This window comes from Pandoraea cepalis (assembly GCF_902459665.1).
In the GTDB taxonomy this organism is placed as follows: Bacteria; Pseudomonadota; Gammaproteobacteria; order Burkholderiales; family Burkholderiaceae; genus Pandoraea; species Pandoraea cepalis.
Genome location: NZ_CABPSL010000019.1, coordinates 1 through 57,534 on the forward strand (window position 1 = coordinate 1; position 57,534 = coordinate 57,534).

51 protein-coding genes, 1 tRNA gene and 3 pseudogenes are annotated in these 57,534 nt (G+C 62.2%); 40 read left to right on the plus strand and 15 right to left on the minus strand.

The features are described 5' to 3' along the window. The first annotated feature begins 343 nt into the window (after positions 1-343). From PCE31106_RS19545 to PCE31106_RS19645, 21 genes are all read left to right on the plus strand, one after another. Positions 344-1,669: a TolC family protein gene (locus PCE31106_RS19545; RefSeq protein WP_024537625.1), complete on the plus strand. Its 1,326-nt coding sequence runs from the start codon at positions 344-346 to the stop codon at positions 1,667-1,669. A 2-nt stretch (positions 1,670-1,671) separates the two neighbouring features. Further along, a complete protein-coding gene (locus PCE31106_RS19550; protein WP_024537624.1) occupies positions 1,672-3,264 on the plus strand; it encodes an efflux RND transporter periplasmic adaptor subunit in 1,593 nt (530 codons plus the stop codon). Between the two features lie 16 nt (positions 3,265-3,280). Further along, positions 3,281-6,469 (plus strand): CusA/CzcA family heavy metal efflux RND transporter, encoded by a 3,189-nt coding sequence (locus tag PCE31106_RS19555; protein WP_059401155.1) that lies wholly within the window; start codon positions 3,281-3,283, stop codon positions 6,467-6,469. A 69-nt stretch (positions 6,470-6,538) separates the two neighbouring features. Continuing rightward, positions 6,539-7,432, plus strand: coding sequence for a LysR family transcriptional regulator (locus PCE31106_RS19560; protein ID WP_009523286.1), 894 nt, complete (start codon positions 6,539-6,541; stop codon positions 7,430-7,432). A gap of 35 nt (positions 7,433-7,467) precedes the next feature. After that, positions 7,468-7,740 carry an EexN family lipoprotein gene (locus PCE31106_RS19565; RefSeq protein WP_009523287.1) on the plus strand — a complete coding sequence of 91 codons (273 nt, stop codon included), beginning with the start codon at positions 7,468-7,470 and terminating at the stop codon, positions 7,738-7,740. Positions 7,741-7,958: 218 nt separating this feature from the next. Continuing rightward, positions 7,959-9,956, plus strand: coding sequence for a conjugal transfer protein TraG (locus tag PCE31106_RS19570; protein WP_024537622.1), 1,998 nt, complete (start codon positions 7,959-7,961; stop codon positions 9,954-9,956). Further along, positions 9,953-10,399 carry a ribbon-helix-helix protein, CopG family gene (locus tag PCE31106_RS19575; RefSeq protein ID WP_009523289.1) on the plus strand — a complete coding sequence of 149 codons (447 nt, stop codon included), beginning with the start codon at positions 9,953-9,955 and terminating at the stop codon, positions 10,397-10,399. Before PCE31106_RS19570 ends, PCE31106_RS19575 begins: the two co-directional genes overlap by 4 nt. Beyond that, on the plus strand, positions 10,396-11,430 hold the full coding sequence (gene trbB, locus PCE31106_RS19580) for a P-type conjugative transfer ATPase TrbB (protein ID WP_024537621.1): 1,035 nt from the start codon (positions 10,396-10,398) through the stop codon (positions 11,428-11,430). The genes PCE31106_RS19575 and trbB overlap by 4 nt, the downstream gene beginning before the upstream one ends. Next, a complete protein-coding gene (locus tag PCE31106_RS19585; protein ID WP_009523291.1) occupies positions 11,427-11,804 on the plus strand; it encodes a TrbC/VirB2 family type IV secretion system protein in 378 nt (125 codons plus the stop codon). The genes trbB and PCE31106_RS19585 overlap by 4 nt, the downstream gene beginning before the upstream one ends. Then, positions 11,801-12,073 carry a VirB3 family type IV secretion system protein gene (locus PCE31106_RS19590; protein ID WP_009523292.1) on the plus strand — a complete coding sequence of 91 codons (273 nt, stop codon included), beginning with the start codon at positions 11,801-11,803 and terminating at the stop codon, positions 12,071-12,073. Before PCE31106_RS19585 ends, PCE31106_RS19590 begins: the two co-directional genes overlap by 4 nt. A 10-nt stretch (positions 12,074-12,083) precedes the next feature. Then, the gene (trbE, locus tag PCE31106_RS19595) at positions 12,084-14,537 is read left to right on the plus strand and encodes a conjugal transfer protein TrbE (protein WP_108500079.1); all 2,454 of its coding nucleotides are present in this window, start codon (positions 12,084-12,086) and stop codon (positions 14,535-14,537) included. Further along, positions 14,534-15,259: a P-type conjugative transfer protein TrbJ gene (trbJ, locus tag PCE31106_RS19600; protein ID WP_009523294.1), complete on the plus strand. Its 726-nt coding sequence runs from the start codon at positions 14,534-14,536 to the stop codon at positions 15,257-15,259. Before trbE ends, trbJ begins: the two co-directional genes overlap by 4 nt. Before the next feature lie 11 nt (positions 15,260-15,270). Continuing rightward, a complete protein-coding gene (locus PCE31106_RS19605; RefSeq protein WP_009523295.1) occupies positions 15,271-15,594 on the plus strand; it encodes an EexN family lipoprotein in 324 nt (107 codons plus the stop codon). Further along, positions 15,591-16,955, plus strand: coding sequence for a P-type conjugative transfer protein TrbL (trbL, locus tag PCE31106_RS19610; protein ID WP_024537619.1), 1,365 nt, complete (start codon positions 15,591-15,593; stop codon positions 16,953-16,955). The genes PCE31106_RS19605 and trbL overlap by 4 nt, the downstream gene beginning before the upstream one ends. Positions 16,956-16,973: 18 nt before the next feature. After that, positions 16,974-17,678, plus strand: coding sequence for a conjugal transfer protein TrbF (gene trbF, locus PCE31106_RS19615; protein WP_024537618.1), 705 nt, complete (start codon positions 16,974-16,976; stop codon positions 17,676-17,678). Beyond that, complete coding sequence (trbG, locus tag PCE31106_RS19620) at positions 17,675-18,655, plus strand: P-type conjugative transfer protein TrbG (RefSeq protein ID WP_024537617.1); 981 nt, start codon at positions 17,675-17,677, stop codon at positions 18,653-18,655. The genes trbF and trbG overlap by 4 nt, the downstream gene beginning before the upstream one ends. 2 nt (positions 18,656-18,657) lie before the next feature. Then, on the plus strand, positions 18,658-19,926 hold the full coding sequence (locus PCE31106_RS19625; RefSeq protein WP_024537616.1) for a TraB/TrbI/VirB10 family type IV secretion system protein: 1,269 nt from the start codon (positions 18,658-18,660) through the stop codon (positions 19,924-19,926). Next, complete coding sequence (locus tag PCE31106_RS19630; protein ID WP_024537615.1) at positions 19,923-20,168, plus strand: DUF2274 domain-containing protein; 246 nt, start codon at positions 19,923-19,925, stop codon at positions 20,166-20,168. Before PCE31106_RS19625 ends, PCE31106_RS19630 begins: the two co-directional genes overlap by 4 nt. A 295-nt stretch (positions 20,169-20,463) precedes the next feature. Then, positions 20,464-20,892, plus strand: a complete 429-nt coding sequence (locus tag PCE31106_RS19635) for a DUF3293 domain-containing protein (RefSeq protein WP_150564437.1) — start codon at positions 20,464-20,466, stop codon at positions 20,890-20,892. A 119-nt stretch (positions 20,893-21,011) separates the two neighbouring features. Then, positions 21,012-22,160: a methionine adenosyltransferase gene (gene metK, locus PCE31106_RS19640; RefSeq protein WP_150564438.1), complete on the plus strand. Its 1,149-nt coding sequence runs from the start codon at positions 21,012-21,014 to the stop codon at positions 22,158-22,160. 25 nt (positions 22,161-22,185) lie between these two features. Further along, positions 22,186-23,388 carry an ADP-ribosylglycohydrolase family protein gene (locus PCE31106_RS19645; protein ID WP_254441201.1) on the plus strand — a complete coding sequence of 401 codons (1,203 nt, stop codon included), beginning with the start codon at positions 22,186-22,188 and terminating at the stop codon, positions 23,386-23,388. Positions 23,389-23,994: 606 nt separating this feature from the next. Here the strand turns inward: PCE31106_RS19645 and PCE31106_RS24580 are convergent. The 3 genes from PCE31106_RS24580 to PCE31106_RS24400 all read right to left on the minus strand — a co-directional run bounded on the left by PCE31106_RS24580 (position 23,995) and on the right by PCE31106_RS24400 (position 25,128). Continuing rightward, complete coding sequence (locus tag PCE31106_RS24580) at positions 23,995-24,354, minus strand: CBS domain-containing protein (protein WP_367649272.1); 360 nt, start codon at positions 24,352-24,354, stop codon at positions 23,995-23,997. A gap of 166 nt (positions 24,355-24,520) precedes the next feature. Beyond that, positions 24,521-24,784, minus strand: coding sequence for a hypothetical protein (locus tag PCE31106_RS19660; RefSeq protein WP_150564439.1), 264 nt, complete (start codon positions 24,782-24,784; stop codon positions 24,521-24,523). After that, positions 24,781-25,128, minus strand: a complete 348-nt coding sequence (locus tag PCE31106_RS24400; protein ID WP_254441202.1) for a hypothetical protein — start codon at positions 25,126-25,128, stop codon at positions 24,781-24,783. The genes PCE31106_RS19660 and PCE31106_RS24400 overlap by 4 nt, the downstream gene beginning before the upstream one ends. Position 25,129: 1 nt before the next feature. On the opposite strand from PCE31106_RS24400, the pseudogene PCE31106_RS19670 reads away from it, so the two are divergent. Both PCE31106_RS19670 and PCE31106_RS19675 read left to right on the plus strand, forming a co-directional pair. Continuing rightward, positions 25,130-25,787 (plus strand): annotated as a pseudogene (locus PCE31106_RS19670) (DNA-methyltransferase); the annotation flags it as partial. Between the two features lie 96 nt (positions 25,788-25,883). Next, a complete protein-coding gene (locus PCE31106_RS19675; protein ID WP_217425917.1) occupies positions 25,884-26,237 on the plus strand; it encodes a hypothetical protein in 354 nt (117 codons plus the stop codon). An 89-nt stretch (positions 26,238-26,326) separates the two neighbouring features. Here PCE31106_RS19675 and PCE31106_RS19680 read toward each other — a convergent pair whose 3' ends face one another. Then, positions 26,327-26,530, minus strand: a complete 204-nt coding sequence (locus PCE31106_RS19680; RefSeq protein ID WP_437343836.1) for a DUF3489 domain-containing protein — start codon at positions 26,528-26,530, stop codon at positions 26,327-26,329. 386 nt (positions 26,531-26,916) lie between these two features. On the opposite strand from PCE31106_RS19680, the gene PCE31106_RS19685 reads away from it, so the two are divergent. Further along, entirely contained in the window at positions 26,917-27,168 is a 252-nt protein-coding gene (locus tag PCE31106_RS19685) for a hypothetical protein (protein ID WP_150564441.1), read from the plus strand. A 531-nt stretch (positions 27,169-27,699) separates the two neighbouring features. Here the strand turns inward: PCE31106_RS19685 and PCE31106_RS19690 are convergent. Then, on the minus strand, positions 27,700-28,707 hold the full coding sequence (locus tag PCE31106_RS19690; protein WP_254441203.1) for a helix-turn-helix transcriptional regulator: 1,008 nt from the start codon (positions 28,705-28,707) through the stop codon (positions 27,700-27,702). Between the two features lie 223 nt (positions 28,708-28,930). On the opposite strand from PCE31106_RS19690, the gene PCE31106_RS19695 reads away from it, so the two are divergent. Further along, positions 28,931-29,902, plus strand: coding sequence for a diguanylate cyclase domain-containing protein (locus PCE31106_RS19695; RefSeq protein ID WP_150564443.1), 972 nt, complete (start codon positions 28,931-28,933; stop codon positions 29,900-29,902). On the opposite strand, the gene PCE31106_RS24645 is transcribed toward PCE31106_RS19695, so the two are convergent. Next, positions 29,899-30,171: an IS3 family transposase gene (locus tag PCE31106_RS24645; protein ID WP_437343833.1), complete on the minus strand. Its 273-nt coding sequence runs from the start codon at positions 30,169-30,171 to the stop codon at positions 29,899-29,901. The genes PCE31106_RS19695 and PCE31106_RS24645 overlap by 4 nt on opposite strands. Positions 30,172-30,412: 241 nt before the next feature. Here PCE31106_RS24645 and PCE31106_RS24055 point away from each other — a divergent pair, with 241 nt between their 5' ends. Then, entirely contained in the window at positions 30,413-30,577 is a 165-nt protein-coding gene (locus PCE31106_RS24055) for a hypothetical protein (RefSeq protein ID WP_174975314.1), read from the plus strand. A gap of 17 nt (positions 30,578-30,594) precedes the next feature. Here the strand turns inward: PCE31106_RS24055 and PCE31106_RS24405 are convergent. Continuing rightward, positions 30,595-30,759 (minus strand): annotated as a pseudogene (locus tag PCE31106_RS24405) (IS5/IS1182 family transposase); the annotation flags it as partial. A gap of 119 nt (positions 30,760-30,878) precedes the next feature. Here PCE31106_RS24405 and PCE31106_RS19705 point away from each other — a divergent pair. The 3 genes from PCE31106_RS19705 (at position 30,879) to PCE31106_RS19710 (ending at position 33,803) form a co-directional block, all read left to right on the plus strand. Next, positions 30,879-31,796: an ABC transporter substrate-binding protein gene (locus tag PCE31106_RS19705; RefSeq protein WP_150564444.1), complete on the plus strand. Its 918-nt coding sequence runs from the start codon at positions 30,879-30,881 to the stop codon at positions 31,794-31,796. Between the two features lie 153 nt (positions 31,797-31,949). Next, a complete protein-coding gene (locus PCE31106_RS24060) occupies positions 31,950-32,114 on the plus strand; it encodes a hypothetical protein (protein WP_174975317.1) in 165 nt (54 codons plus the stop codon). A 927-nt stretch (positions 32,115-33,041) separates the two neighbouring features. Next, positions 33,042-33,803 carry a hypothetical protein gene (locus tag PCE31106_RS19710; RefSeq protein ID WP_150564445.1) on the plus strand — a complete coding sequence of 254 codons (762 nt, stop codon included), beginning with the start codon at positions 33,042-33,044 and terminating at the stop codon, positions 33,801-33,803. A gap of 477 nt (positions 33,804-34,280) precedes the next feature. Here the strand turns inward: PCE31106_RS19710 and PCE31106_RS19715 are convergent, their stop codons facing one another. Both PCE31106_RS19715 and PCE31106_RS19720 read right to left on the minus strand, forming a co-directional pair. Beyond that, a complete protein-coding gene (locus PCE31106_RS19715; protein ID WP_150564446.1) occupies positions 34,281-34,961 on the minus strand; it encodes an alpha/beta hydrolase in 681 nt (226 codons plus the stop codon). Positions 34,962-35,031: 70 nt separating this feature from the next. Further along, positions 35,032-35,982: pseudogene (locus tag PCE31106_RS19720) on the minus strand (IS3 family transposase); the annotation flags it as partial. Positions 35,983-38,135: 2,153 nt separating this feature from the next. Between PCE31106_RS19720 and PCE31106_RS19725 the strand changes: the two are divergent. The 4 genes from PCE31106_RS19725 (at position 38,136) to PCE31106_RS19740 (ending at position 43,582) form a co-directional block, all read left to right on the plus strand. Continuing rightward, the gene (locus PCE31106_RS19725) at positions 38,136-39,146 is read left to right on the plus strand and encodes a ParM/StbA family protein (RefSeq protein ID WP_174975319.1); all 1,011 of its coding nucleotides are present in this window, start codon (positions 38,136-38,138) and stop codon (positions 39,144-39,146) included. A 1,008-nt stretch (positions 39,147-40,154) separates the two neighbouring features. Then, a complete protein-coding gene (locus PCE31106_RS19730) occupies positions 40,155-41,066 on the plus strand; it encodes a site-specific integrase (protein WP_150564448.1) in 912 nt (303 codons plus the stop codon). Between the two features lie 256 nt (positions 41,067-41,322). Further along, positions 41,323-41,955, plus strand: a complete 633-nt coding sequence (locus PCE31106_RS19735; RefSeq protein WP_150564449.1) for a hypothetical protein — start codon at positions 41,323-41,325, stop codon at positions 41,953-41,955. A 403-nt stretch (positions 41,956-42,358) separates the two neighbouring features. Continuing rightward, complete coding sequence (locus PCE31106_RS19740; RefSeq protein WP_150564450.1) at positions 42,359-43,582, plus strand: site-specific integrase; 1,224 nt, start codon at positions 42,359-42,361, stop codon at positions 43,580-43,582. Between the two features lie 47 nt (positions 43,583-43,629). Here the strand turns inward: PCE31106_RS19740 and PCE31106_RS19745 are convergent. Then, positions 43,630-43,716 (minus strand) — tRNA-Leu (locus PCE31106_RS19745). Positions 43,717-44,037: 321 nt separating this feature from the next. Here PCE31106_RS19745 and PCE31106_RS19750 point away from each other — a divergent pair. Next, positions 44,038-44,913, plus strand: coding sequence for a squalene/phytoene synthase family protein (locus PCE31106_RS19750; RefSeq protein ID WP_150564451.1), 876 nt, complete (start codon positions 44,038-44,040; stop codon positions 44,911-44,913). Between the two features lie 139 nt (positions 44,914-45,052). Here the strand turns inward: PCE31106_RS19750 and PCE31106_RS19755 are convergent, their stop codons facing one another. Together PCE31106_RS19755 and PCE31106_RS19760 are read right to left on the minus strand one after the other, a co-directional pair. Further along, complete coding sequence (locus PCE31106_RS19755) at positions 45,053-46,279, minus strand: DUF1501 domain-containing protein (protein ID WP_150564452.1); 1,227 nt, start codon at positions 46,277-46,279, stop codon at positions 45,053-45,055. A gap of 107 nt (positions 46,280-46,386) precedes the next feature. Next, a complete protein-coding gene (locus PCE31106_RS19760) occupies positions 46,387-48,042 on the minus strand; it encodes a DUF1800 domain-containing protein (RefSeq protein ID WP_254441204.1) in 1,656 nt (551 codons plus the stop codon). Here PCE31106_RS19760 and PCE31106_RS24065 point away from each other — a divergent pair. After that, on the plus strand, positions 48,032-48,214 hold the full coding sequence (locus tag PCE31106_RS24065) for a hypothetical protein (protein ID WP_174975321.1): 183 nt from the start codon (positions 48,032-48,034) through the stop codon (positions 48,212-48,214). The two genes, PCE31106_RS19760 and PCE31106_RS24065, sit on opposite strands and share 11 nt — an antisense overlap. A gap of 32 nt (positions 48,215-48,246) precedes the next feature. On the opposite strand, the gene PCE31106_RS19765 is transcribed toward PCE31106_RS24065, so the two are convergent. Beyond that, the gene (locus PCE31106_RS19765) at positions 48,247-48,576 is read right to left on the minus strand and encodes a hypothetical protein (protein WP_254441205.1); all 330 of its coding nucleotides are present in this window, start codon (positions 48,574-48,576) and stop codon (positions 48,247-48,249) included. A 169-nt stretch (positions 48,577-48,745) separates the two neighbouring features. Here PCE31106_RS19765 and ompR point away from each other — a divergent pair, with 169 nt between their 5' ends. From ompR to PCE31106_RS19785, 4 genes are all read left to right on the plus strand, one after another. After that, complete coding sequence (ompR, locus tag PCE31106_RS19770) at positions 48,746-49,471, plus strand: osmolarity response regulator transcription factor OmpR (protein WP_017234082.1); 726 nt, start codon at positions 48,746-48,748, stop codon at positions 49,469-49,471. A 180-nt stretch (positions 49,472-49,651) separates the two neighbouring features. Then, on the plus strand, positions 49,652-50,992 hold the full coding sequence (locus PCE31106_RS19775) for an ATP-binding protein (protein ID WP_150564454.1): 1,341 nt from the start codon (positions 49,652-49,654) through the stop codon (positions 50,990-50,992). Between the two features lie 230 nt (positions 50,993-51,222). Further along, complete coding sequence (locus tag PCE31106_RS19780; protein WP_017234080.1) at positions 51,223-51,771, plus strand: peroxiredoxin; 549 nt, start codon at positions 51,223-51,225, stop codon at positions 51,769-51,771. 61 nt (positions 51,772-51,832) lie between these two features. Next, positions 51,833-52,360, plus strand: a complete 528-nt coding sequence (locus PCE31106_RS19785) for a carboxymuconolactone decarboxylase family protein (protein WP_017234079.1) — start codon at positions 51,833-51,835, stop codon at positions 52,358-52,360. Between the two features lie 149 nt (positions 52,361-52,509). Here the strand turns inward: PCE31106_RS19785 and ispF are convergent, their stop codons facing one another. Both ispF and ispD read right to left on the minus strand, forming a co-directional pair. Beyond that, positions 52,510-52,995: a 2-C-methyl-D-erythritol 2,4-cyclodiphosphate synthase gene (gene ispF, locus PCE31106_RS19790; RefSeq protein WP_150564489.1), complete on the minus strand. Its 486-nt coding sequence runs from the start codon at positions 52,993-52,995 to the stop codon at positions 52,510-52,512. A 100-nt stretch (positions 52,996-53,095) separates the two neighbouring features. Further along, entirely contained in the window at positions 53,096-53,818 is a 723-nt protein-coding gene (ispD, locus tag PCE31106_RS19795) for a 2-C-methyl-D-erythritol 4-phosphate cytidylyltransferase (protein WP_150550100.1), read from the minus strand. 108 nt (positions 53,819-53,926) lie between these two features. On the opposite strand from ispD, the gene mfd reads away from it, so the two are divergent. Continuing rightward, positions 53,927-57,391 carry a transcription-repair coupling factor gene (gene mfd, locus PCE31106_RS19800; RefSeq protein ID WP_150564455.1) on the plus strand — a complete coding sequence of 1,155 codons (3,465 nt, stop codon included), beginning with the start codon at positions 53,927-53,929 and terminating at the stop codon, positions 57,389-57,391. Positions 57,392-57,534: the final 143 nt, after the last annotated feature.

Consider the following 57,534-nt stretch of genomic DNA (forward strand, 5'->3'; position numbering starts at 1 on the left):
AACGCTTCTTCGCACCCGTTTACAACCCCCATTCATAACCCATTGTGTGTAAACAATTTTTCGTGCGATTGCCCTGGCCGGTCAGCCCGTCCCTGGATACGGGGTATCCCCCGGAGCACCTTGCTGCGCCTCCACCTGAACGTTTAGAGCGCCCTCAGTGGCGTGTCCTCGCCTGATCGGCGGGGAGCGCGTTCCTTTCCCTTCGTCCTCACCCCTGCCGTCGCGCATGGCGCGCTACGGTATCCAGCCGGCTTCGCGCGGCTGATGTGATGACGTTGCTGGCGATCATCTGGATCGCCCCCCCGCCGATTCCCTTGTGTATTTCAAATCACTGGAGAATCGGATGCTGAAGGATATTCACAATTACAACGCGAGGGCGGTTGCGGCAGGCTTGCTCCTTGCGCTCATGACGGGGACGGCTTTCGCTCAGTTATTGCCGACGGCACCAGCTCTTGGGCAGAGCGCCAACGGCGTAGAGCAGATTGAAGCAGCAACGCCCCTGACTCTGCAAAAGGCCGTCGCGCTGGCTTTGGAGGCGAATCTTGACCTAACTGTCGCCCAACGGGAAATCGAGGCGGTGGAGGGCCAGGTAATTCAGGGACGAGTACGTCCTAATCCCGAGCTGGCGTACTCGCTCGAAGACCAACGCACGCCAACCCGCACGCAAAGCGTCCAGATCAATCTGCCCATCGAGCTGGGGGGCAAGCGCGCTGCCCGCATTGCCGCGGCAGAGCGAGGGCGTGACGTCGCAGTTGAAGAACTGAACACGCGGCGCGTTGAAATTCGCGCCGCTGTGGTTGCCGCCTTCTTTGAGGCGCTGGCCGCCCAGGATCGCACGGCCTTGGCCCAGGACAGCGTTGACCTGGCCAGGCAAGCGACGGATGCCGTTGCCAAGCGCGTGACGGCGGGCAAGGTGTCCCCGGTCGAAGAAACCAAGGCTCGGGTGGCCGAGGCCGGCGTGCGGGTTGAACTGGCACAGGCGCAGAGCGAACAACGCAGTGCCCGCGCGCGGCTGGCCAGTTTGCTCGGGGCCAACCCGCCGCGTTTCACCCAGGTAGCGGGCAGCGTGGACGATCTTCCCAACGTCCCTTCGCTGGATGACATCCAGCAGCGCTTGTCGGCCTCATCGGCATTGCGCCGGGCGCAGTTGGAGATCGAACGCCGTCGGTCGCTGGCCGACGTGGAGCGCAGCAAGCAGACGCCCGATGTCACGGTCAGCCTGGGCGTGAAGCGTCCGAACGAGTTAGCGCGCAATCAGTTAATGCTCGGCATTTCCGTGCCGCTGCCTTTGTTCGACCGCAATCAGGGCAATCTGTTGGAAGCGTTGAAGCGTGAAGACAAGGCGAGGGATGAACTCCAGGCGTTGAATCTGCGCCTCAACACAGAGCTGTTGCAAGCCCGCGAGCGGCTGGCGTCGGTTCGCGGCGAGATCGACATATTGCAGCGAGAGGTGCTGCCAGGGGCCAAGAGCGCCTATGACGCGGCCACCGTGGGCTTTGGTTACGGCAAGTTCAACTACCTGGAAGTGCTGGACGCGCAACGCACCTACTTTGCCGCCAAGTCCCAGTACCTCAAGGCGCTCGCCGATGCGCACCGCGCGGCGGCGGACATGGATCGCGTGATCGGCGCATCCGAATCCACGACCACCCTGCCTGCAAACAAGGAATGAACATGAAACCCGAAACGAACAAACTGAACGTCGGCAAGAAGCAGTGGTTTGCCATCGCCGTGATCGCCGCAGTGGGCATAGGACTGGGCAGCGCCATTCTCGGCGGCAAGACGGATAAGAGCGCCGAGGGCGAGGGTCACGGCAGCCACGTTGAAGCCAAGGCCCACAGTGATGGTGAGCATCATGGCAAGACGGGCGCAGACTCCCACGAGGACGACAAAGGCCATGCGGACGGCGAGCACCACGAGGGGTCAAGCAAGGGGCCGCATGGCGGCAAGCTGTTCAAAGAAGGGGATTTCGGATTGGAAGCCTTACTCGCTGAGGACGGCGGCGAACCACGCCTGCGAATCTGGCTCTACGAAAAGGAAAAGGCGCTAGCCAGCAGCGCCGCCAAGGTCAGCGCTACCGTTACACGCCTGACTGGGGAGAAGCAGGCGCTCAACTTCACGCCCGACAAGGACAGCCTGTTGAGTCGAGAGATTGTCCCGGAACCTCATGCGTTCGAGATCAGCATCGTGGCTCAGACGGCCAACGCGCCTTTCACGTTCAGCTTCAGCCAGGAGGAAGGAAAAGTCGAACTCAGCGATGCGCAAATCAAGGCTGCATCCATCGGCATTGACACCGCAGGGGCTGCAAGCATCAAGTCTGCCCTGCAATTGCCGGGTGAGATTAGGCTGAATGAAGACCGCACCTCGCACGTTGTTCCGCGCATTGCGGGTGTTGTCGAAAGTGTGCAGGCCAGTTTGGGGCAAACGGTCAAGAAGGGACAGGTGCTCGCCGTTATCGCCAGCCCTGCCGCATCCGAGCAGCGCAGCGAGTTGCAGACGGCGCAAAAGCGGCGGGCATTGGCCCAGACAACTTTTGAACGCGAGAAGCGGCTGTGGGAACAGAAGATTTCCGCCGAGCAGGACTACCTGCAAGCCGGCCAGGCGCTGAACGAGGCGCAGGTCGCCGTGGCCAACGCGCAGCAGAAGCTGTCGGCCGTGGGCTTGGCCCCAGGTTCCTCGGGCGGGCTGAACCGCTTCGAGCTGCGTGCGCCCTTCGATGGCGTGGTGATTGAAAAGCACCTCAGCCTGGGCGAGGCCGTCAAGGAAGACGCCGCCGTGTTCACGGTGTCCGACCTGGGCCAGGTCTGGGCAGAGATCAACGTGCCCGCCAAGGATTTGCCGCTGGTCAGAGTGGGTGAAAAGGTCAGCATCAAAGCCACGGCATTCGATGCCAGCGCGCAAGGGACCATCACTTTCGTGGGTGCGCTGATCGGCGAACAAACCCGCATGGCCAAGGCTCGTGTGGTCTTGGCCAATCCCCAGGGCGCGTGGCGTCCCGGCCTGTTCGTCAATGTGGAAGTGATCGCGTCCGAAACCGCCGTGCCAGTCAGCGTGGCTAGCGACGCTATTCAGAGCGTGAGGGACAAGCCGGTCGTTTTCGTCAAGGTGAAGGACGGCTTTGTGGCCCAGCCTGTGCAGTTGGGTCGCAGCGATGGCAAGCGGGTCGAGGTACTGCAAGGTCTTCAAGCAGGGGCGGCATATGCGGCCGCAGGCAGTTTCGTCGTGAAGTCTGAACTCGGCAAAGCCTCTGCCGAGCACACCCATTGATGCCGGAGCTATGCCCATGTTTGAAAAACTTATTCGCGCGGCCATCGAGCACCGATGGCTAGTGTTGTTAGCCGCCATTGGCATGGCCGCCGTCGGCGTGTTCAGCTACCAGAAGTTGCCCATCGACGCCGTACCCGACATCACCAACGTCCAAGTGCAGATCAATACCCAGGCGCCGGGCTATTCACCGTTGGAGACCGAGCAACGGGTGACTTATCCCATTGAAACCGTGATGGCGGGCCTGCCCAACCTGGAGCAAACCCGCTCTCTTTCGCGCTACGGCCTCTCGCAAGTGACCGTGATCTTCAAGGACGGCACCGACATTTACTTTGCGCGCCAGTTGGTCAACGAGCGCATCCAGGAAGCACGGGATAAATTGCCGGTCGGCATCACGCCTGCGCTGGGGCCGATCTCCACCGGCCTGGGGGAGATTTACCTGTGGACGGTCGAGGCGAAGGACGGTGCGAAGAAACCCGACGGGATGCCCTACACGGCAACAGACCTGCGCGAGATTCAGGATTGGATCATCAAGCCGCAGTTGCGCAACGTGCCCGGTGTGACTGAAATCAACTCGATTGGCGGTTATGCCAAGGAGTATCAGATCGCACCTATACCCGCTCGCCTGGCTTCGCTCGGCGTTACCCTGCAAGACATCGTGACGGCACTGGATCGCAATAACGGCAACGTGGGTGCGGGCTATATCGAGAAGCGCGGCGAACAGTACCTGATCCGTGCGCCCGGACAAGTCAAGACCCTGGAAGACATTGGCAACGTTATCCTCAGCAGTGCGGGCGGCGTGCCGATACGGGTGCGTGACGTGGCGGACGTGGGGCTGGGGCGTGAACTGCGCACCGGCGCGGCCACGGATAACGGTCGCGAGGTGGTGCTGGGCACTGTGTTCATGCTCATCGGTCAGAACAGCCGTACGGTTTCGCAGGCCGTGGACAAGAAGATGGTGGAGATCAACCGCAGCTTGCCCGAGGGCGTGCATGCGGTGACGGTCTACGACCGCACCGTGCTGGTGGACAAGGCTATCGCCACGGTGAAGAAGAATCTGCTGGAAGGCGCGATCCTGGTGATCGTGATCCTGTTTCTGTTCCTGGGCAACATCCGCGCGGCCATCATCACGGCGACGGTGATTCCTTTGTCGATGCTGTTCACCTTCACTGGCATGGTGCATTACAAGGTGAGCGCCAACCTGATGAGCCTCGGGGCGCTGGACTTCGGCATCATCATCGACGGAGCGGTGGTGATCGTCGAGAACTGCGTGCGACGCCTGGCCCATGCACAGGCGCACTACGGCAGGCCGTTGACGCGGGCGGAACGCTTTCACGAGGTGTTCCTGGCATCGAAGGAATCACGCCGCGCGCTGCTGTTCGGGCAACTCATCATCATGGTGGTCTACCTGCCCATCTTCGCCCTGACGGGGGTGGAAGGGAAGATGTTCCACCCGATGGCGTTCACGGTGGTGGCTGCACTCGTGGGGGCCATGATCCTGTCGGTGACTTTCATCCCGGCAGCGGTCGCCCTGTTCATCGGCCATCGGGTCAGCGAGACGGAAAACTTCCTGGTCGTGCAGGCCAAGCGCTGGTATGGCCCGCTGCTGGATCGCGTGATGGCGGCCAAAGCAGTGATGCTGGCGGCAGCCGCCGTGGCAGTGGTGCTGTGCGGCCTGATCGCCACCCGAATGGGCAGCGAGTTCGTGCCCAGCCTGAACGAAGGCGATTTCGCCATCCAGGCGCTGCGCATTCCGGGCACCAGCCTTTCGCAATCGGTTGCGATGCAGCAGCAACTGGAAGCCACGCTGAAGGCCAAGTTCCCCGAGATCGACCGCGTTTTCGCGCGCACCGGCACGGCGGAAATCGCGTCCGACCCCATGCCGCCGAACATTTCCGACGGCTACATCATGCTCAAGCCGGTGTCCGAGTGGCCGGAGCCGCGCAAGTCGCGCGACGAATTGCTGGCGGCCATTCAGGAGGTCGTGGGCAAGGTGCCGGGCAACAACTACGAGTTCTCGCAGCCTATCCAATTGCGCTTCAACGAACTCATTTCAGGGGTCCGTAGCGATGTGGCGGTGAAGATTTTTGGCGACGACATGGATGTCCTGAATAAGACGGGTGAAGAGATCTCGTCCATGTTGCAGAAGATTCCCGGCGCGTCCGAGGTCAAGGTGGAGCAAACCACCGGTTTGCCCATGCTGACCGTGAATATCGACCGCCAAAAAGCCTCGCGCTATGGGCTGAACGTGGCCGACATCCAAGATGCCGTGGCCACCGCCATCGGCGGGCGTGAGGCTGGCACACTGTTCGAGGGCGACCGCCGCTTCGACATCCTGGTTCGCCTGCCAGAGTCCTTGCGCAACGACGTGGAAAGCATGAAGCGCCTGCCGATTCCGCTGCCGCGCGGAACGGGTGGCACCGGCAGTGCCGAAGGACGGACGAACTTCATCCAATTGGCCGAGGTGGCGAGCTTCGAGCTGGCACCCGGCCCCAACCAGGTCAGCCGCGAAAACGGCAAGCGCCGCATCGTGGTGAGCGCCAACGTGCGTGGCCGTGACGTGGGCTCGTTCGTGGCCGACGCCGAGGCGGCGCTGGCACAGGTCAAGATTCCCACGGGCTACTGGACGAGTTGGGGCGGCACTTTCGAGAATCTGCAATCAGCCACGCAGCGTTTGCAGATCGTCGTGCCGGTGTCGCTGCTGCTGGTCTTCCTGCTGTTGTTCGCCATGTTCGGCAACGTCAAGGACGGCTTGCTGGTCTTTACTGGCATTCCGTTCGCGCTGACCGGCGGCATCTTGGCGCTGTGGCTGCGCGACATTCCTCTGTCGATTTCCGCTGCCGTGGGCTTCATCGCGCTGTCAGGTGTGGCCGTGCTCAATGGCCTAGTGATGATTTCCTACATCCGCAGCTTGCGCGAGGACGGAACGCCGCTGGATGAAGCCATCCGCGAGGGCGCGCTGACACGCTTGCGGCCGGTGCTGATGACGGCCCTAGTGGCGTCGCTGGGTTTCATCCCGATGGCGATTGCCACGGGAACAGGCGCGGAAGTGCAACGCCCGCTGGCTACCGTAGTGATCGGAGGCATCTTGTCTTCCACCGTGCTGACGCTGCTGGTGCTACCGATTCTGTATCGGCTGGCCCATCGCCCGGACGAGCAAGAAGAGGATGTCACGGCAGAGCCCGCACATGAGGGCGTAACCGCTTGAAAGGAACAACGATGAACGCCGTTACGGCACCACGACAGACTCCTTCGAGCTTTACAGGGACATCGACTCATGGAATTTCGTCACCTTCGGTACTTTCTGGCCGTTGCCGAGGAGCTGCACTTCGCCCGCGCTGCGGAGCGGCTGCATATCGAACAGTCACCACTGTCGCGCGCCATCAGGGAATTGGAAGAAGAGTTGGGCGCACAACTGTTCGTGCGTACCAGCCGCAGCACGCGCCTGACGCTTGCGGGCAAGCTGCTGATGGAGAACGCGCCTCGCGTGCTGTTGGCGCTGGACCAGGCGCGTGAGAGCGTGAAGGCAGCGGCCAATGGCTTTCACGGCCGGTTGCGCGTGGCGCTGTCCGACGGCATCACCCCCTCGCGCTTGCCGGCGCTGCTGGCGCGCTGCCGCGAGGAAGACCCGGAGATCGAGATCCGCCTGTTCGAGGTGCCGCTGGCCCAGCAGCTCAGCGGCCTGCGTGACGATCTATACGACGTGGGCTTCTCGATGGCCGACGAGGTGGGCGACGGCATCATCATCGAACCCGCCTGGGAGGATGAGCTGATGGTCGCCATGCCCGCGCGCCATGAACTACTGGCCCACAAGCGGGTACCGCTGGATGAAGTGCTGCAACATCCCCTGGTGCTGGGCGACCCGGCAGTTTGCGAAGGCCATGCCAAGCAGATCGACCGCATCCTGCGCAAGCAGGACCGGGAGCCCTTGATCGAACAGTACGTCGCCACGTTCGACGTGATGATGACTTTCGTGTCGGCCGGCTTGGCGCTAGGGCTCGCAGGCGCCGCGCACATCGCTTCCAGCCGCGAGCCGGGCGTGGTGGGCCGACCGCTCGCGGGAAAGTCGCCCATGCTCACTACCTATCTGCTGCGCCGCGACGCCGAGCCGTCGCAGGCGCTAGCCCGCTTTATCGAGCGGGTCGAAGCCCTGGGACCGGGAGACGCTTAGCCATTGGCCCCGTTTCACTTCGGAGGATTCAAGCCATGAACCTATCCAAGATCATCGCTATGTCGTCGCTAGCAGTTCTGCTGGTCGCCTGCGGCAAGTCTGAGCCGTCCAAGCCCGCTGCCGTGCCCAGCGTGGAGGAACTGGCTGCTGACCCCGTGCGTTTGCGAGAACTGCGCCAGCAGTGCAAGACGGATCGTCCGACGATGGGCGACGTGCTGTGCAACCGAGTGGCCGAGGCGACGAACCGACGTTTCCTGGGCGACGGCAAGGTGCCTTATACGCCACCGAAGGAACCGCCGAAGTTCTGATGGTCGGCTTGCCGCAACGCACCTGCGCGTGCCTGCGCCTTTTTGCGCGCTGCGCAGCAGCGCGCTCATTGTGGCGGTCTTTCGCCCCAGTTCTTCCCTGCCGGAAACCATGTTTTTTGCGGCATCAACCTGCCGATAACGGTCTTTGACCGGCACGCCCAGCGGCACTGATCCTCACGAGGGCGGCACATGCCTGTGCTGCGATCGGAGGCTGGATGATGCAGGGAACGAACGTGCTGTTCGGTCAGATTGCCGTGGTGTTCGGCATCGTGATCGCTGGGGTGTGGAGCGCCACGCAATGGACAGCGGCGGCCCTGGGCTACCAACTACGCCTGGGCTCGCCGTGGTTCGATTTCCTGGACACACCGGTCTATCACCCGTGGCGGTTGTTCGAGTGGTGGTTCTTCTTCGATGCCTACGCGCCGCGCGTGTTCGATACCGGCGGCGCCATCGCGGGCGGCAGTGGCCTACTGGCGGTTGTGGTCGCCATCGGCATGTCGATCTGGCGCTCGCGCCAGTCGCGCCTGGTCACGACCTATGGCTCGGCCCGCTGGGCCAATGTGGAGGACATTCACAAGGCGGGCCTTGACCACCCTGCGGGCGTGTTCCTCGGCCTGCATCGCCAACAGTACCTGCGGCATGAAGGCCCGGAACACGTCCTGACCTTCGCGCCTACGCGCTCGGGCAAGGGCGTGGGCCTCGTGGTGCCGACGCTGCTTTCCTGGCCTGCATCCGCCGTCATCCACGACATCAAAGGCGAGAACTGGCAGATCACCGCCGGTTGGCGCTCGCGCTTCTCGCATTGCCTGCTGTTCAACCCCACCGATGCGAAGTCAGCGGCCTACAACCCGCTGCTGGAGGTACGACACGGCGCGCATGAGGTGCGCGACGTGCAGAACATCGCGGACATTCTGGTTGATCCCGAAGGTGCGCTGGAGAAGCGCAATCACTGGGAAAAGACTTCGCACGCGCTGCTGGTCGGGGCCATCCTGCATGTGCTCTACGCGGGCGAAGACAAGACGCTGCGCGGCGTCGCCAACTTCCTCTCCGACCCGGCCAGCCCCTTCGAGTTGACGCTGCACCGGATGATGACCACGCCGCACCTCGGCGATGGGCCTCATCCGGTGGTGGCCTCGGCTGCGCGCGAAGTGCTCAACAAATCGGACAACGAGCGTTCCGGCGTGTTGAGCACCGCCATGTCGTTCCTCGGCCTGTACCGCGATCCCACGGTGGCCCAAGTCACGTCGCGGTGCGATTGGCGCATCGCCGACCTGATCGCGGCCGAGCATCCGGTATCGCTGTATCTGGTGGTGCCGCCTTCGGACATATCGCGGACGAAGCCGCTCATTCGCCTGATCCTCAACCAGATCGGGCGGCGCCTCACCGAGTCGCTCGATGGCTCCGATGGCATCGAGCGCCGCCACAAGCTGCTGCTGATGCTCGATGAGTTCCCTGCGCTGGGGCGCCTGGACTTCTTCGAGACGGCGCTGGCCTTCATGGCGGGCTATGGCATCCGCAGCTTCCTCATCGCGCAGTCGCTCAACCAGATCGACAAGGCGTATGGGCAAAACCACTCCATCCTCGACAACTGCCATGTGCGCGTGACGTTCGCCACGAACGACGAGCGCACCGCCAAACGGATCTCCGAGACGCTGGGCACCGCCACCGAGCTGCGCGCGCAGCGCAACTACGCGGGCCACCGGCTCGCGCCGTGGCTGGGCCACCTCATGGTGTCGCGCCAGGAAACCGCGCGTCCGCTGCTGACGCCGGGCGAAGTCATGCAGCTTCCGCCTGATGAGGCCGTGGTAATGGTGTCCAGCGTGGCGCCCATCAAGGCGAAGAAGCTGCGCTACTACGCGGACGCCAATTTCAAGCGCCGCGTGCTGCCGCCGCCCACGCTGGCGGACGGGCAGTACGCCGACGCGCCGCCGGCCCGCGCCGATGACTGGAGCGGGCTGGCAATTCCTGCGGTGCCGGCACCTCTCGTCGCGGAGACCGTTGGCGACCTTGGCAGCGCCGATGACGGCGGCCCGCGTCGCCAGCCCGAACTCTCCGAAATCGCCGCCTACGACCCCGAGCTGGCCGCGCCTGCGGCCGACCTTGGGTTGCTCGATGACGACGACCTGCCGCTTCCCCTTCCTCGCCAGCTCGACCCTGCCCTGCAACGCACGGCCCGGCTGGCATCCCTCGACCCTGATGACGGAATCGACCTATGACCCAACACCGCCTCAACGTGTTCATCCAGCCGGAGCACGCCAAGCGGCTCGATGAGCTGGCCGCCAAGAAGGGCGTGTCCAAGTCGTCCATCGTCGCGGCGGCGCTCGCATCGTGGCTGTCGCCCGATGCCGCCGACCAGCGCGAGGCGGCCATTGCCAAGCGGCTTGATCGCCTGTCGCGGCAGGCCGAACGCATGGAGCGCGACCAGAACATCCAGATCGAGACGCTGGCACTGTTCATCCGCTACTTCCTCACGGTGAGCACGCCCGTGCCCGAAGCGCATCAGGACGCAGCGCGCGCCCAGGGCAAGGCGCGCTTCGAGCAGTTCGTCGAACAACTCGGGCGGCATTTGCTGCGCGGTCGCAGTCTGGTGCGAGACGTGGTGGAAGAACTGCATCCAGACCCGGCACGCATGGACGACGCGCAGGAGCGCGCGTCATGAGCGCCGTTCCTTCCTTCACCGCCGTTTCACTGGATCGCCGCATCCAGATGCTGCGCACGGCGATGGGGCCACTGATCGCCGCCGCGCTGGAAGACCCCGACGTAGTGGAAGTCATGCTGAACCCGGATCGCACCTTGTGGATCGACCGGCTTTCGTCGGGCCGCGCGCCGATGGGTGTGGAGCTGTCCGAGGCCGACGGCGAACGAATCATCCGGCTGGTCGCGGCCCACGTCGGCGCCGAGGTGCATCGCGGCCAGCCGCTCCTGACGGCGGAGCTGCCCGAGACGGGCGAGCGCTTCGAGGGCATCCTGCCGCCCGCTGCGCCGGGGCCGGCCTTCGCTTTGCGCAAGCGCGCCTTTGGCGTGATCCCGCTGTCGCGCTACATCGAGGACGAAATGATGACCGCCGCGCAGGCGGGCTTGCTGGTGCGCGCCGTGCGCGAGCGCCAGAACATCCTGATTGCCGGTGGCACCAGCACGGGCAAGACCACGCTCGCCAATGCCTTGCTCGCCGAGATCGCCGCCACTGGCGACCGCGTGCTGGTGCTTGAAGACACGGTGGAGCTGCAATGCGCGGCCTGCGACCACGTACCGCTGCGCACGCGCGCAGGCGTGGTGTCGATGACCGAGCTGGTGCGCTCGTCCATGCGCCTGCGCCCGGATCGCGTCGTCGTCGGCGAGGTACGCGGCGCCGAAGCGCTGGATCTCATCAAGGTGTGGGGTACAGGCCATCCGGGCGGCATTGCCACGATCCATGCCGGCTCCGCGCTGGGCGCGCTGCTGCGTTTGGAGCAACTGATCCTCGAAGTGGCGGTGAACCCGCCCCGTGCGCTGATCGCGGAAGCGGTCAATGTGGTCATCCACATCGCTGGGCGCGGGCGCAAGCGCCGCATCGAGAGCATCGTCCGCGTCATCGGCTTCGATGGCGTGGGCTACCACCTGGCGGATGCGCTGGAGGCTCCATTCCCGGAGCTGCTGTCGCAGTCCGACCTTTCCTCCCCGTCCCCTGACCACTCTGGAGAACTTCCATGACGCACGCTGATGCTTTCCGTATTTCCGCAAATCCGCTTCCTCGGCCCGCACGGCTGGATGGCCTGGCTCGCCCGGCCATGCAGGGCTTGATGCTCGCTGCCTTCATGCTGCTGCTCGCAGGTACTGCGCAGGCCGCCGGTTCCTCGATGCCCTGGGAAGGGCCGCTGCAATCCATCCTCGAATCCATCCAGGGGCCGGTGGCGCGCATCGTCGCGGTCATCATCATCATCGCTACGGGCTTGGCGCTGGCCTTCGGTGATACCTCGGGCGGGTTCCGCAAGCTGATCCAGATCGTGTTTGGCCTGTCCATCGCGTTCGCCGCTTCGAGCTTCTTCCTGTCGTTCTTCAGCTTCTCCGGTGGGGCCGTCGTATGAACGGCCCACACGATGGAATACCCGGCTTCGAGGTGCCGCTGCATCGGTCGTTGACCGAGCCGATCCTGATGGGCGGTGCGCCGCGCACCGTGGCCATCACTAACGGCACCTTGGCCGCTGCTGTCGGGCTGGGCTTACAGATGTGGATTCCAGGCGTGGTGCTCTGGATCGTCGGCCATTCGCTGGCGGTCTGGGGTGCGCGTGTCGATCCGCAGTTCATGGCCGTGTTCGCGCGCCATATCAAGCACCGGCCGCTGCTGGACGTGTGAGGGGAATGCCATGCTGAACCTTGCCGAATATCGCCAGCGCCCGGCCTTGCTGGCTGACTGGTTGCCCTGGGCCGGGCTGATCGCACCGGGCGTCGTCTTGAACAAGGACGGCAGTTTCCAGCGCACGGCCCGGTTTCGCGGGCCTGACCTCGACAGCGCGACGCAAGGCGAGTTGATCGCCACGTCGGCGCGCTTGAACAACGCGCTGCGCCGCCTGGGTTCGGGCTGGGCACTGTTCATCGAGGCCGAGCGCCGCGCCGCCGCCGACTATCCGCACTCGGCGTTCCCCGAGCCGCTGTCGTGGCTGGTGGACGAGGAACGCCGGGCCACATTCGAGGACTCGGGCAATCACTTCGAGAGCGGCTATCACCTGACGCTGGTGTACCTGCCGCCCGAGGAATCGCACGCCCGCGCGGCGGGGATGCTGTACGAGAACCGGCCTACCGACGGCGTGGACTGGCGCGAGCGGCTGCAAGCTTTCGCCGCAGAAACGGATCGCATCTTTGACCTGCTCGACGGCGTGATGCCGGAAATCGCCTGGCTGGATGACAGCCAGACGCTGACCTACCTGCACGCCACCATTTCGACGCGGCGCTACCGCGTCGGCGTGCCCGAAGTGCCGTTCCACATCGACGCGCTGCTGACCGACTCCGCACTTGTCGGTGGCTTGGCGCCCATGCTGGGCGACCGGCACCTGCGCGTGGTGTCGGTGCGGGGATTTCCGCCCTCGACCTGGCCGGGGATTCTGGACGACCTCAACCGGCTTGGATTTGCCTATCGCTGGTCAACCCGGTTCCTGTGCCTCGACAAAGCCGAAGCGGAAAAGGAACTCGTCCGCCTGCGTCGCCAGTGGTTTGCGAAAAGGAAGAACGTCATCGCGCTGCTGCGCGAAACGATCTTCCAGCAAGAAAGCCCGCTGGTCGATACCGACGCGAGCAACAAGGCCACCGACGCCGATGCCGCCTTGCAGGAGCTGGGCAGCGATCAAGTCGCCTTCGGCTATCTCACCGCCACGGTTACAGTGCTCGATGCCGACCCGGCCGTGGCCGACGAGAAGTTGCGGATGGTGGAGCGGGCCATCCAAGGGCGCGGGTTCGTGACGATCCCTGAAACCTTGAACGCCGTGGATGCGTGGCTGTCCTCGCTCCCCGGCAATGCCTACGCCAATGTGCGCCAGCCCATCGTCTCGACGCTGAACCTGGCGCACATGATGCCGGTGTCGGCGGTATGGGCCGGCCCCGAACGCAATGCCCATCTTGACGGCCCGCCGCTGATCGTCACGCGCACCGATGGCGCCACGCCGTTCCGGCTGGTGACGCACATCGGCGACGTGGGCCACACGTTGGTCGCAGGCCCGACCGGCATGGGCAAGTCGGTCTTGCTCGCCACCCTGGCGATGCAATTCCGTCGCTATCGCGGCTCGCGCATCTTCGCCTTCGACATGGGCCGCTCGATGCGCGCCACCATCCTGGGCCTGGGCGGCGAGCACTACGACCTCGGGATGGATGGCGAAATCGCTTTCCAGCCCTTGGCTCGTATCGACCGCGAGGGCTACCGCACCTGGGTGGCAGAGTGGATCGAAGGCCGCTTGCGGCATGAGGGCGTGGTCGTCGGCCCCGAAGAGAAGGCCGCCATCTGGTCGGCGCTCGGCAGCCTCGCCGGTGCGCCGGTGGAGCAGCGCACGATGACGGGGCTGTCCGTGCTGCTGCAATCGAACACGCTGCGGCAGGCGTTGTCGCCTTATGTGCTGGGCGGTGCCCACGGCAAGCTGCTGGACGCCGACCATGACCGGCTCGGCATGGCCGACGTGCAGTGCTTCGAGATGGAGGAGCTGATGCACAGCAAGGCCGCCGTCATGGCGGTGCTGCATTACCTCTTTGCGCGCTTCGATGAACGCTTCGACGGGGCGCCCACGCTGCTGATCCTCGATGAAGCGTGGCTGTTCCTCGATGACCCGGTGTTTGCCGCGCGTATCCGCCAGTGGCTCAAGACGCTCAGGAAAAAGAACGTCAGCGTCATCTTCGCCACGCAGAGCCTTGCCGACATCAAGGATTCGAGCATCGCGCCCGCGATCATCGAGAGCTGCGCGAGTCGCATCTTCCTGCCGAACCCGCAGGCCACCGAGCCGCAGATTCGCACGATCTACGAGGGCTTCGGCCTCAACAGGCGGCAGATCGAGATCGTCGCCACCGCGCAGCCCAAGCGCGACTACTACTACCAATCGCGCCTCGGCAATCGCCTGTTCGACCTCGACCTGGGGCCGGCGGCGCTGGCCTTCGCGGGCGCGTCCACGCCGCAAGACCAGCGCGACATGGACGCGGTGCTGGCCGACGCCGGCGTGCCCGGCTTCGCGGGCGCCTGGCTGCGCCATCGCGGCCTCGATTGGGCGGCCGACCTGCTGCCCTCGTTCCCCGGCCTCGCGCCGGGTTCCCTCGCTGACCAACCCCTGGAGAACCAGCCATGAAGAAACGTCTCATCGCCGCCGCCATCGCGGCCATGCTTTGCACCGCCACCGCCCATGCGCAATGGGTCGTGATCGACCCCACGAACCTCGTGCAGAACACGCTGACCGCGATCCGCACGCTGGAGCAGATCAACAACCAGATCCAGCAGCTCCAGAACGAAGCGCAGATGCTGATGAACCAGGCGCGCAACCTCGCCAGCCTGCCGTCCAGCGTGGTCGGCCAGTTGCGCGCCAATCTGGCGACCACACAGCGGCTGATCGCCCAGGCCAGAGGACTGGCCTACGACGTGACGAATCTGGATCGGGAGTTCCAGCGCCTGTATCCCGAGCAATATGCCGCCACCGTCAGCGGCAACCAGATGTACCGCGACGCGCAGGAGCGCTGGAAGAACACGCTCAACGGCTTGCAGACCACCATGCAGATGCAGGCCCAGGCGTCGCAGAACCTGAGCGACGACGAAGGCGTGCTGGCCGACCTCGTGGGCAAGAGCCAATCGGCCGTGGGCGCCTTGCAGGCCATGCAAGCCACCAATCAGCTTCTGGCTTTGCAGGCCAAGCAGTCCATCCAAACGCAACGCCTGAGCATCACCCAGGATCGCGCCGCGTCGCTGGAGTTGGCGCGGCAGGCTGCCGCCGTGGAGCGAGGCCGCGAGGTGAACCGGCGTTTCCTGGGTGAAGGTACGCCGTACACGCCGCAGACCGTCGATTTCTACGGCCGGTGACAGGTGTTGCCATGACCCGCGCGCCTGCTTTCTGCGGTCTCGTGCTCTTGCTGGCCGGTTGCGGCCAGCAGGAGGTGCCTTCGGTCGATGCACTCTCGGCCCATCCGGCGCGGCTGCGCTTGCTCAAGGAGCAATGCCGCGCGGGTCAGCTCGACGGCGCGTTATGCGCGCAGGTGGTCAAGGCCGACCTGCGCCGCTTTTTCTCCGGCAAGGCCGGGCCTGATGAGTACCGGACGCTGGCCGAATTGCCGCCGATTCCGGCCAGCTTCGATGAACCCACCGAAGACGGCGAGGCGGTGGCAGCGGCCTTGCCGGGGCAGGAGGACTCGCCATGAATGACATTTCGATCATTGATCGCTTCCTCGATGTGTTCTCGCGCTACATCGACTCGGGCTTCGGCCTGCTGCACGGGGAGGTGGCGTTCCTCACAGCCACGCTGATCGTCATCGACATGACGCTCGCCGGGCTGTTCTGGGCCATGAGCCATGCCAGCGGCCAGGGCGAGGACGTGATCGCCAAGCTGATCCGCAAGGTGCTGTACGTCGGTGCCTTCGCCTACATCATCGGCAACTTCAACACCTTGGCGAGCATCGTGTTCCGCTCGTTCGCCGGGCTGGGCCTGACGGCCAGCGGCTCGACCCTGAGCATGGGTAACTTCTTGCAGCCGGGACGGCTCGCCAAAGTGGGCATCGACGCCGGGGCGCCCATTCTTGAGCAGATCAAGGAGATGGCGGGCTTCCCCGAGGTGTTCATTCACATCATGCCCATCGTCGTGCTGTTCTTCGCATGGATGGTGGTCATCGTCAGCTTCTTCGTGCTGGCGGTGCAGCTTTTCGTGACGCTGATCGAGTTCAAGCTGACCACGCTGGCGGGCTTCGTGCTGGTGCCGTTCGCCCTCTGGAACAAGACGGCATTCCTGGCCGAGAAGGTCTTGGGCAACGTGGTGTCGTCGGGCATCAAGGTGCTGGTACTGGCCGTCATCGTCGGTATCGGCTCGGGGCTGTTCTCCGAGTTCAACATCCCGGCAGGTTCGGAGCCTTCGATCGACCGGGCGCTGGTCATCATGCTGGTCTCGCTGTCCATGCTGGCCCTGGGCATCTTCGGGCCGGGCATTGCGACCGGGCTGGTGTCCGGCGGCCCGCAGCTTGGCGCGGGCGCGATGGCCGGTGCTGCCATCGGCGCAGCCGGAACCGCCGTTGCGGTCGGCGCTGCTGCTACGGGTGTCGGCGGCGCCGTGGCGGCCGGAGCGCGTATGGCGCCCGCAGCCGCCAAAGCAGGGGTCAGTGGCGCCCGTTCGATGGCATCGACCGCCAGCAGCGCCAAGTCGGCCTATCAGGCGGGCTCCGCTTCGGCCGGTGGCGGCCTCCAGGGCGCCGCCGCCGGTGTGGGCAATGTCGCCAAGACTGGCGCGCAGGCAGCCGGGCAGAAGGTGGCCCAAGGCGCACGCTCGATGAAGGAGCGCGTCGCCGCCGCCTTCCGGCCTGATGACGCCGGATCGGCGTCGGGGGACAGTGCCGCACGGGCTGCGAGCGAATCTCCCGTCACAGCCCCATCCACCGCACAACCCGCTTGGGCCAAGCGCCTGCACCGCAGGCAGCAGCTCACCCATGCCGCCACGACCGCCGCCCACACGCTGCGCGGCGGCGACGGCGGCAGCTCCAGCCAGGGGCCAAGCCTGCGTGATTCCGATTCCTGATCTTCAAGGAGAACCCTCATGCGATTCAAAAGACCGCAGGTGCGCTACGCCGATACGCCGCAGCCTGCCACCCCCTACCAATCCGCCGCGCAGGTCTGGGACGACCGTATCGGCTCGGCCCGCGTGCAGGCCAAGAACTGGCGCTTCATGGCCTTTGGCTGCCTCACGTTGGCCGTGCTGATGGCGGGCGGGCTGGTCTGGCGCTCGGCGCAGTCCATCGTCACGCCCTACGTTATCGAGGTGGACAACGCGGGCCAGGTGCGCGCGGTCGGTGAAGCCGCTACGCCGTATCGGCCCAGCGATGCCCAGGTGGCCTATCACCTGGGCCGCTTCATCGGCCTGGTGCGCTCGCTGTCCATCGACCCCATCGTGGTGCGGCAGAACTGGCTGGATGCCTACGACTACACCACTGACAAGGGCGCCGTGGTGCTCAACGAGTACGCCCGCGTGAACGATCCGTTCGCGCGCATCGGCAAGGAGTCGGTGACGGTGCAGATCACCAGCGTGACCCGCGCCAGCGACACGTCTTTCAACGTGCGCTGGACGGAGACGCGCTTTGTCAATGGCGCGCTGGATCGCACCGAACGCTGGAACGCCGTGGTTTCCATCGTGCAGCAGACGCCGCGCACCGAGCAGCGCGTGCGCAAGAACCCTCTGGGTATCTACGTCAACGGGCTGTCGTGGAGCCGCGAACTGGAAGGAAACGAAGGAGCAAAGCCATGAATGATCTTTTCCGTAAATCCGCCTTGCCGATCATGTTGCTTGCCCTCGCGGGCTGCGCCACGCAGGGCAAGCCGCCGCCGTCCATTTCGCTCGATGAGCCGGCGCAGGCGCAGCCGCTGCCGGAGCCGCCTGCGCCTGTGGAAGTGGTGGCCGTGCCGCAGGTGCTGCCGATGCCGGCGCAGATGAAACCTGTGCCGGATGCCAAGCCCACGCCGGAACCCGCCGATGAAACCGTGCGTGTGTCCCGCGCCAACGCCGAGGCGCGCATTGCGCCCACGCGCGAGGGCTACGTCAACGCGATCCAGGTCTGGCCCTTCACCGATGGCGCGCTGTATCAGGTCTATGCGGCCGTGGGCCGCGTGACGGTGATCGCGCTCCAGCCCGGCGAGGAACTGGTGACGGTGGCCGCTGGCGATACCGTGCGCTGGATCGTCGGGGACACATCGAGCGGCAGCGCTGACGCGCTGCGCGTCAATGTGATGGTCAAACCGATCCGCTCGGGCCTGAAGACCAATCTCGTCATCACGACCAGCCGGCGCACCTATCTGCTGGAGCTGACCTCTACCGAAAAGACGTGGATGGCGTCGGTGTCCTGGGAGTACCCGAAGGACAAGATGCTGGCCTTGCAGCGCCAGGCGCAGGCGGCCAGCGCCGCCGCGCCGGTCGATGCCGGGCTGTCGTTGGAGAAGATCCGGTTCCGCTATGCGGTCAGCGGCAGCAATCCGCCTTGGAAGCCGCTGCGCGCCTTCGATGACGGCGAGAAGGTCTATATCCAGTTTCCGCCGGGCATCGCCCAAGGCGAACTGCCGCCGCTGTTCGTCATCGGCGCCCAGGGCGATGGGCAACTCGTCAATTACCGCTTCCGGCCGCCGTACTACATCGTGGATCGCCTGTTCGGCGCCGCCGAACTACGCCTGGGCGGGGACAAGGGCGATGTGGTGCGGATCGAACGTACCGATGGCACGCGGAGGAACTGAGCATGAGCCAGGACGATTCCCCTGACTTTGCGCCGCAGGCGGGCAAGGTCGCGCCCGAGGCGGTGGCGCTGCGCGCCCAGCCGCGCCCGGTCACACGCCTGAACCGGCGCACGCTGGCCATGCTCACCGGTGGCCTGTCGGTCGCCGTGCTCGGGGCCACGATCTGGTCATTGCAGCCGCACCGGCGCGGCGCAGGCGAGCAGACCGAGCTTTACAACGTCGATCGCGTCTCGAAGTCCGAGGGGCTGGATGGCCTGCCTTCGGATTACTCCAAGCTGCCGCGAAAGGTGCCCGAGCTGGGGCCGCCGCTGCCGGGCGACCTTGGCCCGGCCATCGTGAAGGCGCAGCAGCCGGTGACGCCCACCTACGCGCCGCCGGGCCACGACCCGGAGGATGCACGGCGCAAGGAAGCTGAAGCGGCAGCAGCTTCCTCGGTGTTCTTCCGCTCGGGCACGCCTGGCAAGACCGCCGCGCCAGCGGCTGCGCAAGTCGCTGCGGCTGGCCAAGCATCGGCCTTGGCGGGCTTCGACCCGCTCGCCGCCGGGCCGGCCTCGACGGCGGCCCAGCCCGCCGACCCGACCGCTGTGCAGAATCGACAAGACCAGAAAGAGGCGTTCCTGAAAGGCGGCTCTACGGAAACCCGCAATTCCGGGAATCTGAAAATGCCGTCCTCGCCGTATCAGGTGATGGCCGGGACGGTGATCGCTGGCGCGCTGGTGACAGGCATCAAGTCCGATCTTCCGGGCGACGTGATCGCCACGGTGACGGAGCCGGTCTACGACACGGCCACGGGCAAGTTCCTGCTGATTCCGCAGGGCTCGCGCATCCTGGGCCGCTACAACAGCCAGGTCAGCTATGGACAGAGCCGGGTGCAGGTGGTTTGGAACCGCATCATCCTGCCGGACACGTCCTCGCTGACGCTGGACAACCTCGTCGGCACCGATCCGGCCGGCTATTCGGGCCTGGAAGACGGTGTGGACTACCACTGGAGCCGCATCGTCGCCGGTGCGGCGCTGACGACGCTGCTGGGCATCGGCGCCGAGTTGGCCGCGCCGGAGAACCGGCAGGACGGCAACCGCATCGTGATCGCCGGGCGCGACAGCGCACAGGACAGCATCAACCAGGTCGGGCAGGAGATGACCCGGCGCAACATGAACATCCAGCCGACGCTGACCGAGCGGCCCGGCCTGCCGGTGCGGATCATCGCCAACCGCGATCTGGTGCTGCGTCCGTACCAGCCAATGTTCTTCCAGCGGGGAGCGATGCAATGAGCACGACCAAGAAACTGCGGCTCGGGCCACTGCCCAAGACCGAGAGCGTCAAGCTGACCTTCGCTTGCCCGGCCAGCCTGAGGGCCACCCTCGACCGCTATGCCGCGCTGCACGCGCAGGCATATGGCGAGACCGTCGATGCAACGACGCTTATCCCGCACATGCTGGAGGCGTTCATGGCGGGGGATCGGGGATTCAGGAAGGGCACGGCGACACGGAGCGCGCCAACGAAGCCGACATGATGGCGTCGCGTACCAATGGCATCCGTCGAACGCGCAGCCCCAGGCTGCGCGTTCTTCATTCTCTGGATGCCGCACGCAAAGCCTCTTGGGCTATGATGGTGCGACAGGCCCGCCGTTCCTCGGCAATCCCGCACGCTCCAGCGCGATCCGGCTTTCCCTCCCGACGCTCCTATGTGGCTCCTAGCCCACAAGGCCGCACTTCCGCAAAGTGGCCTGAAAACGAGCTAACCTACTGTCCCATATACGGTTTCAAGCTCTGCGTGATTTGCACGAAGGACTTGACACCAGAACTTTTTTGTTTCCAGACTCAGACATTCCACGCGAAACGATTCAGGCCTACCTGGAAACCTATTACCACGTAGCGGGCGACGCGCCGACGCAACTGCAAGTCGGGCAGTTCAACCCAACGCTCTCCGCACTGCACGACGCTCATCAAGTCGCAAGTAGCGCGTTCATCACGGCGTGTAACCCCTTTAGCCAGGACCTTGGCGCCGAGGCTAATGCCGCACGGCAGGCGACGCTGGCCCACGAACTCGAGCAACTTGGCCTTAGATACATCGACGGCATCGGCCAACATGCGTCCAATGGCTGGCCAGGGGAAGCCAGTTTCCTCGTGCTGGGCTCGACACTCGACATCGCGAAATCGCTGGGTGAGAAGCATGGACAGAACGCGATCATCTGGTGCGCCTCCAACGCCGTGCCTCAACTGATTCTCTTGCGCTGACACGCATTCGATGCGCGATATACGGCTGGTCTGCCGCCCGTCAGGGAAAGGACCGGGGGGATTTGATCCGGATTGCCGCCCCCGACACGTTGTCGAAAGCGGCTAAATAGGAGATGTATATGTCTGTCCAAAATGGGCTTTTTTCCTCGGAATCCGTGTCCGAGGGCCATCCCGATAAGCTCGCCGATCGTATTTCCGACCGCATCCTCGATGCCTTCCTGGCTCGGGATCGTCACGCACGCGTCGCCTGTGAGACCCTGCTGGCGGATCAGTGCGTGGTTGTCGCGGGCGAATTCAAGACCCGGCACGCCGCCGATTTCCAGGCGGTACGCGATTCCGCTGAGAACTTGGTGCGCGAGGTACTTCGTGACGCCGGCTACGGCGACTCCCAAACTGGCATCGATCCGGAGCAATGCGAAATCCAGATCCGCTTCAATGCTCAGTCGCAAGACATCAGCCGGGGCGTCGATCGCGCAAACGGCGTGCTAGGCGCCGGCGACCAGGGACTGATGTTCGGTTACGCCACTGACGAGACGCCTGAACTCATGCCTGCGCCGATCGTGTACGCGCATCGGCTCGTGCAGCGCCAAGCCGAACTCAGGAAGCGCGGCACGCTGCCCTGGCTGCAGCCGGATGCAAAGTCGCAGGTGACCTTTCGCTACGTCGATGGGCGGCCGACGCAGGTAGAGGCCGTAGTGCTGTCGACGCAGCACGATGAATGCATCGAACTCGATGCGTTACGTGATGCTGTGCAGAAGCATGTGATCGAGCCGGTAATTCCCGAGCATTTGCGTGCCAGCGGATTGCGCGTCCTAATCAACCCCACGGGACGCTTCGTCACTGGTGGCCCGAAGGGCGATGCCGGGCTGACGGGCCGCAAGATCATTGTCGACACCTACGGAGGGGCCGCACCGCACGGTGGTGGCGCGTTCTCAGGCAAGGATCCATCAAAGGTAGACCGCTCTGCGGCCTATATGGCTCGCTTCCTTGCAAAGCAGGTGGTAGCGCGTGGCTGGGCGAGGCGAGCACTGGTCCAACTGGCCTATGCGATCGGCGTAGCGGAACCGGTGAGCTTCGCGGTCGAGACCTACGGCACCGAAGCTGGGGCCCGGCGAGATATCACCGCCGAACTGGCGCGCGAATTCGACTTGCGCCCGCAAGGCATCATTGAAACCTTGGACCTGCTCCGCCCTATCTACTACCCCACCGCGGCATATGGGCATTTTGGCCGGGAGGATTTGGTACTGCCTTGGGAGGCAGTGAGGTGACGCACCGGCTTCGTGCCGGACTTACGTGAAAAAACTCAAAAAAAGCGTCGGCGTTCGCCACCCGGCCACTCAAGGAGCAGGAATGCACACAACCAAAACCATTAATCTGCCGCCCAATGTCGCCCCAACCCCCAGCCTGAGCATACCGAGCCGCTTCCGCGGTTGCCTGCTCGGCGGCGCCGTGGGTGACGCATTGGGTGCGCCTGTCGAATTCTTGTCCCGCGCGGAAATCCTGGAGGCGTTCGGACCGCAGGGGATTACGCAGTACGCACCGGCTTATGGCGGCATTGGAACCATCACAGACGATACCCAGATGACGTTGTTTACCGCTGAGGGATTACTGCGCGCCTGGGTCCGCGGTATTACACGAGGCATTGGCAATCATTCGGGAGTCGTTGCGCGGGCCTATTTACGCTGGCTCCAAACACAGGGGGGCCAGCCCAGCAGGGACCTCGCATCGGCATCCGACCAGCTTGGGTGGCTCTTCCAGCACGAGGCACTCCACAACAGGCGTGCACCGGGCAATACTTGCCTGTCGGCGCTACAGGCGATGCGGGAACTGCGCGAGCCGGCAAGCAACAATAGCAAGGGCTGCGGTGGTGTCATGCGCATTGCACCGGTTGGCCTGTACGCCTGCAGCCGGCGTTGGACAGCGGAGCGCACCTTCAAGCTGGGAACCGAGCTCGCCGCGATTACCCATGGCCATCCGACCGGCTCCCTGACCGGCGGCGTACTCGCCGTGCTGGTCCACCAGTTGGCGCTTGGCGCGCCGCTGCCCGAAGCCCTAGCGCGCGCGCAGGCCTGCTTGCGCACGCAGCCGGACAACGAGGAAACGCTGCAAGCCCTCCAGCAGGCAGCGGAACTGGCTGTCTCTGACGTGGCCCCGGAGGATGCGATCGCCTGCTTAGGCGAGGGCTGGGTCGCCGAGGAGGCGTTGGCTGTTTCTATTTACTGCGCCCTGATCGCACGCGATTTCCGACACGGCATCGTCCTGGCCGTGAATCATGATGGCGACTCCGATTCGACCGGCGCTATCACTGGCAATCTGCTGGGCGTGAAGCTCGGCGTGGAGGCGATTCCGGCCGAATGGCTGGCGACGCTAGAACTGCGCGAGGTTATCGCTGAACTTGCCGACGACCTGGCCGCGTTCACGCAATGGGACATCGGCATAGACACGACCGATGCAGCGTTCGACGAGCGGATCTGGCGGAAGTATCCCGGGAATTGACCGGAGCGCATCGCTCAGAAATCGTCCAGCCAAGGACCTCAAAAAATACGGGCCCATCGTGGCGCGTATTCCCCATTCCGAATTCGATCAGTGATCCCGAGGATTTCATGTCTGGTATCGACCGACAAAACACAACCGTGGCTCAGCCATCAATCGGATGAGTGTTCTTCGCCTTGGTGGACGTTGACGTCACCAAGCACGATTCCTCATAGGCGTCGATGTCGACCTAGCGATAAAGCACTCGGCCGCCGAGTTTTAGAAATCTGGGGCCGATCCCCTCGCTACGCCAGCGTTCGAGGGGGGGCCTCGCTGATATTCCAGCGGGCGGCGAGTTGTCGTTGGTTGAAGTGAACGAGTTCCTCATTGGTCTCCTTGCGAATGAGTTCCCAAGAGTGTATGAAGGCGTCGTTCCGCTGGCGAGTCAAGCTGAAGGGGCGCTCGAGCTAGGTGGAGGCAGAGCCCGCGAGGTTTAGGCGTATTCGACTTGCTGTACCGCGCTGCAAGCCAGCTTCGGAAACAGATCAACAAGGCTTAGCCGGACCACACAGCTATGATGCACGATGTCCCACGGCAATGTATTCGCGTCGGCGCCGCGCAGATGTAGAATCAGCGAAGGTGCTGGTCCTTGCTCACCTCGATCCCATTCTGCGCGGTAGCGCTCCTCATTTTCCGCGCGGAAGGCGAATGGGCGCTTCCGGGGGGGCTTCCTTCAACTCCATCCCCACTGCGACAGCGGCGTCGATCGACTTTCCCAGGCGTTCCGCCTTTTTCATTAACGGCAACATACAGGTATCGTGCGAGGCCAAGTTCCGATATAAGATGCCAGAAGTTGTTGAGGCGCACCGGCGGGAATGAGAAAGAGTGCATGAGCATCAACTGTCTTGCGTGCGCAATGGGCTGCCCTGGCTCGACCGTGATTGGCGACTTGAGCATTACGTCGCCCACGTTGCGTTTAGCGTTTGTCATCAAGGCCGCGTCAAGTCCGATGCTCAGCTCGATGGCTGCTTCAGTTGCATGTCGGGCATATCGCTGCAAACTGATCGCCCGAGTTCGGCCGTGGCTTCAACCCGATGCCCCCCCCCAAATGCTCGATGTAGAAGAAGGAGTGCTTCAGTGGATCAGCAGCGTCAGATCAGGATTTCTTGCCGAGCCCAGGTGATCCGCACAGGATCTCGCGCATGTTGACGGAACTTAGCTTTGATACACGGTGGAATCGCTCAATCTTGAGCCGCTCTTCAACCATGCGGATCTCATAGAGTAGCCGCGCCTGATTGGACTTGGGCGCAATCAGCTCCGCTTGCAAGCGCGCGAGTTTGGCTTTGAGCGTCATAACCGGACCACGAGGCTTCGGTTTGGCGAGCGCAGCCACCCTCTTCTTCGACTTTTGCTTCTTCACGGCGAGATCTCGATGATCGGGCGAGTAGGTTCCTCGATTGTACGCGAAGCCCCTGACGTGAAGCCAACGCCTGCCATGCACACCCGCACGCGAGCTTGCACGCCGAGCAGCAGCGTTGATTGGGAACGTGCAAGAGCGGGCTTGATCAGGGTAATCTGCTCGGCCGGGAACAGTTGGTCCCAGATCGCCTTGAGCCGGGTCATGGCCACCGTTCCTTTCGCCTCGTCCAGACTCGGGTCCTGCTGCACGGCCCGAGGAAGCAGATCCCCGAGCAGGCCCGGGAAGCGAAGGATCGCCCGCAACTGATCTAGCACGGCGGAATCAAACTCGGCTGCGCTCGTCATCGACCCGCCCTACAATAGGAAGTATTCCAACACAGCCAATGACAAGATGCGCGGCAAAAATCGCCCCATCCTGAACGACAACCTGGGCGATGGTTTCCACGCATTCCTGAATTCTGCGGGTCAGAACGTCTGACCGCGACCAAGGAAGCAGTTTATATCGCGATGAGTTCCATCGAGCTAGATACCCTGCAATCAGCATTCCGAAACGCTGGTGGTAGGTGGTCAACCTTCATTAGTTGGGCCAAGAACATATTCACTCTTGGTCGCGCGGACTATCAGCGCCAGTACGAGCCCGTCCTGTAAGGCGGGCGCGATGGTGCCGATTATTACTGGTGTGACGCCCGCGATGAGGGCGACGTCTGGCAGATCAAGAAGCCCCAGAAGAACGATCTGCATCCGACCACGAAGCCGGTCGAAGTGGTTGAGCGTGCCGTGCGAAACAGCAGCAAGATGAAAGACATGGTGCTCGATACGTTCGGAGGTTCCGGCCCGACGCTGATCGCCTGGGAAAATCCGGCCGACGGGCACCATTGATCGAACTAGATCCGAAGTGTGTCGATGCGATCGTGCGCCGCCGGCAGAACTGGAGCAGCAAACAAGCCGCCCGCAGCGCTGATGGGGTGGCATTCGACGATATCTCGGTTCAGGCTATGCGATAGACGGCCCACCTTTTAGGCCGTTATCATGCAGAGAAGTTAATTTAGTATATTCGCCACGCCACGGCCGCCACCATTGATCTGAACCGAGTTGCCGACTTGTTGAAAGAGGCTCGGGCCATCGCCATTGAGTATTACCGCTTGACGGGGAAACCACTGGGTATCACTGGGGAGGTTGGCGACTATGAAGCCGCACGATTACATGGTCTCGAACTCGCCGTAGCCCGAGAGGCAGGCTTCGACGCAGTTGACCGGAATGGACGGCGCCTTCAGATCAAGTCAAGATCCATCCCCAAAGCAAAGAAGCTGGCCGGCCAACGAATCGGTTCGATCGATCTCAACAAACCTTGGGACGCAGTGATCCTCGTTCAGATGGACGAGGAGTTCTCGCCGGTGGCCATCTACGAGGCCGATCGCGCAGCCATTGCCGATGGCTCTACAACGTCCCGGTAGCAAGGCAAGAAATGAGCGCGGCGCGCTCGCCATTTCGAAGTTCCGGTCCATCGGTCGGCAGGTCTGGCCTGGTCGAGGATATGACTAGTTCACCGTAGAGTGTTATTCGACAATCCGATAGCCCGTCCGCACCCTTCGACTTTTTCTGAAAGCACGGTCAGTCTGAGCTTCTTCTTAAAGGCGCCAGCAAAGGTGCCAAACACCGTGTGCGGCTGCCAGCCGGTGACCTTGCAGATCTGTGCGATCATAGCTCCCCCAGTCGCTTGAGCATGGCGATCTAGACGTCGCCGTATGTTCGATCAATCCGAGCTACAGCTAGTTCTATCGTTATCCGGCAAAAGGCCCGGCCCGCTATTTTCGGATGTGACCGGACTGTCAATCCGGTTTGGGGGACGGTTGTCAAAGCGCCCCAAAGGGCGCGCATTCGTCAAGCTGTCATAGCGCAGTTTGCGCGACACCGGATGTCGCGCAAACGCCGGGGCGGATGGCGAGGATCATCTCGGTGACGTTATGCTTCTAGCCCCTCGTCCGTTGAACCTCGCAGGGGACAATTGGCGGAGCGTGGGGCAGGGCTCGGGGCAGAGGGCCCTACTCTTGACGAGGCGTAACGCCGTAAACCAGCTAAGCAGGAAGGCGCAGCGGCGTCGCTATGAACGCCGAAAAACAAAGGAAACATCCCATGACGATGCAGGCCATGCCAATCCAGAAGAACGGTTCTTGTCCGTCCGGCTACCACTCGGACGGCAACATGTGCATACCGAACGCCAACGCCAAGCCGGCCATGCCGAAAAATGGCTCGTGCCCGTCGGGTTGGCACAGCGATGGCAACTATTGCGTGGCTAACAGCGCGAACCCGAAAAACGTCTTACCCAAGAGTGGATCTTGCCCTTCGGGTTACCACTCGGACGGCAACTACTGCGTCCAGAACTGAGCAAACGCCCATCGCGCCTCATCGGGGATCTCTGACCGCGCACGGCGGCGCGTGGAGAGGTTACGGGGGGCGCAAAGAATCAGGCACCGATGTCACCTGGTGCTGCTGAAGACTCTGATCTTGAGCATGTTTTCTGCGGTCGCCGGGGCAACCTGTCGACCGCTTTTATTAGGCTATATAAGCGACGCGCTCAGAACCGCCGATCGCTGCGGTTAAATAGTCGACAAAACGCCCATGGGCGGCCATCGCCGTTAAGTGACATCGAGTCGCAAGAGTTTAGCGGGGTTCTGTTGTTATCCGGTCCAAAGGTCAATTTATCGCTTCTGCGCTTCGGACTTGACCGAATCGACATACGCGCCAACTGCCGCAGTTCCAGCCACAGCGGCAACAAAAACAATCGCGAAGGCAGTCAAATGTTGCAGAGGGGAATAATTGCTAAACATGGTTCCTCCTGTTCGAGGTCTGATAAAGCAGCATCAGTATGCTGTTTCTTCAAGATAAACACCTCGTAGGACAAATCATGTCCGAGCGTCACGATGCGCCCCGTACTTCGTAAATCGCGCCTAAAGCCTTTGCTTCTTCCGCCAGCTCGGCCCGCAGGCTCGCCGGCTGCAATACCTCGACGTTCGGCCCGAACGCCCTCAGCCACCACCTCAGTCGCTGACTCAACAGCACCGTGCCGCGCACTTCAAGCGCGTCGCCATCTTGGACAGCCTGCTGGTCCTCCGACAGCGGCGCTTCGAGCAGATGGTTTCCCGCTCCGTTTCTGAAACGCAGCCTCACGTCAATTTCTCCCTCGACCATGAAGTCGAACTGACGCTGCTCCCGCACGTACTGCGATAGCCTGAACCCGCGCGGGTAGGCAAAGGACTCAGGCAACATGGTCGCGCGAGCAAGACGGTCGAGCCTGTAAATCGCCGGATTGGGATGGCGCGGCATCGCTGCCACGAGATAGACCAACCCGCCGACTTCCACCAATCCGAGTGGGTAGACGATCTTCGCTTCGGCATTGTCACTCTTCGAGCGGGGCTGGTAGACGATCTCCAGCTTTTGATCGCTAAAAAGTGCTTGTGAAACCGTTGCGAAGATGTTGGGATCGACCTCGGGATATTGCAGTGCAAAGCCGCCAGTTTCGACCTCGATCTTGTCGATCCATTTACGGTAGCGTCGCTCATGCTCGCTGTTGGCAGTCGCCAGACGCTTGCCCGCCACATCGAACAATGGCGAAAGCGTTTCGGCCACCAGCGTCGGGATCCGCCACGTTGAAAAACGACGCAACGTCTGCAGGGCCAGCGCCTCGTCGTGCGTCATCATGCCGGCCGCCTTTGCGGCAAGGCCGCTTGCTCCGGCAACCTTGCGCCAATACTTGGCTCTCCCACGCTGCTCCATGACAACAAGCGAATCTTTAAGCATCTCTTCGAGCCGTCGCTGCACGGTCTTCACAACCGGCGGATCCAGCAGCATGACGCTGACCTTGCGATGTACGTCGGGTGTGGAAATTGGCTCCTCGCCCTTGGCAGCATCGGGCAAGACTTGCATGATTTCTCGATCCAGCATGTCGGAGGTGGAATCAGGTTAAAAATGTTCAAGTCTGCCTTAACGGCACATTTCTGAAATTCTTTAACTCGCGACTTCACAACGCGTATGCCAGCGGTCGCCCCCCCCTGCGCGCTACCGCCGGAAACCACTTTCCATAACAAGACACAATTTGTCCCATCGGCCCTCTAACCTACACGATCAGGGAAAGACTCAGGGAGGCAGTTTGGAAAGCGAGAAACCTCTTACTCCGATTGCAGCGGCTCAACGAATCGTGCTGCGCGCAATGATCTTTGAACATTGTCCAGACGGCATTGTGATCACCGATGCCAGGGGATTCGTGATCGAATCCAACGCCTCATTCAAACGTATGACCGGATACTGTCCTGATGAAACCCAGGACAAAAACCTGCGCCGCCTGTGGGCTGGGCTTTTCGACCGGACGCTCTATCGGACAATCCGCAAGTCCATCGCTTCCACGGGCTGCTGGCAAGGTGAAATGCCTGAACTGCTCGTGTACGAGCGTGTGCATCGCTACCCACTGCGCATCAATGCAATTCGCGACGACCACGGGAATACAGTCGCCCTCATTTGGACGCTTATTGACGACACCCGTCTATCTGTCATGCGCCGTGAAATGGTTCGGCTTGCACACCACGATCCGCTCACGGGGCTACCAAATCGCCTGCTACTGATGTCGAGACTGGAAAACATGCTCGACCGCTATCGGAAAGACGTTACCGACGCGGTCTTGTTCGTTGACCTCGACGGATTCAAGCTGGTTAACGACACGTTCGGACATAAGACTGGCGACAAACTTTTACAGGCAGTCACAGCACGGCTCAACGCCCGCCTGCGGCACACCGATATGTTGGCTCGCCTCGGGGGAGACGAGTTTGTCATCGTCCTAGAACAGATCGCGCACGAGCAAGATGCTGCCATTGTTGCCGAGGACATCATCCATCAGATCCACACACCGTTCACACTTGCTGACGGTACCACCGTACGCATCGGTGCCAGCGTGGGAATCGCGATTTTGCAACAAGACGGAAAAAATGCAGATCAGCTTCTTGAGCAGGCCGACCGTGCACTTTATTCCGCCAAAAGGGCCGGCAAGGGAGCCTATAGATTCTTTGAGAGTCACCTGAACCGCACCGGGAATGAACTGCCCCCCGAGAGTTGGACGTTGAAGCGTTAGTTTTTTCCCGCTCGCATTCGATATTCCACGGGACTCAGTCCACCAAGTTTCGATTTGATGCGGTGCCGGTTGTAGTAGTCGATGTAGCCCTTCAGGCCTACCCGCAATGCGTTTCCACTTCGACTGATTCCCGTGTTGGTGGATTCAACCGGTCGATGCATCGCCTTCCGCTGCGGTGCAGCGTCAAGTATGTTGAATTGACCGGTTGAATCCGCAGGTGCAGACCGGACGCGCATCCCTCGGCGACAGCGAACTTCCGGTTCCAGCATCGACGAATATGAGAGTTCAAACCGTATCGGGCGCCTAGCCCACTCCGCGATGGCCCGGCGTACCGCTCGCCCTACCGCGATCCTGCAGCGCAGCTAGTTCCCTAACGGCATCCGCCGCGGCACCACAATTTGGATCTCGGGCACACCGTGCGAAGTTGGGCCAGTCCGCGCGTGAAAATGCGGGCCTTTACCCAACCACGGGTCCCGCGTGCGATCCGCACACCGATGGAGAACCTGCCTTATGGTCATCCTGCAACAACTGTCGCGTATCGTGGCTGACGAGATCAGGAGCGCACTGCCGGTCTACCTCCTGCCCTTGCTCATCGTGCGACGCGCCCTCCTCCGCGGGCGAGGCATTCCGGCCGGCCGGACTATCGAGCGCTGGCTGCGTTGTCACCGTAAGTGACCGCCAACAGGATACCTTGCGCGTCCCCAATCGATTGGGGCCTGTCCTCGCAGGCGGCACAGCATGCGCAAATGAAACTTCTGCCACGCCTCGGCCGCCTACCAATCGTGTAACAGACGCCAAGATGTCACGCCACTGCCGAAGCCAAGCTCTTGAGGAAAGTCCTCCCGAGGAATACCTGTTCCGCGCCAGTGCTATGAAGCCAGGGCTCAAGCCCCTCGGCAAAAGCATGTACTTATCGAAATAGATTGGCGCACCGGCCAGCAGCGGCCGTTTAGCTTGGAGTGATCTATTCCCGTCAATGACCAGACCCTACGCCATCCAGGCCAGATCTCGCCCGACGACACGCTACCGCCCGGCTCCTAGGTCTCACCTACGGCGCCATGCTGGCACCCGCCGCCGCGTTGGTGACGCCGCGCCCACCTTCAGCATCGGTTATCAGAAGAGTTCCGCCACACTGTTCCTAGCCAAACGCCGTGCAACCATTGATGCGCGTCTCAAGAAGCTGGGTGTCAACAAGGTGGATTGGGTGGCATTTCAGTTCGGATCGCCGATGCTCGAAGCGATTAGCGCAGGCGTGGTCGACATCGGCTCGGTCGGCGATACGCCGCCTATCTTCGCGCAGGTCGTCTATGCCGCAACGGCGCCTTCGCCAGCACACGCGTTACTGGTGCAGACATCCTCGCCGAACCGCTTGGCGACCGAACTGCGCGGTAAGCGCGTGGCTTTTAGCAAGGGATCGAGTGCTTACAGCACAACGCTGAGCGCGCTGAGCGTCGCCGGCTTGCGCTACACCGACATGCAGCCGGTCTATCTCGGCTCGACAGAAGCCTCGGCGGCTTTCGTCAGCGGCAACATCGACGCCTGGACGGTCTGCGGTTCCTACCACGCGCAGGCCGAAGCCAAATATCACGCACGGGTTCTCACAGACACCACGAGCGATCTGCGCCTCGCCAGCCATTCCATTTATATCGCCAAGCGCGAGTTCGCGAGCCGCTACGGCGAAACGCTTGCTGCCGCGCTCGATGAACTGAGCCAGCTCGAACGCTGGGCGGGGGAGCATCGCAACGACGTCGCTGCGCTCGCTGCCGAAGTCACCGGCCTTGACGTCAATGTAAAAAAACGTACCGGCATGCACATCTCGGCGTCAACCGCTTCACGTCGCAAGTGCTCGCGCAGCAGCGACAGTTCGCCAACGCCTTCTACGACCTCGAGCTGACTCCAAAGCCGATCATGGTCGCCGACATCGGCCGGAACTGGCCGTCAGCCTGACAGCCGTGACGGCGCGGTGCGAACTGACCACCCGCCTCCCTCCGCCCGCACGTTCCCGGCATTTGCGCGTGCCGTGTTGCTGACCACCAGCACCGGTGTCATGGACGATTCGCTGCGCGCCTTCGCCTGCGTGATGTTGCTATACGGCAACATGTCCTGCTTCAGCCGGACATTGCCGTCGATCACCGAACCCTCACCGACCGTCAAGCGGCTGAAAATCGTCGCTCCGGCGCAGATCATCACGTTGTCGTCGATGATCGGATGACGAGCCAGCCCGTTGCGCCGATAGCCAGGCGTCTGCACAGGAGGCTCAGAGGCAATTGATCTCCCCACAAACAATGACCTATCCCCCGCGAAATCGGCGCATGCACTATTTTTCCGGAGATTCCGTGCGGGGCGCTCCGATGCCTGCTATGTGTCAGAACCGAACACTCCCTCGTTCGCAAGCAACTGTTTCCGCGGAAATTTTCGATTCACGCATGATCAATTCTGGGATCCGTGGTGAAGTTGTGAATGGAACGGACCTGCGCATAGATGACACAGTCGAGAGCGCGGCTCGCATTCACGTCCGCAACCACACGAGCACCGGCTCGCTTCGCCGCGAGTCATCGATAACGGGTGGACGCATAACATCGCTTCAGAACATGCAGGTCACCACTACAGCGACTTCACCGCCCCACTGTGAGCGGAGCGCACACGGTTGCTCGCACCCGCAACCTATTGAGAAATCCTGAGTATCACTCCGGTGAGCACGGCATTTCTATCGCGCCCACAAATGTTTGCCGGCACTTGGCCAAGTTCAAAGCCTGATCAGTCCATAATGCCCTGACCAATGCGGTCGCAGTTGAGCCGAACCATGCCTTAAGCAATATCCTCGCCCCGTCCTATCGGAGTGGCGCTCAGGGGATCGGCTCCGAAATTCCTTCGCAGACACAAGCCCATGAACAGGAGGGAGCACCCGCGCCCTCTTTGCAAGGCTGTTCGGCTGAAACATCGAAAACGCACAATATCTCCTCGTCTTTCGTACGTCCATCTCCGAACGCAGAACGCACAATTCGAGAATGTGATGACCAGCGAGACGGCGGCGTACCGCCCGACGACCACATCCACAGCGAAAGACACTTAGCTCTCGTCCCAAGACTCCGAGAGCAAGCGGAACGTGAAAACACTTGATCAAGAGAGGAGAAATATCATGTCCAAAAAAATCCTGGTGGTTCATGTCGCCAGCCATGTCGGTAAGAGCGCTATCGTTGTATCCCTCCTCCACCCACGGATGAACTCGCCACGAGTATTCTCGGTTGATAAGCAAAACTTCGATGCTTCTGCTTATGGGATCGAGGTCGCCCGATTTGACGCCTCCGGGCTCACCAACATCATGGATACCATTGCGGCGGAACCTGGGGATCTGATTGTTGACGTCGGCTTCTTGCAGTTCAATGACATGATGAAAGAGTTCTCGAGGCTCCAAGGTGCGATCAACGACTTCGACATCGTCATCGTCCCGACGACCCCCGATAGGCGCGCCCAAGAGGAGACCATCACAACTGTGTTGACCCTGCTGAACGTGGGCCTGGAAACCGAAAAGCTCCGGATCATCTTCAACCGCATGAGGGGTGATCCCGAGGATGGCCTAGAGGACGAATTCGACCAGATTCTCGCATTCGGGCGCTCCAACGACGCCATTCCGATCTACGACGACCTCGTAATCAGAGAAAATGTCTTGCATTCCGATCTGCGAATCGCCCGCGTTTCGTTCCAGCAAATGATCTCTGATTGCACTGACTACAAGGCAGCAGTGACCGAAGCCGTCGCGAAAGATCCGAATAGTCCCAACACTCGTCGACTTATAAAGTTTCGCAACCTGCACCGCGCCGCAGTTAGTGCCAACGCCGAGTTGGACGCCGTGTTCTCTGCGCTCCTCCTCCCGCCTGACACTGACCGAACGGGAGCCTAGTCACGCTTCGGGGTCCGCGCGGCGAAGTCAACACCAAGTCCGTTCAGCAACTAGAATACGGACAGTGGGTTGAAGTTATGTCCAACTCTTGGGAGGCAGTTCAAAATCGGGGCGATTCATTTTTCAAACGCGCATTTGGTTTGCCCGGGAATTCCTTAGTTTTTCAGCTAACCGGTACGCATAGACCGATACGACCGTGACGCAATGTTGTGCCCCCCGCTTCACATACTTTTGGCCCATCCATCGTGATGGGCCTTTTTCCGTGGTGGCACGGCGGTCATGCTGTTTCCTTGATCGCTTCTCTCTCCTAGCCCTACAACGTCGTTCAGTCGTTCGACCAAAACGTACTCCCATCATCCGTGGGCATTGCTTATCTTCCTGAACGTGCCTGCGATGGCGCAGCAGGAAGCCTATATCCGCGGCGCCGACAGGTTGTTCGACGCGAAAGGAAAACTAGTCAACGACGGAATTGGTTGTTCAATCCAGCCCGTTCCACCACCGCAGAAAGTCGGCGTGCATCGCCGCACTGATGCCATGGCCGATTGGGTACAGGTTCAAGGTGTGGTTGACACCCAACTCATCCAGCCACGCGTGGCCACGGTGCGCCCATTCAACGGGGAGCTTGCTGTCGTGCTCGCCGTGGCCGACAAATCCCTGCAGCGAGCCCAAACGTTCACGGCTAGCCACCAGCGGGGCGATCTCGGGCAGGATTCGCCCCGACAATACTCCGAATCCTGACACCGACTCGGGCGAAGTAAGTGCCACGCCGGCACTCATGATGCCGCCCTGGCTGAAGCCTGCGATGCAGGTCTGTTGCAGCGCGATGCCATACGCGCGAGGCAACTCGGTCAACAGTTGGACCAGTGCTTGACGGCTGTGCTCGGCCTGCTCGGGCACAATGCGTGGCCCGGTCGACGTAAAAGTCACCTGAAACCACGCGAATTGTTGCGGCCCCAACGTCAACGGGCCGCGAGCCAGTACCACCAGGGTATCGGCGTCGACACCATTAGCTAAGCCAGCCATCGATGTCTCATTACTGCCGACACCATGCAACAGGACGAGGCAACGGCGCGGCGCGACTGGCAGCGGCTGCATCAAAGAGTAAGACAGGCCGGAAACCGAATCGGTCTGCAAAGGACCGATAGCCAGGGTAGTCATAGCAAAGGCTCTCCAAAAATCAAATTACTACATGGATAGTGGATTTGCCCCCGTATCACCATACACGGTCTCACACTTGAGTTGATAAGCGACTCCTGCGCCGGAACTCGCGAGGTGAGCGATATTTCAGCGCGCTGTGGGGATGATGCTCGTTGTAATACTCGAACGCGGCTGCCAGATTGCGCACAGCTGTCACGGCATCAGGCTTGGCCATGAAGGCCACGTAATCGCGCTTCATCGTCTTCACGAAACTTTCCGCCATGCCACTACTTTGCGGGCTGCACACGGGTGTGGCAAATGGTTTCAGACCGATATCCACAGCGAACCGGCGCGTCTCGTCGACCGTGTAACCCGAGCCGCTGTCGCTCAATCACTCGATTTCGGAAGGCGCATGCAAAGCACCGCCAAAGCGGTTTTCCACAGCAGCCAGCATCACGTCACGAACGATATCGCCGCTGTGGCCTGCTATGGTCGCGGCCCAGCTCATGGCCTCGCGGTCGCACCAGTCCAGCGCAAACGTCACACGCAGCGGCTGACCGTTGTCACATCGAAACTCGAAGCCGCCGGAGCACCAACGCTGATTGTTGCGAGCCACGTTCACCTTGTCGCCGTGCCGCCGCTGCAGACGTAGAGGCGTATGACGCAGCTCCATGAGCAATCCATATGTGCTCGTGGCGCGATAGATGCGCTTTGCATTCAAGACGATCATTCCAATGGACTATCGCTCATCGCGGAGCACACCGCAAACGCGACGATAGCCGTAGCTCGGCAAATCACCGATAACCCAGCGGATTGCATCGACCACAGGTGCATCATCGGTTTACCCGGGCTTCCGCCCATCCTGCCAGTCAGCGGAGCGTGCAAGTTGTGCCGAAACGTTCGAGCGCGACACACCGAAAACTTCGCAGACCAGTTTCACTGCGCGTCCCCCAGCAACCATGGTGCGTTATCCATTTTTTGTCCGGCCATATTCGACTGATTCACGAAGAATCTCGTTCTCCACGGTCGTTTTGCCGACCATTGCCGAGACTATCAACCTGAGTGTCATCCCGCATCTCAACGGTTCGGAAGACGTTGACTCGTCCTGTCTTCGCCTTGCGGACATTCTCACACTTATCGGCGGCGCTGCGGAATGCCCGACTTGAAGCCGTGGCGCACTCAATCTCTCCCTCCCGCGCGACCCCGGAGTCACCACCGAACAACGTGTGGCGATGACCTCGCTCCCGTGCCCTAAAAGCCGGCGTGAAGCATAGCTCACGACAACTTGCGTCTCTGGCGCACCGTGCGAACCTGTGTCCGTCCGCATCTGAAATTGCGGACCGTTACCCAACTACGGATTGCACCGACAACCCACACACAGATAGAGGCCCTGCCTTATGGTCACCCGACAATCACTGTGGCGCATCATGGTCGACGAGATTAGGAGCTCGCTGCCGGTCTACCTCCTGCCCCTACTTATCCTTTGCCGCGCCCTCCTCCGCGGGCGAGGTTTTCCGACGTGCCGAACGATCGCGCGCTGGCTACGCCGTCACGGTGGGTAACCCGACCACATGCCCTTGTCTGATCACCACGCTAGGATGGGCCATCGCTGCGGTCATGAGCAAATGAACCCGATAAAGGGCAGAAGGCGCCGCCACACCCGCAGCTGATGCAACCGACCGCCCGTCGAGCTCTCGGCTACCGAATCCCTTCCGGCTCCAGGGCCGGGCTACGAGATTCGGGGCGAGCTGCGTATCGAAACAGTCTTCGGTTTACTGGCTGCGACCGGATCAACACCAGGCGCGAGTCCGCTGGCAGTCATTGCAGCAGAGCCCGACGTTCCATCCAGCGCGGCGAAAAAAATCGATGACGCGAATGTCGCTCCTCATGCGCACGCGGAACGTTCGAAGCTGCAATGTCACTGCTCAACGGCCATCGGTGGTCGCAAAAAAACGGCTGTGTCAGGGTCGACCAACTTGACGAGAGTCCTTCTTCTGCCTTTAAAATCAACATTCGACAAGCGTCCGTGCACGACAATCGAGACGCGTAGACGCAACGGTCGAAGTGTCGGTTGAATCAACTCTGCGATGGACTGGCTGCGCGGTCGACAGTACCGAGCAACCTTTCGCTATCAGCGTTTGCGGAGCAATATCGGGCGAGAGTGGATAGTCTTGCCGCTATCCAGGATCAGGCTAAACGGGACTTCGCCAGAAGCCCATTGACCGAATTGAACAGGACAGGCCAGGCACACTGCTCATGGAAATACACAGGTGCATGCCACCCTGCCTGAGTCTGCAATGTCAAAGTGCCATTCAAGTGCCACTTTGCCACTTCGGGAGACCGAAACAAGGTCACCGCGCGCCCCAAGTGCCACTCAGGTGCCACTTTCACTCATCCCGGCGGCCACACCCATCGGATTGCCCCCTCGCCAGCGGGCGACACATCCCCCCTCAAGCGGGAACTCGACATTTCTCCCCTGCTTCGCGATGACGCGGCGTCGGATCAACACCACGATCATTTACGGCGAACAAAAAATCACGATGAAAAAGCTTGTCAAAATGACCTCGGGTGTTTTAATTTACACGCTCTCACTAGCCGCGCTGGCGGCATCGTAGTCGCACGATCAATCAAAATCGTTCCGGGTCTCCGTGCCCAAAAATGAACGGCTCTCGCTTTGACTTAATCTGAGCGTGGGTTATAGCGGCATTCCCATCACCAGAAAATCGTCCATGTGCTACTGCGCCGCGTGCGCCCGTAGTCCACATCGGTTCGCCCTGCCTGCGCCTGACAGGCACTTCCCGCCTTCAATCAAGATCCCACGCCAGACGGCGATTAACCGACATCTGGAAATCTATCCGTCCGCCTGCATCCCGGCGGACCGGCAATCTGCGTTCACGCCGGACGCAAATCTCACTCCGAAATCGCAAACACTCAGAGGCATTTAGTGGCCGCGCACTTGTCTCGACAGAAACCCTGCTTTATCGCGGCACGCCGCACCCCTGCGGGGGCACGCACGGCCATCGGGCCGAGATCTTTCAGCTTAGCTATACCGCTTCGCACGTCCGGATTCTGGCGCGCAAGGCAGGGCATCGCTCGCACACTTCGCTTGCATCGCCTCACACCTGCGGCAGGATTGGCATGACGTTCGTAATCCAACTCATTTTTCTCGAAAACCCTCTGTGGAGAATCTGCGCTATGCGTAACGAACCCCAGTTCAGTCAAGCCCCGGTCTGTGTCGGTATTGATGCCGGTTTCTACGGCACGAAGCTCTCGTTCCGGCGTGAGGGAAGTATCGTCAATGTGGGCTTTCCTTCCGTGGCGCCCTCCTTGCCAGACGGCCTCAGCACGACCCTCGAAGGCCTTTCGGCGAATGACTCGGCTCTGAAGATCAATGTCGGCGGTACCGTCTACCTGGTTGATACCAACGACGATGGTGAAGTCCGCGGAAGTGTCCTGCGCACCGAGAACGACGCCTTTCCGCTCACGAACGAGCATGCCGCACTGGTATACGCAGCCCTGGTACGTTCCGGTCACCGGCGCATCGATCAACTTGTGTTGGGGCTGCCCATGCACACCTATAAACGATATGCTGGAAAACTCATGGAGCGTTTCAGGACCTCTCACGATTTCGGGTACGGGGCCTTCACCATCAGTAACGTGGCAGTGCTGCCACAGCCCGTCGGAACCTTTACCTACGTGAGAACGATGCAGCCGGAATATCTGAAAGCAGATACGCCGAAGTGCATCATCGATGTCGGCTGGGGTACCAGTGACGTGTTTGTCAGCTCCGGGAAGCTCCAGATTGACCATAGCCGATGCGATGGCGTGCCCAGCGGAGGTGCAGCCGCAGTCGTGCGCGAAGTTTCTCTACTGCTGCGCAGTGAGCTCGGCGGGCGATTCACGAACCTTGATCTGATCGATCGAGCCATGCGTACCGGACAACCGTTGCAACACAACGGCGCGCCGATTGACCTGAGCGATTTTTTCAACCGCGTAGCACACATCACTGTCCCGGTAGCGCGCGCCATTCTGACGCGCCTGCGCACAGCAGAGGACCTCACTGTATTGGTCACAGGCGGCGGCGCCCGGTACTACCTTCCAGCCCTTCAGGAAACATTGGGCTGTCCGGTGACCGTGGTAGACGATCCGCGTTTCGCGAATGCCACGGGCTTTCTTTTTGCGGGCGAAGCAAATTGCCGAAAATGACTCCGCTAAAGGGCCACCACACGGTGTACAGCGACGAGCACCCCAACCTGTACGCGGTACTTGCTGCAGAACCATCGCCAAGAAGACGCGCACGCCTGCTCGTCTGGATGGCCGAGCGGGGATGCCAGCCCACATCGCAGGGGGCACTGTCGGTGCCCGGCGCGGTGCCCACTCCTCTCACAGGTCCGGTACCGCCCTCGGACACGGTAACAAAGGAGTCGCCGCTCGACGAAGACTTCTTCACGAGCATCCTTGGCGAATACATGCGGCCTGACCTGGATGATGTCACTGGAGAAGAGAGCTGAATCGGCGAACGTTCGTCGCACAAAAACGACACTTGTAGATGCCTGCGTCACCAAAGGAAAAATGCGGTAGGCTTATCCCAGCCGTTAGATCGGCATCGAGTAAAGATCTCTCCGCTTCCCGACAGTTCTACCTAATCGGATCTGGACACTTTGACTCCTGCCGCCGATTTCCTTTTCGTGAAGTTGGCGCATAGGTGCCTCAGAAATCAGCTTAAGCGGGACGCTGCGTCGGTCGTCGCCTCAGCGCAAATATTCCACGCATCTAAAGGGCATCTCACAAGCTTCTGACGAGCACGAGTCTCGTCCGATGGCGAAATTCACTCGTCCGCGCAGCCCCAAGTTGCCCCCAGCAAGGTCCTCGTCGGCCACCCACATCCTCCCTGGTCAGGAAGGTTCGGGATCCAATTGAAAAATGCACCCGACCCGTCGCTCCGCCGGAGCGACGGCAGCGTTCGCTGCACTTCCAACCTCTCTTGCTGGGAGAACGTATGCGCCCCCGACACTCGCGCCTGGATCACCCCGACATCGTCGCGTTCCTGCGGCGAACGGCCGTTTCTCGTCTGAAGACTAAAAATGAGACGAGCAGCAGCCTTCAGTGCATTGCCGACAAGATCGACCTCCAATGGGGACTACGTGTCCACAAGTCCACGCTAAGCCGCTTTCTCAAGCGGCTCGGCCTGTCCTTCGCATGGAGGACCGGCAAATGAAGAAAGCCATCCCGAGACCCGAACGCGACCTGGCAACGAGGCTGGTCTCGTCCCTTCTCATGCTGCGCACGAGCAGAGCAACGCTGAGGACGCTCGCGAACAACGCGATTGCTTCAGTCGGCACCGCTCGCAACGTAGTGCAATGTGTGACGGACTTTCTGACGTGGCGCACGGCTGCAGACATTAGCTTAATCGAGCCGGTCACACGTGCCGAACTCGAGGCATACCTCACTCACGAGAGCTTCCGCTGGCGCCAAAAGACAGTGGATCAGCACCGTCAAGCGCTCTCTCTGGTTTTCTGCGTGACGCTGATGGACGTGGGCGCTGGGATTGCCACGCATACTCGCGGTCGCGCGTACAGTGCGGCCGAAATGGAGCATATTGCCGTCAGACAGAGCGAGCACAACGCACTCGCCACCCGTATCGCCTTCCATTCTGGCCTGCGTGCCAGCGAGCTTATCGAGCTTCGGATTGCCGATGAGTTTCCGGCAGCGGATCGCCCGTGGCGCGGCGACCTGTTTCGCGGTCTCAACGATGGCGTCTTGTATGGAACAACCGGCAAGGGCGGACTCGCACGACGGGTCTGGATACCAGCCGACCTTCATGATCAGCTTCAGGCGAGACGACGCACCGCGCCCCGGTACGTCACGGATCGTGGCGTGGTGAGAAGCGCTTTCTTCGACATCGGGGGTGGTCTGGCCCTCAGCCAGTCATTTAGCGACGCCAGTCAACGGGCTCTCGGGTTTTCTCTCGGCTTCCACGGCCTTCGTCACGCATACGTGCAGAACCGGCTTGAAACACTGCTGTCGCTGGGCGTCGCGCCGATCGACGCGCTCGAGATCATCAGCCAGGAGGTCGGGCACCTGCGGCCCGACATTACCACTGCGTATCTTGTGGGGAGGTGCTGAGATGCGAACTTCTCCAATGCTCCCCACGGGACTGGGCGTGCGCCATCCGCGTGACGGCTCACCGGTCTATTTCGCCGTGACCGATGGACGCCGGCACGATCTGGGCGATGACCTCCGGATCGCACTCATACGCTGGGTCAGGTTACGTCACCAAACAGTGGCATCGTCACGCTGCACCACGGCTGATCTCCTTGCCCACGCAGGCACGACACCTTCCGTCCCTGTGGCAGCAACGCGCCACATCGCGGAGCTGGCCGTGCTCGCCCTGTTCTTCGTGGAGAACAACCTGCGGTGGCTCGACGAGTTGTCCAATCAGAGCGATTTCCTTGCGTGGTTCCAACGACACAATCGCCCGGCGCCCGCCGACTCCACAGTGCGTCTGCTACGCCGCGCATGGAGTGTAATGCGAGCCCAAAGCGCCATACACAACGAGTGTCCATGGCCCAGCCTTGACCTGCGCAAACCACGGCTGCAACTCGAGGCAGCAGATGTGATCGGCACGTTTGCCGCCAAACCACTGAAGCGCCTGCTGGACATCCTGCTGCACGACGCCGCACACGTGGCTGCCGTTCAGGTGCCTGACATGATCGTCAGCCACGAAGCAGGACTTATCGCGGCACTGGCGGCTGCCGTCCCACCTGCCATTCAGGCTCTGGTAGAGAGTGGTCGCACCGACCTCCGCCCCGCAGTCTATCAATTGAAGCTATCCGATCTGGGGCAGCTCGCTGCCTCCCCCGCTCTGGCGCTGGCCCGCCCCACGGGATGCCTGCGGTTTGAGCGTCGCGCGACCATGCTAAATGCCAAGCGGGCAACTCAGACAAATCCCGATCAGGGCAATGCGCTTGCGTTGCCTGATGCGTCCCTGATACTCGATCAGGAGCAGACATGAGCACACGACCAATGGGCGCTGAAGCTCAGGCACGGGTAACAGGCGATCGGCAAACGTCGATGCACAGAGAAGGGTTTGCGCGAATTCTGGTTCGTAACGGGCCCCTCCCCCGATCCGCGGCCAATGCGCGAATTCAAATTCGGCGGATCGCCGCAAGAAATGGGGATTCGAATAGGGATGCACGATTTCAGAGTCATCACAGCAGCGCACACCGCGCTGGCCAACGGTAGCGCGAGGCCCAAATGGTTCGCTTTGTGACTATTGCAAAATTTTGCGAGTTGACGGGATACACGCCTGCTGCTGTCTACACACGGAAGTGCAAGGGCATCTGGCCGGAAGGCTCGGTCTGGAAGTACGAACCTGGCACGAAGAAAATCATGATGGACATGGAGGGATACGAACGATGGCTAGAAAGGGGACAGGAGTCGACATCGTTTCGGACTCCAGCTATGAAATCACCTTCAATTACCAAGGACAGCGATGCCGGGAGCGGGTCAAAGCGAAGCCCTGTCCTGCCAACACTCGCAAGATAACTCAGTTCCGAGCAGCGATTCTGCATGCGATTGAGAAAGGCGAATTCGACTATGCAAAGTCCTTCCCCGATTCGCCGCGAGCGCGTCAGCTTGCCGAGAAGCCGGGCGATGTTCTAACAGTCGAGTCATATTTCGAGCAGTGGCTACGCCGCAAAAAAGCGGAAATTAAGGCGTCGACGTACAAAGGCTACGATCTCATCGTCAACAATTGGGTAATCCCGAAATTTGGCGACATGGCCCTGTCCGACTTGAAACGCGCCGCCATCCGCGATTGGCTCGCGACAATCGACGAGGCGCGCGATCACAAGGTGTCCAACAAGCGGCTGGCAAATATTCAAAGCTGCATGCGCTCTGCCCTCGGCGATGCTGCTGGCGACGAGATCATCGACGCGAATCCACTCGCTGGCTATACCTACGCGCGTGCCGAGAGACCAAAGGAGACAGCAGAGGATGAGATTGATCCGCTCTCACCGGACGAGCAGGCGGCCGTCCTCGATAAATTGGCCGGGACAAACCGGAACCTGATCCTGTTTGCACTCTGGACTGGCATGCGTACTTCCGAATACATCGCGCTGAACTGGTCGGACATTGACTTCGTCGGTGGATATGTCCGTGTACGTCGGGCCATTACGCGGGAGGCCAAGGGTGTTGCCGAGTTTCCGAAAACATCCGCCGGACGTCGCGACATCCGCCTACTTGGACCGGCAAGTGCCGCCCTCCAGGCGCAAAAGGCCCTTACGTTTCTCACCGAACAAGATGGCGCGATTTTCAAGAACCGCGCAGGTGAGCGGTTCGCAGGCTCACACCAGATTTGGCGGATCTGGCAATCGGCGCTCAAGCGGTCTGGTGTCCGATATCGCAACCCTTATCAGACCCGACACACGTACGCATCGATGATGCTCTCGGCGGGAGAGCATCCCATGTGGGTGGCAAAGCAGATGGGGCACTCAGACTGGACGATGATCGCAAGAATTTACGGGCGATGGATGCCAGCAGCTGACTTAGGCGCGGGAGATAAAGCGGTGAAAAAGTTCGGCAAAAATGCTGGCACGAATGCTGGCATTTTGGGAGAAAAACAGGCAAAAATCGGCTAGATTTCTGCCAACCCAAAAAACTAACCCAATGATTTTAAAGGAAATTCTGGTGCGAGGAAGGGGACTCGAACCCCTACACCCTTGCGGGCGTCAGGACCTAAACCTGGTGCGTCTACCAATTTCGCCATCCTCGCAGCCCGTGGGCGTCGGTCGCCCTGGTCAGGCACGACACCCCAGCATCGGGTTGACGGCATGCGTCCTGTCGGACATGAAAAAGGGCGACTCGTCGCCGCCCCGCTCGCATGCGTCAAAGCAGGCGAGAATTCTACACGAAGTGATATTCACCGGCAATCTCATGCCGCATCAACGCCGCCCCGCCCCGCCCTTCCCGCGCCAACGCCACCGGCACCGCCAACCCCTCAATGCTAGAATTCGCCCCAATTCATGGCATCTGCCCCACCGGCGCGCCCGCGCACCGGCACCCGGGCACCTGACCCAACCGATACCCCATTCGCATGCAACCCCACGAGACCGCCGACGATACTTCCGGCACCCCCGCCAGCCCCGCGCAGGCCAACGCATATTGCCGCCAGAAAGCCGGCCCTCCCGGCTCCGCCCTCTATTACGCACTACTCCAGCTACCGCCGTCCCAGCGCGACGCCGCTTACGCCGCCCACGCGTTCTGTCAGGAAATCGCCGATATCCACGCCGCCGTGCATGACCCCGGCGTCGCCCACGCAAAGCTCGACTGGTGGCGCCAGGAACTCGCGCGACTCTTCTCCGGCTCCCCAGCGCACCCCGTCTCCCGCGCGCTTGCCCCCGTCGTCCAACAGCGCGGGCTCGCCCACGCCACGTTCGAAGCCGTCCTGCATGGCGCGGAGATGGATCTCGCCCAGATGCGCTATCTCGACTTCGCAGGCCTCTCCCACTATTGCGACGCCGCCGGCGGTGCGCCCGCCGTACTCGCGGCCCATGTCTATGGCTTCGACGACCCGCAAACGCCCGCCAGCGCCCACGCGCTCGGCCACGCGATCACGCTCGGTCGACGTATCACCGACGCCGGCGTCGATGCCCGTGCCGGTTACGTCTACTTCCCCATCAACGAGCTACAGCAATTCGGTGTGACCGCCGCCGATCTCCAGAACGGCAAGTACTCCCCCGCGTTCGTCGAACTCATGAAGTTTCAGCACGCGCGCGCGCGCGTTGCCATCAGCGAGGCGGCAGCGGCCATGCCCGCACGGGATCGTCGCCAGCAAAGGCCGCTCCTCGCCCTCGCCGCGCTGCAATTGGCCCTGATGGACGAAGTCGCCGCCAGCGACTACCAAGTGCTGCATCAACGCATCGATCTCACCCCGCTGCGCAAATTCTGGCGTGCCTGGCGCGCACGCTGACGCACGCCGGCGGATATCCCTCCCCGGCTCACAACGTCGCGTCGCCCCCCCGGCAGCGGCACAGCGATACAGCGATATAGCGACAAAACGAATCAGTCACATAGCCACGCAGCCACTCAAGTCCGCCAACCTCTGCGCATCATGCCCGCAACACGTCCAGCGGCTTGAACGGGCCACCCAGCACCGGCTGCGGGTCAAGCCCCCACCAGCGCTGCAGCACCGTCGCATATACCTCGCGGAAATCGACGGCGAACGGCAGGTTGCCGTTGCCGTCGAGCCGGTCCAAACGCGGCACGTCGCCGTACAGCCCCCCTCGCACGCGACCGCCTGCGATGAAGTGCGGCGCCACCGTGCCGTGATCCGTCCCCTGACTCTGGTTCTGTCGCGCGCGCCGACCAAATTCCGCATACGTGACAATCATCGTCGACTCCCACCGGTTCAGCTCGATCAACCCGGCCCGCAACGCCATCATCCCCTGCGCCAACTGACGCAACAGATTCGCCTGTTGTCCCGGCTGATTCTGATGAGTATCAAACCCGGTAAGCGTCAAACGCACCACCGCTACCCCACGCCCCGCCTGCGGCACGCCCGCCGACGAATCGGCAGCCGCGACCACCTGCAGCGCCGTTTTCACCCCATTGCCGAACGCCCCCGCCGGCATCGGCGTGCGCAACACATACTGGCCCTGGCGCGGACGCAACCCGTTCGCCGCCCTGACAATATCGTTCTCCACCCGCAATACATGCGCCAGCGCAGGATTGCTCACCTGTACCGCATTCGCCGACACAAGATTGGACTCCCGCAGGAATTGCGCCGGATTGGTCAGCGTCACCGCACGCGCGCCGCCGCCCAACGGCCCTAGCTCGGCGCTGCCCACGATCACGCCATCGGCATCGAATCCTGCGGGCACTGCCCGTTGCGCGAAGGCGCGTGACAACCAGCCGTCGCGCAAATACTCGTCCGAACGCGACGCCGTATTCCATATCTCGATTGACCGGAAATGCGACAGGTTCGGCTGCGGATACCCCACCCCCTGCACGATCGCCAACTCGTTCGCCCGCCACATCGGCAACAACACCCCCATCGCCGGATGCAAACCGCTTCGCTCATCAAGTTGCACGACGTGATCGCGTGCAATCCCTATGCTGGGGCGCAAAGTGGCATAAAGCGGATCGGCATATGGAACGACTGTGTTCAACCCGTCGTTTCCGCCTTTGAGTTCGATAAGGATCAGCAGATTGCCGTAGTTACCGCCGGTGCCCGTCCGTGTCCCGGACAAGTTACGTGCAGCGCCCAACACGGGCATCGGCGCCAGCCACGCCGCACCAAGCCCCCCTGCAAAAGTCAGAAAATTGCGTCGACGCATCTCACACCTCTCTCGTCCCGCCACTCGTCACGCCACTCGGCCCACTTCCCAACCCTGCGGAGCGGTCGTTGAGTGACGCGCCTGCCCTACCCCGTGCTATCACGTCATCACTTCAACTGATACGCGGGGTCCATCAACAACCCCTGCAAGTAGGCCGTGCTGTTCACGCCGGCGGGTTGCAGCGCCGCAGGCTTGAGGGGCAGCACGGCCCGCTCCAACGCCTCGCGCGACGCCGCGTCTGGAACGTCGACCGGCTCCAGCGCGTAAGGTTGCAGCCAGCGCGACAGATCGAAGCGCACCCCCGCTACCGTTCTCGGCATCGATGGCACCGCTCCCAACGCCATGCGCTGTACACCCGTTCGCGCAGAGATCGACACGGTCGGCGACACCATCGACGCCCCTCCCGCATTCGCGTTCTCCATCGCGCGGAACATGCGCTCGACAAACTGTTTGCGCGCAAGCAACGTGGTGCTGTCAATCCACGCGTCGCCGCCCGGCCATCCCTTCACATTGGGAGGACGGAACAGGTCCTGCCCGAGAACACGCATCTGTCGCGCCAGCAGCAGCGGATCGTCGTAGCCGATGTCGAACTCGCGCACCGTATCGGTCACGAATTCAGCCGGCGATTTGACCAACGTCCCGCGGGTTCGGGCGTCCCAGAAGGCGGGGGTCAGCAACAACGCACGCAATGTCACGCGAATGTCGTAGCCGCTCGCGCGAAAGCGGTTCGCGATACGCGCCACCTGCACCGGATCCGGAGTCGGTGACACGAATTCGCGCCACAACTTGCCAGTGATGAACGTCGCCGTTTCCGGACGCGCCAGCAGGATGTCGAGCATCTGGTCGCCATCGAAGTCGCCGGTCTGGTTCAGCACCGTCTTCGTGCCCGCATCGTGAAGTTTGGGGCGCCAGACATACGTCATCGTCGCCCGATCGATGCCCCAGCCGGTGTAGGCGCGCGCCGCCTCGCGCACATCCTGCTCCGTGTAATGTCCTTCGCCGAGCGTAAACAACTCCATGACTTCACGCGCGAAGTTCTCGTTCGGCCGCCCCTTCCGACTGCCCGCGCCATCGAGATAAACCAGCATGGCCGGATCCTTCGACACGGCATGCAGCAGCGTCCCGAAGTTGCCGAGCGCGTTCGCGCGCAGCAAGACGTTCTGCCGATAAAGCATGACGGGCTCACGCACCTTGTCGTCGCTCGACACGAAGTGGTTGTGCCAGAACATCGTCATGCGTTCGGTGAGCGGTGACGGCGTCGTGGCCATCTCCTGTGCCCACCATGCCGCCAGCGACGCCGCCATACGGTTGCGTCGCTGGTTCAGCTCGCGACGCTGCTCGGCCGTCATGGACTTGACCGGCGCACCATACAGCGGCGGATCTTCAACCCAGGCGGGCGGCGGCGTCACTGCCATGCGGCGCGCTCGCGACAACAGAAGATCGACGGCTTGCGCACGCGTGCGTCCAACGAACGGGGCAAGTTCGCGCGCGTCAGGCGAGTAGCCGGTGCGCGTGAGCAAGTAGCGCGCGTCGTCGGCAGTGAGCGGGCGCGTCGCGCGATCGGCAAAGGCATCGGCAGCACCGGCGGCCCCGGTTGCGCGTGACGCCGTCGCACTCGCCGCATGCGCCGTGCCGGCAGGCCGCGTCGACAACGCGTGACCGACGAGCGGCCACGCCAGCCACAGGATGGCAAGCACACCAGACGTCAGCCGCCCAGGCATCCACGACATTGACGACGGCAGGCGACGCAGCATGGCGATCATCGCCCTGACACCGTTCGTCGCCTCAATGCCCTTTCGGCAGGCGCAAAAAAAGCCGGCGTCGACGCAGGCTGGCAAGTTTGGGGTGGGCTTCATGGGACGCTCGCGTCATCGTGACATCACTGGCGTTTTTGGGAAGCGTTTGGCGACGCTGCGGTGCCCTCTCGATCCATAAATCATCAGCCATGAGAGCGCGCGTCTTTATCGTTAGTGAGTGTACAACTCGCGCACGGCGTCCTGAATATGTTGCCGTAGCAGGCGCCGGTCTTCCGGCGACATATGACCATTGGGACGACGGCCCGGCGGCGCGGGGGGAAATTCGTCGTTGCGGCGCGCAGCACCGGAATCGTTCTGCGACGGCTCACGCTTCGTCGGATTGCGGGGCGACGGCGCAGGCCCGGCATGCTGCAGCCGCGGGGCGCTCACCCGATGCAACTGCGCACTGAAATGCGCGACAGGACGGGCATACGTCACGCCCAGGTGTCCCCAGAGCATGATTCCCCCGATCAGTAGCGTCCACTCAGCAGCCCATCTCATCTTGTGCGTATGTCCTTCATGCCGTGCGGCAGGTTTTCCCCCTGGCAGGGGTGCAAGTGTACCCACAGCCTATGGTCAGCGCGCAAGCTGTAGGGTAAATTGTGTAACCCTTTGTAACCCGCTTTGGCGGCCCCATCAGTTCGTAACATTTCGGGCTAAGATACGTGGCATGGAAAACAAAAACTCTCCCAAAATTCTGGTTGTCGACGACGATCCGCGACTGCGCGACCTGCTTCGTCGTTACCTCGGGGAACAGGGTTTCAATGTCTTCGTGGCGGAAAATGCAACAGCCATGAACAAGCTTTGGGTGCGCGAGCGTTTCGATCTGCTCGTGCTCGATCTGATGCTCCCCGGTGAAGACGGTCTGTCGATTTGTCGCCGCCTGCGTGGCGCCAACGACCGCACGCCGATCATCATGTTAACGGCCAAAGGCGAGGATGTCGACCGTATCGTCGGCCTCGAGATGGGCGCAGACGATTACCTGCCCAAGCCCTTCAATCCGCGCGAACTCGTCGCGCGTATTCACGCCGTGCTGCGCCGTCAGGCACCGCCCGAACTCCCCGGCGCGCCCAGCGAAACCATGGAAACGTTCGAGTTCGGCGACTTCTCCCTGAACCTCGCCACGCGCACGCTCACGAAGAACGGCCAGGAGATCGCGCTCACGACGGGCGAGTTCTCGGTGCTCAAGGTATTCGCGCGTCATCCGCGTCAGCCGCTGTCGCGCGAAAAGCTGATGGAGTTGGCACGCGGGCGCGAATACGAAGTGTTCGATCGCAGCCTCGACGTGCAAATCTCGCGTCTGCGCAAGCTGATCGAACCGGATCCGGGCAGCCCACGTTTTATCCAGACCGTGTGGGGCCTCGGCTACGTGTTCATTCCGGACGGCGGCGCGTGATCGTCCGCCATTGCGTCTCAAGCAGCAAAACAACGCCGGTCGCGACACGCTCGCCCACCGGCGTTGCGTCGCGTCTCACGCCGCATCCAACGGCGTACCGCGTCTCTCGTCCGGACACTCGCCATCCAGCACGTCGGGTCTGCAGACTCGCGCAAGTCACGCTTTAGACGGAGCAACCCCATGCATCCGATCCGGATGGTACGCGGGCTGTTCGGCGGTCTGTTCTGGCGTACCTTCTTCCTCATTGCACTGCTCATCGGCGTCAGCCTGGCCGCCTGGTACCAGAGCTTTCGCGTGATCGAGCGTGAGCCGCGCGCGCAACGTGTCGCGCAGCAGCTCGTATCGATCGTCAAGCTGACGCGCACCGCGCTGCTCTACTCGGAGCCCGATCTGCGTCGCGCCCTGCTTCAGGATCTCGAGAGCAACGAAGGGATTCGCGTGTACCCACGCGAGCCGGCTGACAAGATCGAGAAACAGCCGGGCGGCGTGGTCCAGGATCTGATCGTGCGCGACGTGCAGCGCCGGCTGGGGACAGACACCGTCATCGCTGCCTCGGTCAACGAGATTCCGGCCATGTGGATCAGCTTCAAGATCGATGAAGACGACTATTGGGTCGCCATCGAACAGGACCGGATCGACACGGCCACCGGCCTTCAACTCTTCAGTTGGGGAACGTTCGCGCTGGCCCTCTCGCTCATCGGCGCCGCGTTCATCACCGCGCTCGTCAACCGCCCCTTCGCCCGGCTTGCCCACGCAGCCCGCGCCATCGGCGAAGGACAACGCCCCGACCCGCTCCCCGAGCGCGGGATGGGCGAGGCCGCCGAGGCCAACCGCAGCTTCAATCAGATGGTGGAGGAACTCGAGCGCCTCGACGCCGACCGGGCGCTGATGCTCGCGGGCATCTCGCACGATCTGCGCACGCCGCTGGCACGGCTGCGACTGGAAACGGAGATGAGTCCGTCCGACGAATCGGTCAAGCGCGACATGATCAGCGACATCGAACAGATGGACGACATCATCGGCCGATTCCTCGATTACGCCCGGCCGGCATCGCGAACGATGCAGTCGCTCGATCTGTCGGACATCGTCCGCGATACGGCACTCGCCTTCGAGGGCCGCGAAGACCTGCACCTGAGCACCGAACTCGCCGACGCCGCCCCGGTACTTGCCGAACGCACCGACCTCAAGCGTCTGCTCACGAACCTGATCGAGAACGCGCGTAAATATGGCCGCGACGCCGACACCAATGTCGCCAACGTCCACATCACGACGCGCATTCTCGGCGAACGCGTTGAGATGCGCGTGCGCGACACCGGCCCGGGCATTCCCGAGGACCAACTCACTCTGGTTTTCCGCCCCTTCTATCGGGTGGACACCGCCCGCACGAAGGCAGACGGCACCGGCCTCGGCATGGCGATCGTTCAGCGCATCGCCACACGTTACAAAGGTCACGCCTCGCTGCACAATGTACGGCCGGGTCCAGGCCTTGAAATCACCGTGTCATTTCCGCTTGCTAAATAACGGTTTGCGGAATTTTGTCTATGCTCAAGGCTTGCCCGCCCAATGTTGAGCACGATCCTATCGACGGGATTTGTTTTAACTATCCCCAAAATAAAAATAAACTATTGTCGTCGATTATTCGATAGCGTATGATGTATGGGTTGATCGGGATCAGCAGATTTCGGTCAGTTGCTGGTTGCGATGTCCCAGCGACATCTCGACTTAAACCGCACTAATTTAGGAGTCAATCGATGAAGACTGTCGGCGACAAACTCGAAGCATTCTCGGTAGAAGCTGCCAAGCCTGGCTTCAACAACCACGAAGAAAACGGCGTCTCGGCTTTCGAAACGATCACCGAAGCCTCGTTCCCCGGCAAGTGGAAGATCATTTACTTCTACCCGAAGGACTTCACCTTCGTGTGCCCGACCGAAATCGTTGAGTTCGGCAAGCTGGCCAACGACTTCGCAGAGCGTGACGCTGTCCTGCTCGGCGGTTCGGGCGACAACGAATTCGTGAAGCTGGCATGGCGTCGTGAGCACAAGGACCTGAACAAGCTGAATCACTACTCGTTCGGCGACACGACCGGTGCCCTGATCGACCAACTCGGCGTGCGCGACAAGGCCGCCGGCGTGGCCCTGCGTGCCACGTTCATCGTTGACCCGGACAACGTCATCCAGCACGTTTCGGTGAACAACCTGAACGTCGGTCGCAACCCGGAAGAAGTGCTGCGTATTCTGGACGGTCTGCAAACGGACGAACTCTGCCCGTGCAACCGCGCTGTTGGCGGTGCAACGCTGTAAGCGTCGTCTTGTGAAGCCCGCGAAAGCGGGCTTTTTCAGCCCAAAGCAATAGGAGAAATTTATGGAATTCATCACCGCGATTAAGGCGCAAATCCCTGACTATGCCAAGGACATCCGCCTGAACCTCGACGGCACCATCGCCCGCTCCTCGCTGGAAGGCAACGATGCCGTTGGTGTGGCCCTCGCCGCCGCCTTTGCAGCCAAGAGCCAGCCGATCATCAAGGCGATTCGCGAATCCGGCGTACTCGCTCCCGAAGAGCTGGAAGGCGCGTTGACCGCTGCCGCGCTCATGGGCATGAATAACACGTGGTATCCGTATCTCGAGATGGCCGACAACGCCGAACTGAAGAACGAGAAGGCCCAGCTTCGCATGAACGGCTACGCCACGCGCGGGGGCGTCGATCAACGTCGTTTCGAGATGTACGCACTGGCGGCATCCATCATCGGCAAGTGCCACTTCTGTGTGAAGTCGCACGCCCACTTGCTCGCCGCCGAGCACGGGATGAGTACCGCGCAACTGCGTGACGTCGGCCGTATCGCCGCCGTCGTCAATGCCGCCGCCCAAGTCATCGCCGCCGAGGCTGCCTGAGTCCGCAAGCGCTGAAGCCCCCATGCGCCGAGGCCGGCGCAAACCGCCAAAGCGACAACGGCGCTACCGGGTTCAACCGGTAGCGCCGTTGTGCGTGATGGATTGTGCTGCCCGCCCGTCACCGCGTTGCGTGCAGCGCCGCTATCACCTCAGCCGGCCACGAGCAGGGCTGCCGCCTGCGCTTCAATCCCTTCCTGACGGCCGAGATAGCCCAGCTTTTCGTTCGTCTTCGCCTTCACGTTCACCTGACCGACGGTGACGCCCAGCGCGTCGGCAATCGACTGCGTCATCGCGGCGATATGGGGCGCGAGCTTCGGCGCCTGCGCAATCACCGTGCAGTCGACGTTGACGACCTCATAGCCCTGCTCACGCACGCGCCGCATGGCTTCCTGGAGCAAAACCACGCTGTTCGCGCCCTTGAACGTGGGATCGGTGTCGGGAAAGTGGCGTCCGATGTCGCCCAGCGCCGCCGCGCCGAGCACGGCATCGGTGATGGCGTGCAGGAGCACGTCGGCGTCGGAATGGCCGAGCAGGCCGCGATCGAACGGGATGGTCACGCCCCCCATCACGAGCGGGCGTCCCGGCACGAGGGCATGCACGTCGTAGCCCTGGCCGATGCGCAGCTTCGACAACATCGCGAGCGGAGAATGAGAAACAGCTTGTTCAGTCATGGAGAGTCGCCAAATGCGAAAGAATGCGGGGTGTCGTTTCGGAGCTGCGGCGCATGCCGAGCCCTCACACGGACTTGGCAGCGCCGAGGAAGGCCTCGGCGAGCGCGAAATCTTCGGGATAGGTCACCTTGAAGTTGCGCAGGCTGCCGCGAACGAGCTTCGGCGCGTGGCCGATCCGTTCGATGGCGCTGGCTTCGTCGGTCACTTCGGCCCCCGAGGCGAGCGCGTCTTCCAGCGCGTGACGCAGCATGCCGAGGCGAAACATCTGCGGGGTCTGCGCCTGCCAAAGGCCGTCGCGCGACTCGGTCGCCTGCACGGCCGCCAACCCACCCTTCGCCGTCGGCGCCTGCTCGCGCTTGAGCGTATCGGCCACTGGCAAGGCCAGGATGCCGCCGACCGGATCGTCGCGCAGCGCCTCGACCAGCGCGCGAATCAGCGCCGGCGTAATGCCGGGACGCGCCGCATCGTGCACCAGCACCCAGTCGCTGTCCTGCGCCCCGAACTCGGTGAGCGCCTGCAGCCCGCCAAGCACCGACGCATGCCGCGACGGCCCGCCGCAACGTCGCACCGCAAAACGCAGCGGACCGAAGCGCCTGCCGTCGAAATGATTGTCGTCGGGCGCCAGCACCAGCACGGTCTGAGCGAACTCGGAGCAGGCGTCGAACGCGGCGAGCGCATAGTGCAGCATGGCGCGTCCGCCCACGCTTCGGTATTGCTTGGGCACGTCGGCCCCGGCGCGTACACCCGCCCCGGCACACGGGATGACGGCAAAAAGTCGGTCGCTCACAATAAAACGCAGGTAAGAGGAAAGCAGGGATTTTATAATAGACGCTGACTGTCACGGGGCCCCATGCGAAAGGAGCCCCGTGCTTTGCCATTTCTGCAACGTTCCTCTATGTCCGCCGCCAACGCTCTATCCCGTAATACCGCGCCTGTGCCGCTCGTGAAAGCGGGACAGCGTTATGCCTTTGCCGGCTCGCACGCGTCGAGCGACGCCCTGCTCATCGCCCGCTATTTCAACGACAACCGCGAGCGCCTGCCGTTGCTCGCCGTCGTGTGCGCCCAGGCCACCGATGCCCTGCGCCTGCAGCAGGAACTCACGTGGTACGCGCCCGACGCCCGAGTACGGCTGCTGCCCGACTGGGAAACGCTGCCGTACGACACGTTCTCGCCACATCAGGATCTCGTCTCCGAACGGCTCGCCACCCTGCACGACCTCGGGGAGAAGCGCTGCGACATCGTCCTGGTGCCCGCCACCACTGCGCTCTACCGCATGGCCCCCGCGAGCTTCATGGCGGCCTACACGTTCTTCTTCACGCAGGGCGAGCGGCTCGACGAAGCACGCCTGAAGTCCCAACTGACGCTGGCAGGCTACGAGCATGTGAGCCAAGTGATGCGGCCCGGTGAGTATTGTGTGCGCGGCGGACTGATCGACCTGTACCCGATGGGCTCCGCCCTGCCGTATCGTCTCGATCTGTTCGACGACACCGTCGACAGCATTCGCGCATTCGACCCCGACACGCAGCGCAGCCTGTATCCGGTCAAGGAAGTCCGCCTGCTGCCCGGGCGCGAATTCCCGTTCGACGACGCTGCCCGCACCGCCTTTCGCGGGCGCTGGCGCGAAGTGTTCGAAGGCGACCCGACCCGCAGCCCGATCTACAAGGACATCGGCAGCGGCGTGCCGTCGGCCGGCATCGAGTATTACCTGCCGCTGTTCTTCGACGAAACCGCCACCCTGTTCCACTATCTGCCTGCCGACGCCCAACTGGTCTTCGTGGGCGATCTCGACGCGGCCATCCACCGTTTCTGGAACGACACGCGTCAACGCTACAACTTCCTGTCGCACGATCGCGAGCGGCCGGTGCTGCCGCCCGAGCAACTGTTCCTGCTCGATCAGGACTTCTTCACGCTCGCCAAGCCGTTCGCCCGCCTGACGCTGCCTACGCCGAACGACGGCAGTTGGGCCATCCCGTTGCCGGCACTGGCCATCAACCGTCGTGCCGACGACCCGCTGGCCGCCCTGCGCGCCTACCTCGCCCGCACACCAGCCCGCGTGCTGCTGTGCGCCGACTCGGCCGGCCGGCGCGAGACGCTGCTGCAACTGCTGCATGACCATGACCTGCGCCCATCGTCCGTCGAGTCGTTCGAAGACTTCCTGACATCAGACGCTCGCTTTGCCATCGGCATCGCCCCGCTGGCCGCAGGCTTCCTGCTGCCGACGGAAGATCTCGCCTTCATCACGGAGAACGAGCTTTACGAAGGCCTCGCACGCCGCGCCGGCAAGCGCCGCCAGGAGCAGGCAACGTCGGTCGACTCGATGGTGCGAGATCTGGCCGAACTCAAGGTGGGCGACCCGGTCGTTCACAGCCAGCACGGCATCGGTCGCTATCAGGGCCTGGTCAGCATGGATCTCGGCGAAGGCGAGACCGAATTCCTGCATCTCGAATACTCGGGCGACAGCAAGCTGTACGTGCCCGTTTCGCAGTTGCATCTGATCTCGCGCTACAGCGGCGCCGATCCCGATACCGCACCGCTGCACTCGCTGGGCTCGGGCCAATGGGAAAAGGCGAAGCGCAAGGCGGCGCAGCAGATTCGCGATACCGCGGCCGAACTGCTCAACCTGTACGCCCGTCGTGCCGCGCGTTCCGGTTACGCGTTCGAACTGTCGCCGCGCGACTACGAGAAGTTCGCCGATAGCTTCGGCTTCGAGGAAACGCCGGATCAGGCGGCCGCCATTGCGGCCGTGATGAGCGACATGACGAGCGGCCGTCCGATGGACCGCCTCGTGTGCGGCGACGTCGGCTTCGGCAAGACCGAAGTGGCCTTGCGCGCCGCCTTCATTGCCGTGCTCGACGGCAAGCAGGTCGCCTTGCTGGCCCCGACCACGCTGCTCGCCGAACAGCACGCGCAAACCTTCTCCGATCGTTTTGCCGACTGGCCGGTACGCATCGCCGAACTCTCGCGCTTCAAGACGACCAAGGAAGTGAACGCGAGCGTGAAGGCCATCAACGAGGGACAAGTCGATATCGTGATCGGCACGCACAAACTGCTGTCGAACGACATCCAGTTCCAGCGTCTGGGCCTCGTCATCATCGACGAAGAACATCGTTTCGGCGTGCGGCAGAAGGAAGCCCTCAAGGCGCTGCGTGCCGAGGTGGACGTGCTCACCCTGACCGCCACCCCGATTCCCCGTACGCTCGGCATGTCGCTCGAAGGCCTGCGCGACTTCTCGGTCATCGCGACCGCACCGCAGAAGCGTCTGGCGATCAAGACCTTCGTGCGCCGCGAAGAGGATGGCGTCATCCGCGAAGCCATGCTGCGCGAACTCAAGCGCGGCGGACAGGTGTACTTCCTGCACAACGAAGTCGAAACCATCGAGAACCGCAAGGCACAGTTGGAAGCCCTGGTGCCCGAGGCCCGTATCGTCGTGGCGCACGGACAAATGCACGAACGCGATCTCGAACGCGTGATGCGCGACTTCGTCTCGCAGCGCGCCAACGTGCTGCTGTGTACCACCATCATCGAGACCGGCATCGACGTGCCGACCGCCAACACGATTCTGATGCATCGCGCGGACAAGTTCGGTCTGGCGCAATTGCACCAGTTGCGCGGGCGCGTCGGGCGCTCGCACCACCAGGCCTATGCCTATCTGCTCGTCCACGATCCGAAGGCGCTGACCAAGCAGGCACAGCGGCGTCTCGAAGCGATTCAGCAGATGGAAGAACTCGGCGCGGGCTTCTATCTCGCGATGCACGACCTGGAGATTCGCGGCGCGGGTGAAGTGCTGGGCGACAAGCAATCGGGCGAAATTCACGACATCGGGTTCCAGCTCTACACCGACATGCTGGCCGACGCCGTGAGCGCACTGAAAGCCGGACGCGAACCGGATCTCACCGCGCCGCTCTCGGCGACCACCGAGATCAATCTGCATGTCCCGGCCATCTTGCCGAGCGACTTCTGCGGCGACGTACAGGAGCGCCTCTCGCTGTACAAGCGCCTGGCCAACGGCACCCACGCCGACGCCATCGACACGATCCAGGAAGAACTCGTCGATCGCTTCGGCAAGCTGCCGCAACAGGCGCAGGCGCTGATCGAGACGCACCGCCTGCGACTGCTCGCCAAGCCACTGGGTATCGTCAAGATCGACGCGAGCGAAGACGCCATCGCCCTGCAATTCGAGCCGACCCCGCCCGTCGATCCGATGCGCATCATCGCGCTGGTGCAGACGCATCGCCATATCAAGCTCGCGGGACAGGACAAGCTGCGCATCGAAGCAAAGCACGTGCAACTGACCGATCGCGTCCGCGCGATCAAGGAGACACTGCGCGCGCTCGGCACGCCGAACGCCGAAGCGGCCTGACGCTCGCATGCCCCGGGGCAACCCAAGCCCGCCCAGGGTTTCCCACCCGACGGGAATGGTTGTTCACTCAACCTTTTACGTCTAAATTGTTTTTGAGTAATATTTCCCCAGTACCGGTACGTAGCGACGTATGACTGGAGATT

Coding starts and splice junctions, on each gene's coding strand:
- PCE31106_RS19625 (WP_024537616.1), top strand. CDS start 18,658: ATGAGCCAGGACGATTCCCCTGACTTTGCGCCGCAGGCGGGCAAGGTC.
- PCE31106_RS19590 (WP_009523292.1), top strand. CDS start 11,801: ATGAACGGCCCACACGATGGAATACCCGGCTTCGAGGTGCCGCTGCAT.
- PCE31106_RS19555 (WP_059401155.1), top strand. CDS start 3,281: ATGTTTGAAAAACTTATTCGCGCGGCCATCGAGCACCGATGGCTAGTG.
- PCE31106_RS24060 (WP_174975317.1), top strand. CDS start 31,950: ATGGACGATTCGCTGCGCGCCTTCGCCTGCGTGATGTTGCTATACGGC.
- PCE31106_RS19560 (WP_009523286.1), top strand. CDS start 6,539: ATGGAATTTCGTCACCTTCGGTACTTTCTGGCCGTTGCCGAGGAGCTG.
- PCE31106_RS19605 (WP_009523295.1), top strand. CDS start 15,271: ATGACCCGCGCGCCTGCTTTCTGCGGTCTCGTGCTCTTGCTGGCCGGT.
- PCE31106_RS19575 (WP_009523289.1), top strand. CDS start 9,953: ATGACCCAACACCGCCTCAACGTGTTCATCCAGCCGGAGCACGCCAAG.
- trbF (WP_024537618.1), top strand. CDS start 16,974: ATGCGATTCAAAAGACCGCAGGTGCGCTACGCCGATACGCCGCAGCCT.
- PCE31106_RS19730 (WP_150564448.1), top strand. CDS start 40,155: ATGAAGAAAGCCATCCCGAGACCCGAACGCGACCTGGCAACGAGGCTG.
- PCE31106_RS19565 (WP_009523287.1), top strand. CDS start 7,468: ATGAACCTATCCAAGATCATCGCTATGTCGTCGCTAGCAGTTCTGCTG.
- mfd (WP_150564455.1), top strand. CDS start 53,927: ATGTCCGCCGCCAACGCTCTATCCCGTAATACCGCGCCTGTGCCGCTC.
- PCE31106_RS19715 (WP_150564446.1), bottom strand. CDS start 34,961: ATGACTACCCTGGCTATCGGTCCTTTGCAGACCGATTCGGTTTCCGGC.
- PCE31106_RS19780 (WP_017234080.1), top strand. CDS start 51,223: ATGAAGACTGTCGGCGACAAACTCGAAGCATTCTCGGTAGAAGCTGCC.
- PCE31106_RS19765 (WP_254441205.1), bottom strand. CDS start 48,576: ATGAGATGGGCTGCTGAGTGGACGCTACTGATCGGGGGAATCATGCTC.
- PCE31106_RS24645 (WP_437343833.1), bottom strand. CDS start 30,171: ATGCTGGAACCGGAAGTTCGCTGTCGCCGAGGGATGCGCGTCCGGTCT.
- PCE31106_RS19750 (WP_150564451.1), top strand. CDS start 44,038: ATGCAACCCCACGAGACCGCCGACGATACTTCCGGCACCCCCGCCAGC.
- trbG (WP_024537617.1), top strand. CDS start 17,675: ATGAATGATCTTTTCCGTAAATCCGCCTTGCCGATCATGTTGCTTGCC.
- PCE31106_RS19755 (WP_150564452.1), bottom strand. CDS start 46,279: ATGCGTCGACGCAATTTTCTGACTTTTGCAGGGGGGCTTGGTGCGGCG.
- PCE31106_RS24400 (WP_254441202.1), bottom strand. CDS start 25,128: ATGACGAGCGCAGCCGAGTTTGATTCCGCCGTGCTAGATCAGTTGCGG.
- PCE31106_RS24065 (WP_174975321.1), top strand. CDS start 48,032: ATGGCGATCATCGCCCTGACACCGTTCGTCGCCTCAATGCCCTTTCGG.
- trbB (WP_024537621.1), top strand. CDS start 10,396: ATGAGCGCCGTTCCTTCCTTCACCGCCGTTTCACTGGATCGCCGCATC.
- PCE31106_RS19550 (WP_024537624.1), top strand. CDS start 1,672: ATGAAACCCGAAACGAACAAACTGAACGTCGGCAAGAAGCAGTGGTTT.
- PCE31106_RS19710 (WP_150564445.1), top strand. CDS start 33,042: ATGTCCAAAAAAATCCTGGTGGTTCATGTCGCCAGCCATGTCGGTAAG.
- PCE31106_RS19545 (WP_024537625.1), top strand. CDS start 344: ATGCTGAAGGATATTCACAATTACAACGCGAGGGCGGTTGCGGCAGGC.
- PCE31106_RS19740 (WP_150564450.1), top strand. CDS start 42,359: ATGGCTAGAAAGGGGACAGGAGTCGACATCGTTTCGGACTCCAGCTAT.
- metK (WP_150564438.1), top strand. CDS start 21,012: ATGTCTGTCCAAAATGGGCTTTTTTCCTCGGAATCCGTGTCCGAGGGC.
- PCE31106_RS19705 (WP_150564444.1), top strand. CDS start 30,879: ATGACCAGACCCTACGCCATCCAGGCCAGATCTCGCCCGACGACACGC.
- PCE31106_RS19775 (WP_150564454.1), top strand. CDS start 49,652: ATGCATCCGATCCGGATGGTACGCGGGCTGTTCGGCGGTCTGTTCTGG.
- PCE31106_RS19685 (WP_150564441.1), top strand. CDS start 26,917: ATGACGATGCAGGCCATGCCAATCCAGAAGAACGGTTCTTGTCCGTCC.
- PCE31106_RS19760 (WP_254441204.1), bottom strand. CDS start 48,042: ATGATCGCCATGCTGCGTCGCCTGCCGTCGTCAATGTCGTGGATGCCT.
- PCE31106_RS24055 (WP_174975314.1), top strand. CDS start 30,413: ATGGTCATCCTGCAACAACTGTCGCGTATCGTGGCTGACGAGATCAGG.
- PCE31106_RS19570 (WP_024537622.1), top strand. CDS start 7,959: ATGCAGGGAACGAACGTGCTGTTCGGTCAGATTGCCGTGGTGTTCGGC.
- trbE (WP_108500079.1), top strand. CDS start 12,084: ATGCTGAACCTTGCCGAATATCGCCAGCGCCCGGCCTTGCTGGCTGAC.
- PCE31106_RS19630 (WP_024537615.1), top strand. CDS start 19,923: ATGAGCACGACCAAGAAACTGCGGCTCGGGCCACTGCCCAAGACCGAG.
- PCE31106_RS19785 (WP_017234079.1), top strand. CDS start 51,833: ATGGAATTCATCACCGCGATTAAGGCGCAAATCCCTGACTATGCCAAG.
- PCE31106_RS19725 (WP_174975319.1), top strand. CDS start 38,136: ATGCGTAACGAACCCCAGTTCAGTCAAGCCCCGGTCTGTGTCGGTATT.
- ispF (WP_150564489.1), bottom strand. CDS start 52,995: ATGTTGTCGAAGCTGCGCATCGGCCAGGGCTACGACGTGCATGCCCTC.
- ompR (WP_017234082.1), top strand. CDS start 48,746: ATGGAAAACAAAAACTCTCCCAAAATTCTGGTTGTCGACGACGATCCG.
- PCE31106_RS19690 (WP_254441203.1), bottom strand. CDS start 28,707: ATGCAAGTCTTGCCCGATGCTGCCAAGGGCGAGGAGCCAATTTCCACA.
- PCE31106_RS24580 (WP_367649272.1), bottom strand. CDS start 24,354: ATGACAAACGCTAAACGCAACGTGGGCGACGTAATGCTCAAGTCGCCA.
- PCE31106_RS19585 (WP_009523291.1), top strand. CDS start 11,427: ATGACGCACGCTGATGCTTTCCGTATTTCCGCAAATCCGCTTCCTCGG.
- trbJ (WP_009523294.1), top strand. CDS start 14,534: ATGAAGAAACGTCTCATCGCCGCCGCCATCGCGGCCATGCTTTGCACC.
- trbL (WP_024537619.1), top strand. CDS start 15,591: ATGAATGACATTTCGATCATTGATCGCTTCCTCGATGTGTTCTCGCGC.